This window comes from Pseudomonas sp. FBCC-B1565 (genome assembly GCF_059133265.1).
In genome coordinates this window covers 6,516,240-6,573,910 of record NZ_CP101438.1, presented here as the reverse complement: position 1 = coordinate 6,573,910, position 57,671 = coordinate 6,516,240, and the positions used below count along the sequence as shown (strand labels likewise).

The window sequence follows — 57,671 nt, the reverse complement described above, 5'->3', positions numbered from 1 at the left end:
CCGGCGTGTTCGATCAAGGGCAGCGCAACGTTTTCGGTAACGGTCAGCGAGGAAAACAGCGCGCCCTTCTGGAACAGTACGCCAAAGCGCCGTTCTACCAGGGAGCGCTCATGCTCGGGCAGGCTCGGCAGGTTCTTGCCGAACACGCGCACTTCGCCTGCGCTGGGCCGACGCAGGCCGACAATGCTGCGCAACAGCACCGACTTGCCGCTGCCGGAGCCGCCGACCACGGCAAGGATCTCGCCCTTGTACAAATCCAGGTCGAGGTTTTCATGCACGCTCTGGCTGCCAAAGCGATTGCACAGGCCGCGCACTTCAATCACCGCCTCACTGGGCGCTCGGTGTAGACGACTCACCAGCCCATCTCCATGAAAAATAGCGCGGCGACAGCATCCATCACGATCACCACAAAGATCGATTGCACCACGCTGGAGGTGGTGTGGGCGCCGACTGATTCAGCGCTGCCGCTGACCTTGAAGCCTTCCAGGCAACCAATCGCAGCGATCAGGAACGCAAAGATCGGCGCTTTGACCATGCCCACCAGGAAGTGCTGCACGCCGATGTCCGATTGCAGCAGCGAGAGGAACATCGCCGGCGAAATATCCAGCGCCACCGCGCACACCACACCGCCGCCGATGATGCCCGAGAGCATCGCCAGGAACGTCAGCATCGGCAGCGCCACCAGCAGCGCCAGCACGCGGGGCAGTACCAGCAACTCCATCGGGTCCAGGCCCAGGGTGCGGATCGCGTCGATTTCTTCGTTGGCCTTCATTGAGCCGATCTGTGCGGTAAAGGCACTGGCGGTGCGGCCGGCGATCAGGATCGCGGTGAGCAAGACGCCGAATTCCCGTAGGAAAGAGAACGCCACCAGGTCCACTGTGAAGATCGTCGCACCGAAGCTCTTGAGCACGGTGGCGCCGAGGAAGGCTACTACCGCACCCACCAGGAACGTCAGCAAAGCCACGATGGGCGCGGCATCCAGTCCGACCTGTTCGAGGTGCGCAACCATTGGCGTCACGCGCCAGCGCTTGGGGCGCAAGATGCTACGGGCGAAGGTTTCGAGAATCAGGCCGACGAAACCCAAGAGTTTCTTGGTGTCCTGCCAGACGGTGTCCACCGCACGGCCGATGCGTGCGAGGACCTGGATACCCGCCGCTTCTTCAGGGGCTTTTTCCGGCACGCAAAAATCATTCAGGGAACGGTAGACGGTCTTGAGCAGCGCGCGGTCGGCGGCAGACAAGCTGCAATCGGTTTGTTCGGCGGACTGCTCGATGCGGGTCGGCCCCAGCAACTCCACCAGCAATGAGGCGCCGGCGGTATCCAGGGCGCCGAGGCCGTTGAGGTCGATGCGCGCGCCGGCGTCGTATTGGCCGTCGAGCTTGTCCGACAGCTTTTTCAGGTTGGCATAGTGGGCAAGCGTCCAGTCCCCCGTAATCCGCAGTTGTGGCGGGGTGGTGGACGTATCGAGGTGGGCTGCGCCGGCCGTCGTGCTGGTGGTCATAAGCTCCGAGCTTGTTTGGCTATCCACAATTCCTACGTAATAGCACGATACGGCCTACTTTGGGTTGTCCGTTTGTGCTGAGTCCGTCACGTTGAAACGCAGCACGCCGATCACTTGCCCGTCTTCGGTCAGTACCCGCACCTGCCAGCGGCCCACGGCGTCGGCCGGGAAGTTCTGCTTGTGGGTCCAGGCGCGGTAGCCCTCTTTGCGCCCGCCGTGGATATCCAGGGCGATGCGGTCGACCTCTTGGCCGTTGAATTTCCACACGTGGTAGATGCGCTCATCCAGCCCACGCGGCGCGTTGATCGCGGTATAGGCATACAGCCCGCCGCTGCGCAGTTGGGCTGCAGTGACTTCCTTGAGATCGTCGCCTGGCGTGCGGTCCTGCAGTTGGGTGCTGATGGCCACTTCGGTCATCCACAGCGTGGCTGGTGGCACCCAACTGCGCAGGAACCACCCGGCGCAGCCGATGGCGGCGGTGACCCCGAGCAGCATCGCCCAGCCTTTGACGCTACGCAGCGGCAAGCTTACCGCCAGGCTTGGGATCGACAGTGCCATGGCCACGCCGAGGGCCAGTTTGTAACTCTCGGCGGTGGTCAGGTGCAGGATGATCGGCAATGCCGTGAGCAGCGCGGCGAACAGGGTCAGGGTATGCAGCGCCAGGAACAGTGAGCGCTTGGGCGCCAGCCACTTGTAGTACAGCGGGTCGATGATCGACACCAGCGCCGCCGCGCCGAGCAAGCCGGTGAATACCGATTGGCCGCTGTTCCACGCGGTGGTGACGAAAAAGAACGGCAGCACAAAAAACAGACTTTCCTGGTGGATCATCTGGGTCGCGTAGCGCAGCAGCGGTTCGGGGATTTCGCGCTTGAAGACTTTGGTGAACAGCTGGGTAAAGCTGTTCTCCAGCATCAGCCACAACCAGCTCACCAGCATGATCACCGCAATCCAGCTGGCCATGCCCTGCTGGCGATCCACCAGGATGAAGCTGCACACACCCGAGATAAAACCGCCGAGTGCAATCACCCCTGGGTAGCGCTTCATCAGTTCGAGAACGCGCTGGATTAAGTGGGTCAGGTTTGGCATTCGGCGCTTCGCAGTCTTGTAGGAAAAATCCCAGACAGAATAACGTCTTAGGCCGTTGTACGGTGGGTCATTGCACGATCCGTTTGCGATAAACCCGCACGCCAATCAATACAAAGGCGATCAGCCCCAACACTCCGGCGCTGATCCAGCTCAGCATGTCGTAGCTGAGCAGTGGTTTCTCGATGCGCCAGTAACCGGGCTGCTTGAACACTTCGCGCATGGCCTGGTTGGTCTGGTCCAGGCTCACGGCCTTGATGCGCTTGGCTGGGTCGCTGAAGTGGCCGTTGTTGTATTCGGCGGACGCGCTCCAGTAGTAGTCGGCCAAGGCGCTGTTGCCTTGCACGGCCCACGCCTGGCGCGCAATGGCGGCTTGTTGCAGGCGCGCAAACACTGCTGGGTCGAGGCCGTCCTTGAGCAGTCGGGCCTTGAGGTCCTGGAGGACGTGTTCCGCTTCGGGGAGGTTTTCCCGCTCAAGGTCGGCATTCAGGCTGAGGAAACCGACGCCGCCGAGTACTTCGCGCTCGCTCCAGGGACCGTAGGACAAACCGTGCTTGAGGCGCAGTTGGCGATACAGCGCCCAGTCCAAGTAGTCCTTGAGCAGGTCGTAGGTTTCATCATGTCCTTCATCCAGCACCGGCTCGGGGAACAGCCAGTGCAACTTGGCGCTGTTGCCGACCCAGCCGTGGATCAGCTCGCGATGGCTGGCAGCGGGGTGCTGGATTTCCGGCAGCGCCGGATGCTCGGTAGGGTCGACCGGGTCGAGTTGGCCGTAGGTGCGTTCCAGGTAGGCCGGCAGCAGTTTGTCGAGGTCGCCGACGATGATCAGGGTCATGTTGTTGGGGGCGTACCAGTGTGTGCGCAGGTCGTCCAGCTGGCCGCGGGTCAGGTGGTCGACCTCGGCGCGTTCGGCGCATTTGAGCCCCAGTTCGACGGCCAATTGGTTGCTGGCGGTGTGGCCCAGGTCCTGGCGGTCCAGCAGGCGTTGCAGGTGTGAGTAGTGGCCGCCGTCTTCGCGCTCCACTACCCGCTTGGCCGCGTTGATATTGGCGTCGGTCAGTTCAGTGCGGGTGATGATCGCCAGCAGCAGGTCCAGCACTTTGCGCTGGTTTTGCGCGGGCGCCTCGATCACAAAGGTGGTGTCGGCGTTGCTGGTGTAGGCGTTCCACTCGCCGCCCAGGGCTTGCATGCGGTCTTCCAGCTCGGCTTCGCCGCCGCCGTCGATGCCGCTGAATAGCAAGTGTTCGAGCAGGTGCGGCAGCTCTTTGTCTGCGCAGTTGAAGTCATCCAGGCCTACTCCGACCACCAGACGGATGGCCACATGCCCGCGCTCGGTGCCCGGTTTGAGCAACAATTGCAGGCCGTTGGGCAAGGTGTAGCCCTCGACTTGCAGGCGGTCAAAGGCAAAGGCGTGGGCAGATCCCATGAGCAGGCAAGCGAACAACAGGCGACGCATAACAAGCTTCCTGGCGAGTGAGGTCATTTTTAACTGACTTCACGGGCCACCGTACGTTCAGGGCGAATGTGTGATGTCGGCAATATCTTCGGCGGAGAGCGCGCCGGTGTCAGACGTTTCCAACACTACATAGGCACTGCTGCAAAACAACGAGTTCAGGCGTTTCATGTCGGCAATCAGTTCCAGGTGCAGAGAGCTGGTTTCCAGGCTCTGGACGATCTTGCGCTGAAGGCGGCTGACATGGGCGTGGGCCAGGCGCCGTTCCTGGGCGCGGAAGCGACGCTTCTCGCGCAGCAACTGGCGGGCGCTTTCCGGGTCGGCACTGAGGAACACCGACAACCCCAGGCGCAGGTTGGCGATCAACTGGCTGTGCAGGCCGGTGAGTTCCTCCAGGCCCACTTCGGAGAACTGGCGACGCTGAGAGGTTTTCTGCTGCTGGACTTTGCGCAGCATGCGTTCGATCAGGTCGCCGGCCAGTTTAAGGTTGATTGACAGTTCGATGATCTCGGCCCAGCGCCGATTGTCGTGTTCACTGAGGTCTTCCCGGGGCATTTGTGCCAGGTAGAGTTTGATCGCGCTGTACAGCGCTTCGACATCATCGCTGAGGCTGCGCATTTCCTGGGTGATGGCGGTCTGCTTGCCGCGCAGCACTTCAAGCATGGCCATGAGCATATTGTCGATCAGGTCGCCCAGGCGCAGGGTTTCGCGGGCAGCGTTGGCCAGTGCCAGGCTGGGTGTGGCCAGCGCGGCCAGGTCCAAGTGGCGTGGTTTGGCCTTGCCATTGACCTCTTCGCGCTCAGGCAGCAGCCAGGCACACAAGCGGGCCATCGGGCCAATGGTCGGTAACAGGATCAGGCAACGGCTGACGTTGTAGAGCAGGTGAAAGGTGATGACCATGCCTTGTGCGCTGTAGTCCAGGCCATCCATCCAGCGTACGAGCGGGTCGAGCACCGGGATGATCAGCAACAGGCCGATCAATTTGTACAACAGGCTGCCCAGTGCCACCTGGCGTCCGGCGGCGTTCTGCATGCTGGTGCTGAGGAAGGCCAGCACGCCGCTGCCGATGTTGGCGCCGATCACCAGGCCGATGGCCACGTGCAGGCCGATCACACCGGCGCCGGCCAGTGTTGCCGTCAGCAGGACAGCCGCCAGGCTGGAGTAGGAAATCATCGCGAACAGGGCGCCGACCAGGGCGTCGAGCAGGATGTCGCCGGTCAACGACGCGAAGATCACTTTGACGCCCTGGGCGTGGGTAATCGGCCCGGCCGCTTCAACAATCAATTGCAGTGCGAGGATGATCAGCCCGAGGCCGATCCCCACCCGGCCCAACTGCCCTGCTCGCGTTTGCTTGCGCGACAGGAAGAAAATCACCCCAAGAAAAATCAGCAGCGGCGACAGCCAGGACAAATCAAACGTCAGCACCCGCGCCATCAGCGCGGTACCGACGTCGGCGCCGAGCATGGTCGCCAGGGCGGGCATCAGCCCCATCAGGCCCTGGCCGACAAAGGAGGTGACCAGCATCGCCGTGGCGTTGCTGCTCTGCACCATGGCTGTCACCAGGATACCGGCGATAAACGCCAGCCAGCGCTTGGACATGTTCTGCCCGATGACTTGGCGCAAGTTGGAGCCGTAGACCCGCAGGATGCCGGTACGGACGATGTGCGTGCCCCAGATAAGCAGGGTCACGGCGGAAAGCAGATTGAGCAAGGTCAGCATGCTCGGCCCCCCGTGTGGGTGCGCTCGAAAATGAGCGAAGGAAAGTTGCCGCGTGCCGCTCTACGTCTTGTACTTAAGCTGTAGTTGGCGAATGGGTTCGGCGCCAGCATCGCATAGCTAAAGTGGGGATTGAAATAAAAATGTCATGAAATCAGCTTTGTGCGGATGAAAAAAAGGGGCCTGTGCAGGCCCCTTTTTTGTCTGGCTCGGGATTATTGACCCGGGATGTCTTTGCGCAGTTTCACAGGATCCTGCTGTTTCTTCTTTTTCGCGATGGCGGTGCGCATCTTGATGTTCACTGCTTCCACCGCCAGCGAGAACGCCATGGCGAAGTAGACGTAGCCTTTTGGCACGTGCACATCGAAGGATTCGGCGATCAGCACGGTACCGACTACCAGCAGGAACGACAGCGCGAGCATCTTCAACGACGGGTGCTTGTCGATGAATTCGCTGATGGTGCCGGCTGCCAGCATCATCACCAATACCGCCACGACAATCGCCGCGACCATCACCGGTACATGGGAGACCATGCCGACCGCGGTGATGACCGAGTCCAGGGAGAACACGATGTCGATGATCGCGATCTGGATGATGGTGTAGATGAACTTGCCACCGGCGCCCTTCGGCTCGTCGTGGGTTTCGTCTTCACCTTCCAGCGCGTGGTACATCTCCTGGGAGCTTTTCCACAGCAGGAACAGGCCACCGAAGAACAGGATCAGGTCGCGCCCGGAAATGCCTTGGCCGAAGACCACGAACAGGTCGGCGGTCAGTTGCATCACCCAGGTGATCGACAGCAGCAACAGGATGCGTGTGACCATGGCCAGGGCCAGGCCGAAGATCCGGGTGCGTGCCTGCATGTGCTTGGGCATGCGGCTGACCAGGATCGAAATCATGATGATGTTATCGATGCCCAGGACGATCTCGAGGGCCGTCAGGGTGAAGAAGGCAATCCAGATTTCCGGATTGGTCAGCCATTCCATGTGTATTCCTTTGAGCGAGTGTTAAACCGCGCAAGCTGCAGCGCCGCGCGGTTGGGTGTTCGGGATTATAGAGTGCTGAACAGAGGAATAATCCCCATCAGCAAAGCGGCGACCATTATGCACAGGCATACCAGCACTGCCCACTTGAGGGTGAAGCGCTGGTGATCGCCAAATTCGATACCTGCCAAAGCGACCAGCAGGTAGGTCGAGGGTACCAGTGGGCTCAACAGGTGCACGGGTTGTCCGACAATCGACGCACGTCCCATTTCTGCCGCAGTGATGCCGTAGTGGCTGGCGGCTTCGGCGAGTACTGGCAAAACGCCGTAGTAGAACGCATCGTTGGACATGAAGAACGTAAACGGCATGCTCACCAGCGCGGTGATCACCGCCAGGTAAGGGCCCAGCGCGTCAGGGATAACGGCCAGCAGGCTCTTTGACATGGCATCGACCATGCCGGTGCCCGACAGGATGCCGGTGAAGATACCGGCCGCGAAGATCAGCCCCACCACCGCCAGTACGCTGCCGGAGTGGGCGGCGACGCGGTCTTTCTGCATCTGCAGGCACGGGTAGTTGACGATCATCGCGATACTGAACGCCACCATGAACAGCACCGGCAGTGGCAACAGGCCGGCGATCAGTGTGCACATCAGGGCAAAGGTCAGGGCACCGTTGAACCAGATCAGTTTCGGGCGACGGGCGTCCGGGAATTGCGACACGCTGATTTCGCTGTGGTCGATCTCGTCGCCTTGCAGGTGCAATTCACCCAGGCGTGCACGTTCGCGCAGGCCGTACATGTAGGCAATCACCAGGATTGCGACGACGCCGGCGGCCATGGCCGGGATCATCGGCACGAAAATGTCCGACGGGTCCACGTGCAGCGCGCTGGCGGCACGGGCGGTCGGGCCACCCCAAGGGGTCATGTTCATCACGCCACCGGCAAGAATGATCAGGCCGGCCATGATCCGTGGGCTCATGCCGATGCGCTGGTACAGCGGCAACATGGCGGCCACGCAGATCATGTAGGTGGTGGCGCCGTCACCGTCGAGGGACACCACCAGGGCCAGTACGGCGGTGCCGACCGAGACTTTCAGCGGGTCGCCCTTGACCATCTTGAGAATCTTGCGCACGGCCGGGTCGAACAGGCCGGAGTCGATCATCAGGGCAAAGTACAGAATGGCGAACATCAGCATCACGCCGGTGGGCGCAAGCTTGGTGATACCGGCCAGCATCATTGGGCCGATCTCGGGTGCGAAGCCACCGAACAGCGCGAACAGGATCGGCACGATGATCAGGGCGATCAGCGCGGACAGGCGCTTGGTCATGATCAGGAACATGAACGTGATGACCATGGCAAAGCCAAGGAAAGTCAGCATAGGAATACTCCAGGCGTAGCGCGGCTAGGGAATGGCGAACCGGGTGGCGGTCAGCGCAGAACGAAAGGCACGAGGCGTACGGGTGGAGTTGGGGCGAACAGGCGGGTACGGGCGGACATCGGGAATCACCATTGTTGTTGTTAACAGCCGGTCTGTTGCCGGCAGTGGGGGCGATCCTAGACGGGTAAGCTTTCAGCCAGCTTTCGCTGAGTAAACGGGTGACGAAGGGAATGCACGCAGTCTCTGGACTTACATGGACCAAAATGTGGGAGGGGGCTTGCCCCCGATAGCAGGGTGCAAGTCACTGCATGCGCAGGCTGACACACCGCTATCGGGGGCAAGCCCCCTCCCACATTTGTCTGTATTTGGCTTGAGGTTTTTAGGGCAGTTCGAGGCCGCCGGCGGCTTTGTGCAGCTTGCGCAAGTGTTCGCCCACCAGCTTGAGGTTGGCTTCACAGGCGGCAATCTCGGCTGAACGCGAAGGCTCCAGCAGCGCCCTCACCTCCTTGTCCAATTCGCCGGTCAGCGATTGCAGCTGCTTCTGGCGTTCGGCGCTTTCCGATTCCAGGCGTGTGGCTTCCGAAGGTTGCGGCAGGCCATAACCGCCGCTGCCGAGCAGCTCAGCCGGGCGACTCAGGAAGCCGCTGTTGGCGAGGATCTGTTGCAGCGTGGCATTGGCTTTCTCCATGCCACCGTTCTTCAGCTCGCGAGCACCGAGGTAGCGTTGTTTGACTTCGTCCTGGGCCAGCATCAATTGCTTGCGAAAGCTCGCCTGCTCCAGCAGCAGCAACGCGGCGCTGGTGCGCAGATCGGCCTGATCGAACCACTGGCGACGCTCCTCCGCGCTCAGGGATAGCCAGTCTTCGACCTGGGTCTGTTTGATCGGCAGGTGTTTGCGCAGCACATCGAACATGGCTTGGTAGCGTTCGCGGAAGGAGTCGAAGTGATAACCCAGGCGCAATGCCCTGCGTTTGTCATCCAGCACACTGGTGTCGGCCAGGCCGCGTGCGCTCAGCACCTCGAGCAAGCCATTGGGGGTGATGTTGTCCAGGCCGGTCAATTGCGGGTTGGCGCTGCCGCTGCGTAGCAGTTTCAGGCTTTCCACCGCGCAGTTGTTGGAGATGAAGAAGTAGTTGCCGTCGTAGCTCCAATGCATTTCGGCGGCATGCTCGACGGTATCGTTGATTTCCTGGCGGGTCAGTTTCAACGGCACCGAGGCCAGGCCGCGCAGCTCGGTCTTGGTGTATTCATCGATCACTTGCGCCAGCGGCAGCACGAACAGCCGCGAGGGGTATTTGCCGACCAGGCCATCCCAACTCGACAGCTGTACGTCACCGACGAACGCGCGATAGGAAAGAACCAGATGCTGGTCCAGGTCCAGTCGGCAATCCGGTCCACGCGGGCGGCCCGGTGCGCAGATCACCAGGCGCAGCATGCTGTGGCCCCAGCGGCTGACCAGGTTCTGGTTGGCCTCGGCCAGCAGGTAGTCGATCTCGTAGACGCGCTCCGGGTCCACATGGCCCAGCGGTGTTTTGGCAAAATCGTTACCGGCGTTGAGGAACGCGTAGGTGTTGGCGCAGGTGTCTTGCTGCGGCGGGGCCCAGCCGAAGTGTTCCTTGTAATAGCGGAACAGCGCGGGACGGCGGCAGGCGTAGCTCGGGTCGAGGAGAAAGTACTCCATGTTGACCGCCACAAATTCCAACGGGCTGGTGGTTTCGTAGATGTCCGGGCTGCGGGCGACTTGATGATTATGTTGCTCGCGCTCTCCGCGACGGCCTACGTACTGCGGCCAGCCGGCCAGGTCCAGCAGGCGTGGATCATCGCTCAAGGTAAAGCGGCGGCCATTCTGGCCACGGCATTGATCAGGCAGGCCGATCAGGCCGGTGAGGTTGTTCTGGCGGCTGCAGCGGTTGATCAGCGTGCGGTCTTCCTTGGACCACAGGCGCGCACGGTCATAGATGTGGGTCAGTTCATGCAGCACCGTAGCGAGCATTTCCCGGCGCACAGTGCCGTGAGGTCGATTGGTTTTCTGGGTGGCGGCACTGCCGTCGGTCAGGCTGGCGAGCAGGTTGCTGTTGAGGTCCAGCTCGGACACCAGGGAGGCTTGCCCGTAGGCGTTCTCGGGCATCTTGTCGGTCCAGCCGACATCAATGCGTCGATCCAACTGCTCGACAAAGCGCGGCGGCAAGGAACGCATCGCTTCGTCGAGCAATGCCTGGCTGGCCTGTTGCTCAGCCGGGCTCAGGCCCTCGGTCTTGAGCCGCAGTTGCAGGCTGGCCTGGGCTGCGCCGGCACACAGCAGCACAGTCCCGGCCAGGAGCCAGGCGACGATTCGCCTCACAGTGCGAGGATGGCTTCGGCGAGGGTCTGGTCGCTGGCGTCGCGGGCTTCCGGCAGGCGTGTGCGCAGAGTGTCGAAGGCGGCTTCAAGGTGGGCGCCACGGATCTCGCCGTTGCTGGCGACGAAACTGGCGGCGTCATCGTGGGCTTCGCGTACGACTTTGGAGTCACGGATGGAGGTGGTGGTGTCCGAGGTGAAATCAATGGTGCGGCCGGAGGCGCGGACAATGATGTTACTGGTGGCCACCAGGGTGTGTGCCTGGGCGATGTCGGCCAACAACAGCAGGCCGAGGGTGGCGGCGATCAGCGGGCTACGCATGGAATAACTCCAGAGACAAAGATGGAATACAGAGATGATTATTGGACGAGAATTGCTTGCGCCAGTTCAAGGTCGCTGGCGTTAAGTTTTGGTTGGCTGCGGCGCAGATAATCCAGCGCAGATTCCAGCCTTGCGCCCCGCCATTGGCCGTCAGTGGCGATAAACGCGGCAGCGTCATCCTGGGCGGCCATTATCACTTTTCTGTCGAAGGGCGCAGACGTCACCTTGCTGGTGGCGTAGGCGCTTGCGACGGTGCTCTGGGTGGTCAGGTCAAAGGCCGAAGCCAACGGTGACCAACCGAACGAAAACAACACAGGGACGATTAAAAGGCGGTATGAAAAAGCCATGGGACTCGACAACTGAAAGCGAGCGCCAAGGCTAGCGCAATGCCCGGGCGAGAGCCAGCGCCCAGGCGTTCGCCTTGGCGTCAGATAGCCAGGATGGCCTGGGCCAGTTGTGCGTCAGTTGCCGTGTTCAATTGCGGCGCGTGCTGGCGGATCTGGGCCAGGGCGCTTTCCAGTTTCACGCCACGGATGGCGCCTTCGCTGGCGACAAAGCTGGCGGCGTCGTCACGGGCAGCACGTACGACCTTGTTGTCGCGCAGGGACGAAGTTGCATCGGAGCTGGCGTCGGAAGTGGCCTTCAGCGCGCCGACGATGGAGTCGGTGGTCACGATGAAGCTGGTCGCGTTGGCGTTGGCAGCCAGGGCCAACAGGGTGGCAGCACTCAGCAGGCGAAGACGGGACATGGGATGACTCCTATAGATGAACGGATAAGGTGGCGCAGGCCAGCCATTGGGGATCAGACGCCTGTACTGCACGGTTTGCCACAGGGTGGCTGGATATTAAGCCGCCGCTTATCCGTTCGGGAAGCGCCTTGACTGCCTAGTCACGCCAGAACGGCTTGGACAGCTCGGCCATTCGATCGCCCTGGCTGATGCCGACATCGGACAATTCCCGGGTATCAAGCTGCGACAGTTGGCGTCGTTCATAAGCGTGGCGTACCCATTTGGCGAGGGTTGAGGCCGTTTGGCGTAGCAGTCTCTTATAAAGAGGGGATGGCGTATCCATGGCGAGTACCTTTCCTGAGGTCTTGGAACACCATGTTGGGTGAGTTGGTGAGACCGATACAGATACACCAAGATAAAATTGTACTGTTTAACTGTTACATTTTTTTAAACTGTACCTGTCGCTGCGCAGAGCTTCTGTTTTCTGTTGGAAATGCGAATGCCGCAAACAACAAAGCCCGCCTCCGGTTTCCCGGGGCGGGCTTTGTTTTGACAAATCAGGTTGCTGGCAGTGGACCCGTCAGGTCAGGGCCAGCGAGCGCTAAATCAGCGCCAGAACGGCTTGCTCAGCTCTTCGTAGCGTTGAGCTTCGCTGATACCTGCGTCAGCCAGCAGACGCGAATCCAGGCGAGCCAGTTGGTGGCGGCTAGAGATGCGGCGCTGCCACAACATCAGGTTGGCGATAACGCGCAGAGGCAGGGAGGCCTGGGTGTTTACAGCTTTTTCTTCGAAGAACAGTTCGGAACTGAGTGTACGTTCCATGATGACATCCTTCCGCTTGTGGCGGGATTAGGTAGTGGTTTAACTGATGCCAATGATCCTCTTCCGGCGCAAGACTCTCTAGATACAGTTCACCTGTATTGTGAGGGGCCAGTTAACTGTTTATAGCTGCTGTACTGTACGGAAATGGGGCAACTGTACCTGTCTGCACTGAAATAGTGCGAAATAGGCCTTTTCGGTGAGATGTGTAGGATATTTCGGTAAGAAATGACCGGTACAGCAGTACAGTTTTTTCAATAAGTGGCGATGAATCCACCGAGCTGATGAAACTGTATTTGCATCAGCTCGGATCTGTATCAATCACGCCTTGAGCATGTGCCCGGTTTCTTCCAGGTTGATGTGCCAACTCAGTGCTTCGCGCAGGATGTGCGGGGTATGCCCGCCGATGGCGCAGGCGGCATCGAAGTAACTGTTCAGCGCATCGCGGTAGGCGGGGTGCACACAGTTGTCGATGATCACCCGAGCCCGTTCCCGTGGCGCCAGGCCACGCAGGTCGGCCAGGCCAATCTCGGTCACCAGGATGTCGACGTCATGCTCGGTGTGGTCGACGTGGCTGACCATTGGCACCACACTGGAAATTGCGCCGCCCTTGGCAATCGACTTGGTAACGAAGATCGCCAGGTGCGCGTTGCGTGCGAAATCCCCGGAGCCGCCAATGCCGTTCATCATCCGCGTGCCGCAGACATGGGTGGAGTTGACGTTGCCGTAGATGTCGAACTCCAGCGCGGTGTTGATGCCAATGATGCCCAAGCGCCGCACCACCTCAGGGTGGTTGGAGATCTCCTGCGGGCGTAGTACCAGCTTGTCCTTATAGTGTTCCAGGTTGCCGAACACATCGGCATTGCGGCGCTCCGACAAGGTGATCGAACTGCCCGATGCGAAACTGAGCTTGCCGGCATCGATCAGGTCGAAGGTCGAATCCTGCAACACTTCCGAATACATGGTCAGGTCTTCGAATGGCGACTCGATCAACCCGCACATCACCGCGTTGGCTATGTTGCCGATACCGGCCTGCAGCGGACCGAGCTTGTTGGTCATGCGCCCGGCGTCGACTTCCTGCTTGAGAAAGTTGATCAGGTGGTTGGCGATACCTTGGGTGTCGCTGTCGGGCGGCGTCACCGTAGAGGCGGAGTCGGCCTGGTTGGTGATCACGATGGCCACGATCTTTTCCGGTGGGATCGGGATCGCGGTGCTGCCGATACGGTCATCAACTTTGACCAGCGGGATCGGCGTGCGCGTCGGACGATAGGTCGGGATATAGATGTCGTGCAACCCTTCCAGGTTCGGGTTGTGCGCCAAGTTGATCTCGACGATCACCTGTTTGGCAAAAATCGCGAAACTGGCCGAGTTGCCCACAGACGTGGTGGGCACGATATGCCCTTGTTCAGTGATCGCCACTGCTTCAATCACCGCGATGTCCGGCAACTTGAGTTGGTTGTTGCGCAGTTGCTCGACGGTTTCCGACAAGTGCTGGTCGATGAACATCACTTCGCCGGCGTTGATTGCCCTACGCAGGGTGCTGTCGACCTGGAACGGCATGCGTCGTGACAGTACGCCCGCTTCGGTCAGTTGCTTGTCCAGGTCATTGCCCAGGCTGGCGCCGGTCATCAGGGTGATTTTCAGCGGCGACGTCTTGGCGCGTTCGGCCAGGGCGTGGGGGACGGCCTTGGCTTCACCGGCACGGGTGAAGCCACTCATGCCGACGGTCATGCCGTCCTCGATCAGTGCGGCGGCGTCTGCCGCGCTCATGACCTTGTTCAACAACGAAGGCAAGCGGATGCGATCACGGTACATGGATTCTTATCTCAGGCTACGGAAGCAAGGTGCGCAGTTTAGTGATTTCAAATAATTTCGGCCCGCTACCATGGTCGAATGCCAGGTAGCGATTTAGAGCCTTTGGTCGGGTTTCATGCAGCAATAAAAAACCCCAGCCTATCGCAGGCCGGGGTTTCGAGTATTGCGCTGAGGCAGTGTTACTCGACGGCTTTGACCATGTCTTCGATAACCTTCTTGGCATCACCGAAGACCATCATGGTCTTGTCCAGGTAGAACAGTTCGTTATCCAGCCCGGCATAACCACTGGCCATCGAGCGCTTGTTGACGATGATGGTCTTGGCTTTGAACGCTTCGAGGATCGGCATGCCGGCAATCGGCGAGTTCGGGTCGTTCTTGGCGGCTGGGTTGACCACGTCGTTCGCGCCCAGCACCAGCACCACGTCGGCCTGGCCGAACTCGGAGTTGATGTCTTCCATCTCGAACACCTGGTCGTAGGGCACTTCTGCCTCGGCCAGTAGGACGTTCATATGGCCGGGCATACGGCCGGCCACCGGGTGGATCGCGTACTTCACGGTCACGCCACGATGGGTCAGCTTTTCTGTCAGCTCTTTCAGCGCATGCTGTGCGCGTGCCACTGCCAAGCCGTAGCCTGGCACGATGATCACCGTGTCGGCGTTGGTCAGCAGGAAGGTCGCGTCATCAGCCGAGCCGGATTTCACCGGGCGTGCTTCTTTAGAGCCCGCCGCAGCACCCGCATCCGGCGCATTGCCGAAACCGCCGAGCAGCACATTAAAGAAGGAGCGGTTCATCGCCTTGCACATGATGTACGACAGGATTGCGCCGCTGGAGCCCACCAGCGAGCCGGCGATGATCAGCATCGAGTTGTTCAACGAGAAACCGATCCCCGCTGCAGCCCAGCCTGAGTAGCTGTTAAGCATCGACACCACCACCGGCATGTCGGCGCCGCCGATCGGGATGATGATCAGCACACCCAGCACGAAGGCTAGGGCCAGCATCAGGGCGAAGGCGGTGAGGTTGCCGGTGAGCATAAAGGCCAGGCCGAGACCGAGGGTCAGCAGGCCGAGTACCAGGTTCAGCTTGTGCTGCCCGCCGAACTGTACCGGTGCGCCCTGGAACAGGCGGAACTTGTACTTGCCCGACAGCTTGCCGAACGCAATCACCGAACCGGAGAAGGTGATGGCACCGATGGCTGCGCCAAGGAACAGTTCCAGGCGGTTACCGGCAGGGATCGAATCGCCCAGGTGTTTGACGATGCCCAGGGATTGCGGCTCGACTACGGCGGCAATGGCGATGAACACGGCAGCCAGGCCGATCATGCTGTGCATGAAGGCGACCAGCTCCGGCATCTTGGTCATTTCTACGCGCTTGGCCATGACCGAACCGGCAGTGCCGCCGATCAGCAGGCCGACGATCACGTAGCCAATGCCTGCGGTAGCCAGCTCAGCACCGAGCTTATAGATGAGGCCCACGGTCGTGAGCACTGCCAGCGCCATGCCGAGCATGCCGAACAGGTTGCCGCGTCGCGAGGTGGTCGGGTGTGACAGGCCTTTAAGGGCCTGGATAAAGCAGATCGACGCGATCAAGTAGAGCGTCGTAACCAGATTCATGCTCATTACTTCGGCGCCTCTTCTTTTGCTTTCGGGGCTTTCTTCTTGAACATCTCAAGCATGCGGCGCGTCACCAGGAAGCCACCGAACACGTTGACCGCTGCGAGCGCCACCGCCAGGGTACCCATGGTCTTGCCCAGTGGGGTCACGGTGAGCGCAGCGGCGAGCATGGCGCCGACGATCACGATCGCCGAAATCGCGTTGGTCACCGCCATCAATGGTGTGTGCAGCGCGGGCGTTACGTTCCAGACCACGTGGTAACCGACATAAATCGCCAGCACAAAGATGATCAGGTTGTAGATACCGGGGGAGATAAGCTCTTCCATCGTCTGAATCCCTGCTTAGGCGTTTTTGCGGATGACTTGGCCGTCGCGGCACATCAGGCACGCGGCGACGATGTCGTCTTCGAGGTTGATTTCAAACTGCCCTTCTTTAGTGAAGACCAGCTTCAGGAAGTCCAGCAGGTTGCGCGCATACAAGGCTGACGCATCGGCGGCGACAGCACCGGCGAGGTTGGTCGGGCCGCAGATGATCACGCCATTTTCCACCACCACCTGATCGGCGACGGTCAGCGGGCAGTTGCCGCCTTGTGCCGCAGCGAGGTCGATCACCACGGAACCCGGCTTCATCTGCGCGACGGTTTCAGCGCTGAGCAATGTCGGCGCTTTACGGCCAGGAATCAGCGCGGTGGTGATGACGATGTCGGCCTGCTTGGCGCGTTCATGCACGGCCAGGGCCTGGCGTTGCATCCAGCTGGAGGGCATCGGGCGAGCGTACCCGCCGACGCCGACGGCGCATTCGCGCTCTTCGTCGGTTTCGTAAGGCACGTCGACGAACTTGGCGCCGAGGGATTCGATCTGCTCTTTAACGGCCGGGCGTACGTCGGACGCTTCGATAACGGCACCCAGGCGTTTCGCTGTGGCAATCGCCTGCAAGCCAGCAACACCTGCGCCGAGGATCAATACGCGGGCAGCCTTAACGGTACCGGCGGCAGTCATCAGCATCGGCATGAAGCGCGGATAGTGGTGAGCGGCGAGCAGTACCGCCTTATAGCCGGCGATGTTGGCCTGGGACGACAGCACGTCGAGGCTCTGGGCCCGCGAGGTACGTGGCGCAGCTTCCAGCGCAAAGGCAGTGATGCCCTGCTCGGCCAGCTTGCCGATGGTTTCGTTGCTGAACGGATTGAGCATGCCCACCAACACGGTGCCGCTTTTGATCAGCGTCAGTTCGCTGTCGCTGGGGGCGACCACCTTGAGAATCAGCTCGGCGCCAAACGCATCGTTGGCACTGCCAATGGTCGCGCCCGCCGTTTCATAGGCACTGTCGACGATGCTGGCTTTGATGCCTGCTCCGCTTTGTACAGTGACCTTATGGCCCTGGCCGATCAGCTTCTTGATGGTTTCCGGGGTGGCAGCCACCCGCGTTTCACCGGTCTGGGTTTCGAGAGGAACACCAATGTGCACGTCAAATCTCCTGCATGATCTTTTTGCTTTTGATCTTTTTGTAAAAAGGCCAGTGCACCGCGAGTGGCACAACTGGGGCGGCCGATCAGCACGATCCCGCTGAAATGACAGCGGGGCGCGGCATTTTGCAGGCGAACTTTACGGCCTTCAAGGGATTATGACGGGTGACGAAAAATTAACTACAAGTCACCCTGTGACTGATTGTCGCAACATGCCGAAATAACCTGTTCAAATACATGGGCTTAAAGGGCCGCAGGCGTTTTTGCAATCTTTTGTCATGGTTGGTGTGAATAGTCGGCTATTGGCTCGTAATAGTCGTTCAAAGCCATGTGAATCATGGCTTTGAGCCGAATTTTTCCTGAAAAATATAGTCTGCTTAAATGCGACATATATATACATCTGTAGGACTGTATTATTACTGACTACAAAGTCAATAATACGGCTTTGGCCTTTAAACATTGATGCTGTAGCGATGTGACTGGTCAATGAGCCAGTCCCTGAAAGCGTGAAGTGAGGCAGATTCGACTTTTCTGTCAGGAATCATCAGGTAATAAGCCTTCGTACTGCTCAGCGCTTCGGGGTTTGCAATCACCAATTGGCCCTCGTCCAGTTCGCGCTGGATAAGGAACGGGGGGATCAGTGCGATCCCCATGTCATGCATGGCTGCTTGGGACAACATCGAGAATAGCTCGTAACGGGGGCCTGTCATGTCGCGTGGGATGTTCAGGTGTTGGGCGTTGAACCATTGGCGCCACGCGTAGGGTCGTGTGGTTTGCTGCAGGAGCGGCAGTTCTGCAATCTCTTGGGCGCTGAACTGCGCACGGTCACCCAACAGCCGAGGGCTGCATACAGGTACAGGATTTTCGCCCATCAGCCGGTGGGACTCGGTACCGGACCAGTCGGCATCGCCGAAGTAGATGGCGGCGTCGAATTCGGTGTCGGCAAAGAGGAAAGGGCGTGTTCGATTCGTGAGGTTGACCGTGACCTCAGGGTGTTGGCGTTGGAAGTCCTTGAGGCGAGGTATCAACCATTGAGTGCCAAAGGTCGGGACTACGGCCAGTTCGATGGTGTTGGCGCCCTGCTGCCCCATGACGGAAAGCGTATCGCGCTCCACCGCATCCAGTTGCGTCGCCACGCGACGGCTATAGGACAGCCCTGCTTCTGTCAGTTTTACCCCGCGCCGTGAACGGCGAAACAGCTCGACACTTAAAAACTCCTCGAGACTAGCGATCTGTCGACAGATGGCGCCTTGAGTGATCGAAAGCTCCTGCGCAGCCTTGGTGAAGCTCTCGTGGCGGGCTGCCGCTTCAAAGCTCACCAACGCGGTGGTACTGGGAATTTTCCTGCGCATATACCGTGTCCTCACTTGCCAAGGCGCATATACGCCATTTTTGGCTTTTTCGAAGTGAGAAATTAGCACAACCCTATGCGGAAACCTCGTTTGCCCTACGCGATTGCCGGGCCTAGGCTGCTTCCACGACTTCCGATTTCTTCCGCGAGGACTTATTCATGGCTGGCAAGGCAAGCTTCAACTGGATCGATCCACTGCTGCTGGATCAACAGCTCACCGAAGAAGAGCGCATGGTGCGCGACAGTGCTGAGCAATTTGCCCAGGACAAGTTGGCGCCACGCGTGCTCGAAGCTTTCCGCCATGAAAAGACTGACCCTGCGATTTTCCGCGAGATGGGCGAGACCGGCCTGCTCGGCGCGATGATTCCCGAGCAGTACGGTGGCAGTGGCTTGAATTACGTCAGTTATGGGTTGATTGCGCGTGAGGTGGAGCGTGTCGACTCGGGCTATCGTTCGATGATGAGTGTGCAGTCGTCACTGGTCATGGTGCCGATCAATGAATTCGGCACCGAGGCGCAGAAGCAGAAGTACCTGCCGAAGTTGGCCTCTGGTGAATGGATCGGTTGTTTTGGTCTGACAGAGCCTAACCACGGTTCCGACCCTGGCGCGATGATCACTCGTGCCCGCAAGGTAGAGGGTGGGTACAGCCTGACGGGCGCAAAGATGTGGATCACCAATAGCCCGATCGCGGATGTGTTTGTGGTGTGGGGCAAGGACGATGCTGGCGACATCCGTGGTTTTGTCCTGGAGAAAGGCTGGAAGGGTCTGAGCGCTCCGGCGATTCACGGTAAGGTCGGGCTGCGCGCCTCCATTACTGGTGAAATCGTCATGGACAACGTGTTCGTGCCGGAAGAGAACATCTTCCCGGACGTGCGCGGCTTGAAGGGGCCTTTCACTTGCCTTAACTCTGCACGCTATGGCATCTCCTGGGGCGCGTTGGGGGCCGCCGAGTTCTGCTGGCACACCGCTCGCCAGTACACGCTTGATCGCCAACAGTTCGGCCGTCCATTGGCGGCGACTCAGTTGATCCAGAAGAAGCTGGCAGACATGCAGACCGAGATCACCCTGGCTCTGCAGGGCTGTCTGCGCCTGGGGCGCATGAAGGACGAAGGTACGGCGGCGGTTGAGATCACTTCCATCATGAAGCGTAACTCGTGCGGCAAATCCCTGGATATCGCACGCATGGCCAGGGACATGTTGGGCGGCAATGGTATTTCCGACGAGTTCGGGGTGGCGCGTCATCTGGTCAACCTCGAGGTGGTCAACACCTATGAGGGTACTCATGACGTGCACGCCTTGATTCTGGGGCGCGCGCAGACCGGTCTTCAGGCGTTCTATTAATAGGAGCACGGCATGGGCGCGCTTTCGCATCTGCGGGTGCTGGATTTATCGCGAGTACTGGCGGGCCCTTGGTCCGGGCAGATCCTTGCGGACCTTGGGGCTGAGGTGATCAAGGTCGAACGGCCGGGCAGCGGCGATGATACGCGCGCCTGGGGGCCGCCCTTCCTTAAGGATGCCTATGGTGAGAACACCAGTGAGGCGGCGTATTACCTGTCGGCCAATCGCAATAAGGAGTCGGTGACAATCGACTTCACGCGGCCTGAGGGACAGGCGCTGGTGCGTGAGCTGGCGGCCAAGTCGGACATCCTGATAGAGAACTTCAAGGTGGGTGGTCTCGCGGCTTACGGGCTGGACTATGAATCGCTCAAGGAGATCAACCCGGAGCTGATCTACTGCTCGATTACAGGGTTTGGACAGACGGGTCCCTATGCGGCGCGTGCTGGTTATGACTTCATGATTCAGGGCCTGGGCGGGCTTATGAGTCTGACTGGCCGTCCGGAGGGAGAAGACGGTGCAGGGCCGGTGAAGGTGGGGGTGGCACTGACTGACATCCTCACGGGGCTTTACTCGACCGTGGCGATATTGGCGGCACTGGCTCATCGGGATCATGATGGAGGCGGGCAACATATCGATATGGCATTGCTGGATGTACAGGTGGCATGCCTGGCCAACCAGGCGATGAATTACCTGACGACGGGTGTGCCACCAAAGCGTCTGGGTAACGCCCATCCGAATATCGTGCCTTACCAGGACTTTCCCACGGCCGATGGCGACTTCATCCTGACGGTGGGTAATGACGGGCAGTTCCGCAAGTTTGCTGAAGTGGCTGGGCAGCCACAGTGGGCAGTTGATCCGCGCTTCTCTACTAATAAGGTGCGGGTGGCCAATCGGGCGGAGCTGATTCCTCTGATACGTCAGGCTACGGTGTTCAAGACGACGGCGGAGTGGGTGTCGCAGTTGGAGCGGGTGGGTGTGCCTTGTGGGCCGATCAATGATCTGGCGCAGGTGTTTGCCGATCCTCAGGTGAAGGCGCGTGGGCTGGCGATGGCGCTGCCTCATTCGTTGGCAGGGATGGTGCCTCAGGTTGCCAGCCCGATAAGGTTGTCCAAGACGCCGGTGGAGTACCGTAGTGCGCCTCCTCTGCTGGGAGAGCATACGGCCAAGGTGCTTCAGGAAGTATTGGGGTTGGGGGTGGCGAATGTGGTCGCATTGAAGGCTGCGGGCGTCATCTGAATCCTGTCTTCTATATAGAGGGCGTTAACGGCACTTTATTGGTGGTTTTTTAATCAACGCTAACTAATTGATAGAAAAGCAAAATTAAGGGTTGACGGCAGATTCTGGAAGTCTATAATTCGCCCCACTTCCGGCGCAGTCGAAACGGAAAACTCCTTGGTAAACAAAGAGTTACGCAGAATTCGACAGCGACTTGCTTCAGTTCATCGAAGCCCAGAAGGAGTTGGTAGAGCAGTGTTGTCTGGCTCTATTAACGTTTCGATCCTCTCGGTCGAAAGCGGAGAAAAAGAGGTGTTGACAGCAGCGTGTAACGTTGTAGAATTCGCCTCCCGCTAACGAGAGATCGGAAGCGCAAGTGGTTGAAGTTGTTGAAGAAATCTTCGAAAACTTCTGAAAATAATCACTTGACAGCAAATGAGGCTGCTGTAGAATGCGCGCCTCGGTTGAGACGAAAGATCTTAACCAACCGCTCTTTAACAACTGAATCAAGCAATTCGTGTGGGTGCTTGTGGAGTCAGACTGATAGTCAACAAGATTATCAGCATCACAAGTTACTCCGCGAGAAATCAAAGATGTAACCAACGATTGCTGAGCCAAGTTTAGGGTTTCTTAAAAACCCAAAGATGTTTGAACTGAAGAGTTTGATCATGGCTCAGATTGAACGCTGGCGGCAGGCCTAACACATGCAAGTCGAGCGGTAGAGAGAAGCTTGCTTCTCTTGAGAGCGGCGGACGGGTGAGTAATGCCTAGGAATCTGCCTGGTAGTGGGGGATAACGTTCGGAAACGAACGCTAATACCGCATACGTCCTACGGGAGAAAGCAGGGGACCTTCGGGCCTTGCGCTATCAGATGAGCCTAGGTCGGATTAGCTAGTTGGTGAGGTAATGGCTCACCAAGGCGACGATCCGTAACTGGTCTGAGAGGATGATCAGTCACACTGGAACTGAGACACGGTCCAGACTCCTACGGGAGGCAGCAGTGGGGAATATTGGACAATGGGCGAAAGCCTGATCCAGCCATGCCGCGTGTGTGAAGAAGGTCTTCGGATTGTAAAGCACTTTAAGTTGGGAGGAAGGGCAGTTACCTAATACGTGATTGTTTTGACGTTACCGACAGAATAAGCACCGGCTAACTCTGTGCCAGCAGCCGCGGTAATACAGAGGGTGCAAGCGTTAATCGGAATTACTGGGCGTAAAGCGCGCGTAGGTGGTTTGTTAAGTTGGATGTGAAATCCCCGGGCTCAACCTGGGAACTGCATTCAAAACTGACTGACTAGAGTATGGTAGAGGGTGGTGGAATTTCCTGTGTAGCGGTGAAATGCGTAGATATAGGAAGGAACACCAGTGGCGAAGGCGACCACCTGGACTAATACTGACACTGAGGTGCGAAAGCGTGGGGAGCAAACAGGATTAGATACCCTGGTAGTCCACGCCGTAAACGATGTCAACTAGCCGTTGGAAGCCTTGAGCTTTTAGTGGCGCAGCTAACGCATTAAGTTGACCGCCTGGGGAGTACGGCCGCAAGGTTAAAACTCAAATGAATTGACGGGGGCCCGCACAAGCGGTGGAGCATGTGGTTTAATTCGAAGCAACGCGAAGAACCTTACCAGGCCTTGACATCCAATGAACTTTCTAGAGATAGATTGGTGCCTTCGGGAACATTGAGACAGGTGCTGCATGGCTGTCGTCAGCTCGTGTCGTGAGATGTTGGGTTAAGTCCCGTAACGAGCGCAACCCTTGTCCTTAGTTACCAGCACGTAATGGTGGGCACTCTAAGGAGACTGCCGGTGACAAACCGGAGGAAGGTGGGGATGACGTCAAGTCATCATGGCCCTTACGGCCTGGGCTACACACGTGCTACAATGGTCGGTACAGAGGGTTGCCAAGCCGCGAGGTGGAGCTAATCCCATAAAACCGATCGTAGTCCGGATCGCAGTCTGCAACTCGACTGCGTGAAGTCGGAATCGCTAGTAATCGCGAATCAGAATGTCGCGGTGAATACGTTCCCGGGCCTTGTACACACCGCCCGTCACACCATGGGAGTGGGTTGCACCAGAAGTAGCTAGTCTAACCTTCGGGAGGACGGTTACCACGGTGTGATTCATGACTGGGGTGAAGTCGTAACAAGGTAGCCGTAGGGGAACCTGCGGCTGGATCACCTCCTTAATCGACGACATCAGCTGCTCCATAAGTTCCCACACGAATTGCTTGATTCATTGAAGAAGACGATAAGAAGCAGCCCGAAATTGGGTCTGTAGCTCAGTTGGTTAGAGCGCACCCCTGATAAGGGTGAGGTCGGCAGTTCGAATCTGCCCAGACCCACCAATTTTGTGTGGGAAACGCCTGTAGAAATACGGGGCCATAGCTCAGCTGGGAGAGCGCCTGCCTTGCACGCAGGAGGTCAACGGTTCGATCCCGTTTGGCTCCACCACTACTGCTTCTGAAAGTTTTGAAAGCTTAGAAATGAGCATTCCATCAAGGTGATGGTGAATGTTGATTTCTAGTCTTTGATTAGATCGTTCTTTAAAAATTTGGGTATGTGATAGAAAGATAGACTGAACGTTACTTTCACTGGTAACGGATCAGGCTAAGGTAAAATTTGTGAGTTCTCTTAGTTGAGAAATTCGAATTTTCGGCGAATGTCGTCTTCACAGTATAACCAGATTGCTTGGGGTTATATGGTCAAGTGAAGAAGCGCATACGGTGGATGCCTTGGCAGTCAGAGGCGATGAAAGACGTGGTAGCCTGCGAAAAGCTTCGGGGAGTCGGCAAACAGACTTTGATCCGGAGATGTCTGAATGGGGGAACCCAGCCATCATAAGATGGTTATCTTGTACTGAATACATAGGTGCAAGAGGCGAACCAGGGGAACTGAAACATCTAAGTACCCTGAGGAAAAGAAATCAACCGAGATTCCCTTAGTAGTGGCGAGCGAACGGGGACTAGCCCTTAAGTGGCTTTGAGATTAGCGGAACGCTCTGGAAAGTGCGGCCATAGTGGGTGATAGCCCTGTACGCGAAAATCTCTTAGTCATGAAATCGAGTAGGACGGAGCACGAGAAACTTTGTCTGAATATGGGGGGACCATCCTCCAAGGCTAAATACTACTGACTGACCGATAGTGAACTAGTACCGTGAGGGAAAGGCGAAAAGAACCCCGGAGAGGGGAGTGAAATAGATCCTGAAACCGTATGCGTACAAGCAGTGGGAGCAGACTTTGTTCTGTGACTGCGTACCTTTTGTATAATGGGTCAGCGACTTATTTTCAGTGGCGAGCTTAACCGAATAGGGGAGGCGTAGCGAAAGCGAGTCTTAATAGGGCGTCTAGTCGCTGGGAATAGACCCGAAACCGGGCGATCTATCCATGGGCAGGTTGAAGGTTGGGTAACACTAACTGGAGGACCGAACCGACTACCGTTGAAAAGTTAGCGGATGACCTGTGGATCGGAGTGAAAGGCTAATCAAGCTCGGAGATAGCTGGTTCTCCTCGAAAGCTATTTAGGTAGCGCCTCATGTATCACTGTAGGGGGTAGAGCACTGTTTCGGCTAGGGGGTCATCCCGACTTACCAAACCGATGCAAACTCCGAATACCTACAAGTGCCGAGCATGGGAGACACACGGCGGGTGCTAACGTCCGTCGTGAAAAGGGAAACAACCCAGACCGTCAGCTAAGGTCCCAAAGTTATGGTTAAGTGGGAAACGATGTGGGAAGGCTTAGACAGCTAGGAGGTTGGCTTAGAAGCAGCCACCCTTTAAAGAAAGCGTAATAGCTCACTAGTCGAGTCGGCCTGCGCGGAAGATGTAACGGGGCTCAAACCATACACCGAAGCTACGGGTATCACGTAAGTGATGCGGTAGAGGAGCGTTCTGTAAGCCTGTGAAGGTGAGTTGAGAAGCTTGCTGGAGGTATCAGAAGTGCGAATGCTGACATGAGTAACGACAATGGGTGTGAAAAACACCCACGCCGAAAGACCAAGGTTTCCTGCGCAACGTTAATCGACGCAGGGTTAGTCGGTCCCTAAGGCGAGGCTGAAAAGCGTAGTCGATGGAAAACAGGTTAATATTCCTGTACTTCTGGTTATTGCGATGGAGGGACGGAGAAGGCTAGGCCAGCTTGGCGTTGGTTGTCCAAGTTTAAGGTGGTAGGCTGAGATCTTAGGTAAATCCGGGATCTTAAGGCCGAGAGCTGATGACGAGTTACCTTTTAGGTAACGAAGTGGTTGATGCCATGCTTCCAAGAAAAGCTTCTAAGCTTCAGGTAACCAGGAACCGTACCCCAAACCGACACAGGTGGTTGGGTAGAGAATACCAAGGCGCTTGAGAGAACTCGGGTGAAGGAACTAGGCAAAATGGCACCGTAACTTCGGGAGAAGGTGCGCCGGTGAGGGTGAAGGACTTGCTCCGTAAGCTCATGCCGGTCGAAGATACCAGGCCGCTGCGACTGTTTATTAAAAACACAGCACTCTGCAAACACGAAAGTGGACGTATAGGGTGTGACGCCTGCCCGGTGCCGGAAGGTTAATTGATGGGGTTAGCTAACGCGAAGCTCTTGATCGAAGCCCCGGTAAACGGCGGCCGTAACTATAACGGTCCTAAGGTAGCGAAATTCCTTGTCGGGTAAGTTCCGACCTGCACGAATGGCGTAACGATGGCGGCGCTGTCTCCACCCGAGACTCAGTGAAATTGAAATCGCTGTGAAGATGCAGTGTATCCGCGGCTAGACGGAAAGACCCCGTGAACCTTTACTATAGCTTTGCACTGGACTTTGAATTTGCTTGTGTAGGATAGGTGGGAGGCTTTGAAGCGTGGACGCCAGTTCGCGTGGAGCCATCCTTGAAATACCACCCTGGCAACTTTGAGGTTCTAACTCAGGTCCGTTATCCGGATCGAGGACAGTGTATGGTGGGTAGTTTGACTGGGGCGGTCTCCTCCTAAAGAGTAACGGAGGAGTACGAAGGTGCGCTCAGACCGGTCGGAAATCGGTCGTAGAGTATAAAGGCAAAAGCGCGCTTGACTGCGAGACAGACACGTCGAGCAGGTACGAAAGTAGGTCTTAGTGATCCGGTGGTTCTGTATGGAAGGGCCATCGCTCAACGGATAAAAGGTACTCCGGGGATAACAGGCTGATACCGCCCAAGAGTTCATATCGACGGCGGTGTTTGGCACCTCGATGTCGGCTCATCACATCCTGGGGCTGAAGCCGGTCCCAAGGGTATGGCTGTTCGCCATTTAAAGTGGTACGCGAGCTGGGTTTAGAACGTCGTGAGACAGTTCGGTCCCTATCTGCCGTGGACGTTTGAGATTTGAGAGGGGCTGCTCCTAGTACGAGAGGACCGGAGTGGACGAACCTCTGGTGTTCCGGTTGTCACGCCAGTGGCATTGCCGGGTAGCTATGTTCGGAATAGATAACCGCTGAAAGCATCTAAGCGGGAAACTAGCCTCAAGATGAGATCTCACTGGAACCTTGAGTTCCCTGAAGGGCCGTCGAAGACTACGACGTTGATAGGTTGGGTGTGTAAGCGCTGTGAGGCGTTGAGCTAACCAATACTAATTGCCCGTGAGGCTTGACCATATAACACCCAAGCAATTTGACTACTCTAACGAGCATCAGATTGCGGTGTGTGAAGACGAAATGAACCGAAAGTTCGATGTTCACAAAACACCGAAAGCTGTCACATACCCAATTTGCTGAAGCGAGGCCAAGGCCACGACTCAGTACCCGAATTTCTTGACGACCATAGAGCATTGGAACCACCTGATCCCATCCCGAACTCAGTAGTGAAACGATGCATCGCCGATGGTAGTGTGGGGTTTCCCCATGTGAGAGTAGGTCATCGTCAAGATTAAATTCCAGAACCCCTGATTGCTTATGCAGTCAGGGGTTTTGTTTATGTAGAAGTCCATGAATTTCATCGGCACGTTGCTAACCCAACGGTCCGGTACACAGAATTTCTTGACGACCATAGAGCATTGGAACCACCTGATCCCATCCCGAACTCAGCAGTGAAACGATGCATCGCCGATGGTAGTGTGGGGTTTCCCCATGTGAGAGTAGGTCATCGTCAAGATTTAATTCCGAAACCCCTGTCTGCTAACGCAGACAGGGGTTTTGTCGTTTGGGGCCATAAGTCACCACAATTTGTCGTTTCCTCACACATGCCTACCGCTGGTCAGTTTCCTGCTTAAAAATCAGAAACATCCCACAATTTTCTAAGCTTTGCCGCGGCTTGGCCGAAAGCCTGACGAGCCATGCGTGCACCGAAATAGAGCGGCCCCAGAAGCTGCCTATACCGTTACATGGAATTTTTCACCCGGCACGCTCACCCCCCTTTGGCAAAAGAAGTCGATGAAATGAATCTCAAGTTCAGTCATAAAATTCTGTTGGCCGCGTCAGGCGTCGTGGTTCTGGCCTTCGCGTTATTCACCCTCTACAACGACTACCTGCAGCGCAGCACGATCAAGCAGAACCTGGAGTCGTCCATCCAGCAATCCGGTGAACTCACTGCCAGCAGTGTGCAGAACTGGCTTAGTGGCCGAATATTGGTACTCGAGAGCCTTACGCAAAACGTTGCTCACCAAGGCAGTGGTGCCGACCTTCCTGGCCTGGTCGATCAGCCAGCGTTCACTGATAACTTCCAGTTCACCTATGTTGGCCAAACCAATGGTGTGTTTACCCAACGTCCTGACGCAAAAATGCCCGATGGCTACGACCCCCGTCAGCGTCCCTGGTACAAACAGGCAGTAGCAGCAGATAAACCCATGCTTACCCCACCCTATATGGCAGCGGTGGGTGGGCAGATCGTGACCATCGCCATGCCGGTGAAAAAGAACGGCGAGTTGCTCGGTGTGGTCGGCGGTGACCTGAGCCTGCAGACCTTGGTGAAGATCATTAACTCGGTGGATTTTGGCGGCATTGGCCATGCGTTCCTGGTCAGTGGCGACGGGCAAGTCATCGTCAGTCCCGATCAGGACCAGGTGATGAAAAACCTCAAGGACATCTACCCCGGCACTCAAGTGCGCATTGAGAAGGTCAGTCAGGACGTCGTTCTCAATGGCCAGGACCGAATCTTGTCATTCACCCCTATCAGCGGCTTGCCAGGCGCGGATTGGTATATCGGCCTGTCGATTGATAAAGACAAAGCCTACGCACCGCTGGGCAAATTCCGGACATCTGCGTTGATTGCCATGTTGATCGCCGTGGTTGCGATTGCCGTGCTCCTGAGCTTGCTGATTCAAGTCTTGCTGCGACCCCTGACCACTATGGGCGTGGCGATGCAGGATATCGCCCAGGGCGAGGGTGACCTGACCCGTCGTCTGGCGGTCACCAGCAAGGACGAATTTGGCGAAGTCGGCAGTGCGTTCAATCAGTTCGTAGAGCGCATCCATGCGTCGATTTCGGAAGTGTCCTCGGCTACGCGCCAGGTGCATGACTTGTCCCAGCGTGTGATGGCTTCGTCCAATGCGTCTATCGTCGGTTCCGACGAGCAAAGCGCGCGCACTAACAGCGTCGCCGCAGCGATCAATGAACTGGGTGCCGCCACCCAGGAAATCGCGCGCAACGCCGCCGATGCGTCACAACACGCCAGTGGTGCCAGCGAGCAGGCCGACGATGGCCGCAAAGTGGTCGAGCAGACCATCCTTGCCATGTCGGAGTTGTCGCAGAAGATCAGCTTGTCCTGCACCCAGATTGAAACCCTGAACGCCAGCACCGACAACATCGGTCACATCCTTGATGTGATCAAAGGCATCTCCCAGCAAACCAACTTGCTGGCGCTTAACGCTGCCATCGAGGCGGCCCGAGCCGGTGAGGCCGGGCGAGGCTTTGCGGTGGTCGCCGACGAGGTACGTAACCTCGCTCACCGCACCCAGGAGTCAGCCGAGGAGATCCACAAAATGATCACTTCGCTGCAAGTGGGCTCGCGTGAAGCGGTGACTACCATGAATGCCAGCCAGGCCTCCAGCGAGGAAAGCGTAGAGGTCGCGAACCAGGCCGGTGAGCGCCTGGTCAGCGTGACCCAGCGAATCGTTGAGATCGACGGCATGAACCAGTCCGTCGCCGCAGCCACTGAAGAGCAGACGGCCGTGGTGGAAACCCTCAATGTGGACATCAACCAGATCAACTTGCTGAACCAGCAGGGCGTGGCCAATCTCAATGAAACCCTGAAGGATTGCGATGCCCTGTCGCAGCAGGCCAATCGTTTGAAGCAGTTGGTCGATAGCTTCAAGATCTGACCCGCTGATTCATTGGCAGGGGCGCATCGCGTCGCTCCTGCCGCTTAGCTGAGTATTCGGCGGACATTGTCCAGGGCGCTGTTGGCGAAGTCTTGCACAAACTGTTCGAACCCTGTGTTCGCCGTCTCTGTGGGCTCTGCAATAATTGTCCACATCACCTTGGAGCGCTCCGCTTCAAGTGCTTCCACTTGGATCGCCGCCCATAGTCTGGCCACACCCAGGGTGTTGTAGATCGTGGTCCAGGTCATGTGCATAGCCTGTTCATTCCGGCTATTGAGTTGCTCCACTACACAATTGCCATCGCGGAAGAATTTTGTCCGCAAGGCGCCCACGCCTGAGCCCATCATTTCGATATGGCTCAAGTCCGGAATGAACATATCGAAGCCGGCAAATCGCCCCACCATGTCCCACAGGCGAGAGGCGGAACAGTTGACCACAACAGAAGCCACTATCGGTAGACCACTCGGGTTGCGGATTAACGTATCGGGTTGCAGCAGTTTCATGAGGTTGTCCTGGGGTGTTCAAAGAAAGCCGATGGCCTTGAGGTAATTGCAGCCTTTGCTCAACAGTGCCGTGTCCTTTGCGGGGTAGTGTTCACCCATCTGCTGGACACCTAGTCGCGCGTTGTCGTAACGAATCATTGAAGTGTCCCCGATGTCTTCGTCGAGGCGGTCGAGGTAAAAACCGAGCACGCCAAACAGTGCGTTGTCCTGGCTTACCGTTCGCAGCGCCTGCTGCCATTGCGCGATGCCCACTCGCTTGAAGCGATGGCCCGCCCGACTGAACGCATCCAGGTAGTGCGCCCAGCTCAACGGTTGTGGGTTATGCAGGTTGAACACACTTCGGCTGGCGTGAAAGCGGGTGCTGTGGAATGCAACGAAGCGCGCCAGAAAGTCCACCGGCATCAGGTCGAAGTTCAGCGCCAAACGGGGCAGCAGGCCCAGTTGCAGTGACCCCTTGAGCATCAGCATCAGGCGATTTTTTTGCGGCTGGCACGCACCGTTCTGGCTGTTGAAGCTGATATTGCCGGGACGATGGATATTCACCCAGGCACCACGCGCCACCGCATGCCCCAATTGCCGCTCCGCAACCCATTTGGATAGGTTGTAGCCATTCTTGATGTACAGCGGCAGCGTGGTAGAGGCGGGTGATTCGAGGACATAGCCCTGCGAGTCGACACTGCTCGAGGCTGACAGTGTCGAGATAAAGTTGAAGACTTTCTTGCGGTGGGTTTCACACAAGCGCAGGCATTCGCGTATGGGGTCAACGTTGTCCCGCGTCAGTGATGCATAGTCCATCACGTGATTGACCCGCGCCGCGTTGTGGACCAGCACGCCGAAGTCTCTGGCGAGAGACTCATACACAACGTCAGCCAGGCCCAATCGAGGTTGGCTGATATCGGCCGTATATACCTTCACTCGGCTCAGGTCCACATGCTCCAGGCGGTATTCATGTAGCGCCTGGATGAGTCGTGACATTGGCGACCGCCCCGGCTCCTCCCGTACCAGGCACGCCACCTCGGTTGCACCAGCGGCCAGTAACGCTTCGACGATATGGACACCCACAAAGCTGTTGGCTCCGGTCACGATCACTTTGTGCGGATCACCTGCACGGTCCTCAGGCAACGTGTCGAGCACCCACTCCGATTGAGCATCACGGGCCGCGCGGCCAGATCCTGCATCGGGTCGTTCACCGTTCTCCACCAGCGTTGCGAGCGTACGAATCGTCGGCACTTCAATAAAGTGACTCAACACAAAGCTACGGCCGAACTGCTCGCGTACGCGCAGCAGCAAGGTCGATAGCAAAATCGAATGCCCGCCGAGATCAAAGAAGCTCTGGTCAATAGATAGATTACCTGCGGGCACCGCCAGCAACTCGCTCCACAAGCGGGACAACCGAAGGTGAAGCGGAGTTTTTGCGGTACTGCCGACAGCTTGCAACGCAGACCGGACCGGTAGTGCCAGCAATGCCTGCCGGTCGACTTTTCCATTGACGGAGCACGGCAGGTAGGGCAAGACCTCCCAGAAGCCCGGCTGCATGTAGTCTGGCAGCCATTGCCGTGCATGGTGCTTCAGGGCGGCCACGCTCGCGTGTGGTTCAGGCTGGGCGACGTAGCCGCGGATCCTGCTGTCCCGGTCGATTACTACCGCCACCTGGCGATACAGCCGACTATCGCGCAGACACTGCTCAATCTCCTGCGGCTCGACCCGAAAACCGCGAATTTTCACTTGGTCATCGCGCCGCCCACCCAGCACGATCCCGTCGGCGGTCCACCGTGCCAGGTCGCCACTGCGGTAGGCCCGCAGTGGCGGAGCTCCTGGTATTGCCAGTTCCACGAAAGGACTGGCACGCGGCTGCGACGTGCCCACATACCCCAGGCTGACTCCGGGGCCGACAATGTACACCTCGCCCATTACCTCTTCATCCACCGGTTGCAGAGCGTCATCGAGGATCAGCACCTGGCTGTTGGCGATGGGGTAGCCGAGGTTGCGGTTGCAGTCACCGGGGTGCAGTGTCCGCTGGGTGATCAGCACCGTGGTCTCCGTAGGGCCGTAGAGGTTGTGAAACCGGCACTGCCCGGCCAGGCGTTCGATGACATGGGGTTCGCACACATCGCCGCCGGTCAGCAGGTGCGTCAGGCCCAATGGTTGATCAAGCGGCAGAATGCTCAGCAGCGCAGGCGGCAAAAAGGCATGGGTGACGTGCTGCTGGTGGAGCAAACCCAGCAGTTGTTCAGGGGCTCGCCGTTGCTCGGCACTGGGGACGATCAATTCGGCACCCGCTATCAGGGCAGGGAAAATATCGATCAGCGATGAATCGAAGCTCAACGACGAAAACTGCAGGACTCGGCTCTGGTCATCCAGGTTCATAAAGGAGCTGAACCAGGCCGTGAAATGCGCCAGGTTTGCCTGGCTGAGCAGCACGCCCCTGGGTTGGCCTGTGGAGCCCGACGTAAAGAGCGTCATGCAGGGCGCATCAGGGTGGGGGCGAGCTGGCATCAACGCAAGCGTGAGGTCGACATGCCGAAGGTCAGGACGGGTGACATCCAGCGCAGTGAAGTGCGCTCGCAAAGGATGTTGGCCGGCGTCCAGCAACACACGCGCCCCGGCGGTCTCGAGCATGACTTGATGGCGTTGTGGCGGGTGGTCCGGGCCCAGCGGCAGATACACCGCCCCACAGCCCAGCACCGCAAGGATACTGGCGTACAACTCGATGGATTTTTCCAGGCACACGCCAACCACGGGCGGGGGCTGCGTATTGCCCAGCAAGGGGGGTAACTGTTGCTGGATCGTGAGGGCCTGGACGTGCAGCTCGCGGTAAGTCACTACGCTACCGGCGATCCTCAGCGCCGGTCGATCCGCAAACCTATGGAGGCTCGCCTGCACCCTTTCGATCACGGGCACTTGGGCTTCGCGCATTACCGCGGGATCTTCGGTACGGTTGAATCGATGGACAAATGCCAGCGCATCAAGCGCGTCCAACCCGTGCTCTGGCCAGTCATTGGCAACGGCACTCTCGGAGAAATACCCAGGGTCCCGCGAGAAACGACTGACGTGCAGCGCGACCCATTCCACCAATGCGTGGCTCACTTGCTGGCGTAACCGTTGCCCGTTGCCCGTGGGCTCTTCGGCGATGTCCAGGGCTCCCGACAAGCGCCGGTTGGCCCCATAGGCGCGCAGCTGCAGCGGGGGTAGTCCGCAGTCGGATACCGGGCCAACGCCCAGGCGCAGGCTCAACGCAGAGATTGGGTCTGCCGGGTCCCGCAGCGGCTGACATCCGTCATCTATCCACAGGTCGACGCCTTCATCGCTCGAGACATGCCCATGCTGTTCCAGCTCCCGTCTGATGGCGTCCAAGGCGCTGCTGGCACCGGAAAATCCGATTGTCAGGCGCTTCATGTCGCTTCCCCGGGCATCGGCAAATAGTCTTTCAACGCGTGCACCACACTCGGCGTCTGCAGCAAACCGCTGTGTTGCAGGAAGCCAAGGATATTGCTCAACAGCGGGTGCCGGCGAGTGATCGGGAAGGTGAGCGCGGCGATTTCATTGCGCAACGCGTTGCGCAGGCTGGCGTCGATATCGAGGTGTTCGATCAAGTGAAGGTCAAAGTCTTTTTGCAGATCGTTCGTCAGATACTGAGCCAGGAACGCCGGCAGTACCTTGGCAATACTGTCGCGATCGTCCGCGTTCGCGGCTTGCCAATACAGGTGTACAAGTCGCGTCCAGAATTGCGCGTGGCGGCCTTCATCAAACAGGTGGTCGGCCATCAAGCCACGGATGGAGGCTTTGACACTGCTGTCCTTGGAGAATGCCGCTACATCATGGGTCACCGTGTTTTCGGCGATGGCCACCGCAATCAGTTCTACTGCATCGTGCAGATGGGCTGGCGCCTGGGCTTGTGCTGTCGGCAGTGCGCGGCTCAATTCGATTTGCCTGGGCAGCTCCAACGGCTGTATGCCGGTCATGGCCACGGTTTGCTGCAGGAAATCCAGTGCGACCAGCGCGTGGTAGTCCTCGTCCACGACGACGGTCATCGCATCAACGCGGCAGGCCAGCGGGAAGGGGATCGAGAAGCGGTTCTTGGCAATGCTGCGCGCAGTCTTGTCGACGATCTCGGTCTCGAATATCACCACGTCGTTGATGAACTTGTAGAAGCTCTGCACCAGCACGAAATCGCGCCACTGCGGGCAGTGTTCGAGAAAGGTCGCGCTGAGTACCAAGGGCTGGCGGCACAGTGGGTAAATCAGCTTGTCATCGTTTTCCAGTAAGCGGCGAGGACGTGTACGGATGGTTGCACGGCGCTCCCAGTCGTCGGCAATGGATGCGTAGTCGCCGGTGTTCATGGACGCACCTCTTGCAACGAGGCCTGAACCTCATCCCAGAGCGCGATACGGCCTTCCATGGCGGCAAGGGCTGCGTCGTGGGCCTGTTGCGCGTGCGCCGGGTCAGCGCTGACGAGGCGTTCGAGCAGCTGCTCGGCGGCCGGCCCATGGTCCTGGGTGTCCATCTCGATGTGACGCTTGAGGTAAGCGCGCAAGGTAGGCGCCTGGCGATGGATGAGTTCATTGGATTGCAGGATGCGCTGGAACATTGCCGGGATGACGTGCTCGCGTCCGTGCAGGAAGGTTGCAGCCACACAGTGGGTCGGTGCATTCAGCGCGAGGTTCAAGGTGTCGCTGACGAAGCGAACCACGCCAGGAAGAACCTCGACTTCCTGTAAGGCAGCGTGTGCTTCCAGGCCTTGGCGTTGCAGTGTAATAAAGTGGTTAATAGACGCGGTGTTGGCACCCACTTCTGCCATCGCCTCCAAGTACAGTTCGAAGTGGCTGCAATAACCTTTCGCGGGATGTTCGTCTGACTCCTCGCCTAATACGATCTCGTTGATCAGACGTGCGGCCTGCGGGTCTGGCGGTGGCAGCCAAGGCAGGCGCGTACAGGTCAAATCCTGTTGCAGGCGTTTGGCGAGGGTCATGAAGTCCCAGACTGCAAATACATGGCTTTCCATGAAAAGTTGTAACTTTCGTACGGAAGTTGTTTCTGAAAATAACGAATGACTGCATAACTGCAGTTTTGCTGTTTCAAGTAACGGTTGATGCATGGTTGATGCCTATGAGTTGTTGCGTCTGCTGTGTAAGCAGCGATGAATTTTTTGTGGTTGGCAAGGGCTCAGCTGTTGTTAAAAGGCTGCTGGCGTGCGGGATCGCTGAATGTGAAGGATGTCGGGGCTGTTAATAAAATATAATAAGCGGGTTAAACAAGTTGGCGAACATACAAATATGTTAGAAGTTTATTCTAAATAATATTGATGTAAGTTGGATTCTTTGTTGTAAGTGGGAAGTTTCCTTGGGGCGACGCGCTAACCGTGAGTCAGGACGCCCCGCCACCGGAAAGGTCGGGGCAGGAGAGCCGTGTGCCTTATTGCGTATCTTTGTTGCCTTGGGCGTCCAGGCCACTGAGGTACGCCGTGATCACTTCCATGCCCCGCATCAAGTGATTGCGCAGTGTCAGGATGCTTTCCTGGGTTTTCTTCTTGGCCACCAGGTTCAGCAGTTCGCGGTGGTCTTCCTGGGACGTCTCGCCCAGCCCCATGGCCTCAAGGTTGTAACGCAGGAAACGCTCCTCTTCGTTCAACCCGTGCTCCACCAATTTGAGTAGCCGCTGGTTCGGGGCCCTGCCATATAAGGCCATGTGAAACAGTCGATTGAGGCGGCCCATTTCGGCGTAGTCTTTTTCCTGCTCAAGAGCACAGATGATTGCGTCCGCCTCGGCAATATCGGCCTCGGTGAGTAAAGGAATCGACAAGCGCAGCGCTTCAGACTCCAGCAGCATTCGCAGTTCATAGGTTTCGGCCGAGTTATCCTCGATCAAGGGTGCAACCACGGCGCCTTTGTGCGTTACCACATGCAGCAGTGATTGGGCTTCCAACTGGCGCAAGGCTTCCCGCACCGGCATGCGGCTGACTCCGAACAGGCTGGCCAGTTCCTGTTGGCGCATAGCGGTACCGCAGGGCAATCGACCATCCAGGATGGCGTTGCGCAAGGTTTCTTCAATCACGGAACGAGCAAGATGCGCGGGAATAGGACCGCTTATCTTGATGCTGTTCAAAGGGTTCGGCTTCTGCGTCACGGTTACGCTATCCTCCTTTTTCTAATTGGGTGGCTAATTGGATCCAATGCACACTAGAGACTGCCCATAAGCTTGTCAAACGAGCACGGTTTCGGCTTGTAAGCGGCTCAACATCATGCTCCCAGCGCCCACAGCCGGTATTTATGGCGTCTTACGCAACCAGGTTCATTGAGCCTGCTTCAGCAGTTACCAATGGCAACAGCAGCAGCTATGGACTCAACACTTTACCGTTGCAGTTTATTCCCCAAGTGCCAGGAGGTATGAGTTCTCATGGCACTTTCCCGTATATAGATATTCATTATCAGTATTTAAACTGAGGTTCTTATATCTATAAAGTCGCTCTCCTGACTGACCGGGAGTGACCTCATGTCCGCCACCTCTACTGTTCCAACAGCGACCGCCACCGCCCAAACCTTCGAGATTCTGCCTTTTTCCGGCAGCGTCGGTGCCCAGATCATTGGCCTGGACTTGTCGCGCCCGGTCAGCGAGCAGGATTTTGCGCGCATTCACCGTGCGCACCTGGACCATCACGTTGTGGTGTTCCGTGACCAGCGGATCACCCCCGAACAGCAGATCGCCTTCAGTCGCCGTTTTGGTGTGCTGCAGATCCACGTGCTCAAACAGTTCCTGCTGGCCAACCACCCGGAAATCCTGATCGTCTCCAACATCATTGAAAACGGCCAATCCATCGGCCTGGGAGACGCAGGCAAATTCTGGCATTCGGATCTGTCTTACAAAGAGCTGCCCAGCCTGGGCTCAATGTTGCACGCCCAAGAACTGCCGTCTGAAGGCGGCGATACCCTGTTCGCCGACATGCACAAAGCCTGGGACCAGTTGCCCGAGCACCTGCGTAAAGCTGTCGAGGGCCGCAGTGCCGCGCATTCCTACACCGCGCGTTACAGCGAAACCAAATTCGAAGGCAACTGGCGCCCCACGCTGACCCCTGAGCAGCTTGCCCAAGTCGCGGAAGTCGTGCACCCCATTGTGCGCACCCACCCGGAAAACGGCCGCAAGGCACTCTTCGTCAGTGAAGGGTTCACCACCCGCATCGTCGGCCTGCCGGAAGACGAGAGCCGCGACCTGCTGGCCCAGCTCTACGCCCACAGCGTGTTGCCACACAACATCTACCGTCACCAATGGCAGCCCCACGACCTGGTGTTCTGGGACAACCGCTCGCTGATCCACCTGGCTGCCGGCTGCCCGAGCCACCTGCGCCGTAAGCTGTTTCGCACCACCATCCAGGGCGATGCGCCTTTCTGATCCCCATTTGCGCCAAGTGAGATGAAATGAACATGCCCCTGCAAGGCCACGCGGCCAGCACTCTGAACACGGCGCAGCCGCTGCTGGCGGTGGATAACGTCAGCCTGGAATACCGCACGCCCGAGCGGGTGGTGCGGGCCACCCACCAAGTGAGTTTCGAGATCGACCCGGCTGACCGCTACGTGCTGCTCGGCCCTTCGGGCTGTGGCAAATCCACCTTGCTCAAGTCTATCGCCGGGTTTATCAAACCCTGCGAAGGCGAGATCCGCCTGTTGGGGCAAAAGGTCGAGCAACCCGGCCCGGATCGCATCGTGGTGTTCCAGGAATTCGACCAGTTGCCGCCGTGGAAAACCGTCAAGCAGAACGTGATGTTCCCGCTGCTGGCCTCGAAAACCTTGAAGCGCGGCGAAGCCGAAGAACGCGCGCTGCACTACCTCGACAAAGTCGGCCTCAGCGCCTTTGCCGATGCCTATCCACACACCCTTTCCGGCGGCATGAAAGCCCGCGTCGCCATCGCCCGTGCCCTGGCCATGCAGCCGAAAATCCTGTTGATGGACGAGCCCTTCGCCGCCCTCGACGCCCTGACTCGACGCAAGATGCAGGAAGAGTTGCTGCTGCTCTGGGAAGAGGTGCGCTTCACCCTGTTGTTCGTCACGCACTCCATTGAAGAAGCGCTGGTAGTGGGCAATCGCATCCTGTTGCTGTCGCCTCATCCCGGGCGTGTACGTGCGGAGGTCCACAGCCATCAATACGACCTGCACAGCCTCGGGGGCGTGGCGTTCCAGGCATCGGCGCGGCGCATTCATCGTTTGCTGTTCGATGAAGCGCCCCAGGTTGGACGTGAGTTGGGTTTCGCCGATATCCGCATCGCTTACTGAAGGGTCAACCCAATGCGCCAGGAATTTGAAATCTCCCTAGAACCGCTGCTCAGTGTCCCCGTGGAACGCGAGTTGCCCTTGCGTCAACGCCTCTGGCAACAAGGCTGGCTGCGCAAAGGCCTGATCCTGATTGTGCTCGCGGTCCTCTGGGAAGCCGTTGCGCGCTACCAGGACAACGACCTGCTGTTGCCGAGTTTCTTGCAGACCTTTCACGCGCTGTACGACGGCCTGCTCAGTGGTGAATTGCTCAGCAAAGTCAGCATCTCGCTGGCCGTGCTGATCAAAGGCTACTTGATCGGTATCGTGCTGGCGTTCGCCCTGACCACCCTGGCGGTGTCGACCCAACTGGGCCGCGATTTGCTCAGTACGCTGACTTCAATGTTCAACCCGCTGCCTGCCATCGCGTTGTTACCGCTGGCGCTACTGTGGTTTGGCCTGGGGCAGAACAGCCTGATCTTCGTGCTGGTGCATTCGGTGCTGTGGGCGCTGGCGCTCAATACCTATTCGGGGTTCCTCGGCGTGTCCGAAACCCTGCGCATGGCCGGTCGCAACTATGGCCTCAAGGGCATGCGTTTTGTGCTGTTCATCCTGATCCCGGCGGCGCTGCCGTCGATCCTCGCGGGCCTCAAGATCGGCTGGGCGTTCGCCTGGCGCACCTTGATCGCCGCCGAGTTGGTATTTGGTGCCACCAGCGGCAAGGGCGGCTTGGGTTGGTACATCTTCCAGAACCGCAACGAGCTGTACACCGACAAGGTATTCGCCGGGCTGGCGGTGGTAATCCTGATCGGGCTGCTGGTTGAAAACCTGGTGTTTGATACGTTCGAGCGTCTGACGGTCAAGCGCTGGGGTATGCAGCGTTGATCCCACGAGGCCATAAGAATCGTCGCTTTTAAATAGGAATGGTTGCTCTTTGCCCTGTCTGGCTTCGATAATCCCGTCCGAATTCGGCGCCGCGATGGCGTCGAACCGTTCTGGTAAAGGGATTTACGACGATGCGTTTTCTTGTCTTGGCAGCGGCTGTGTTGTTATCGACCTCGGTGTTGGCGGAGTTCGTACCCGAAGCAGTGTCCATGCCCAAGCCGCAATACCCGGCGTTCCTGACGTCCCTTCCGGGACATGCGCGCATCAGCTTGAACATCCACAGTGATGGTTCGGTCAGCGATGTAAAAGCGCTCAGCGCCACCAAGCCTGAGTTCGGCGCAGCCGCCGTGGCGGCGGCCCAACAATGGCGTTTCAAACCCTGGGCGGTGAATGCAGACCAGCCAGCGGTGATCGACGCGCAGAACGAAATGATCTTCACGCCTGAAGAGGTCAGGGCAACGAGTACTCAGCTGTCCTTTATGGAAACGACCTATCAGTCCTGCAGCGCGTTGAACGAAGAAGTCAGTCAGTTCCGCCGTAATCATCCTTCCCGTCCGCTCATCCAGATGAAGAGTTTTGCCATCACCCGTGTCGCTGTGATGTTCCCGGCTTTGAGCGGTAAAAGCGCCTACGACGAAGGCCTGACCCGGGCCGACGAACTGGAAAGCGCGCTGCCGGACATCGTGCGCAAGTGCCAGGCGCACCCTAAATCCACCTTCGCAAAATACCTGCCCGTCAAACTGAGGCGCTATCTGTAAAGCCTGCTACGATTGCGCTCACTTCACGCCCCGCTGTTCACGAGTTCCTGGCATGCAACTACCGGACATGAACCTGCTGGTCGCTCTCGACGCCCTGCTCGATGAGGGCAGCGTAGTGGGCGCCGCGCGCCGCATGAACCTCAGCCCGGCGGCCATGAGCCGCACGCTCACGCGTATCCGCGAAGCGGTGGGCGACCCGATCCTGGTGCGCGCCGGCCGGGGTCTGGTGCCCACACCCAAGGCCCTGGAGTTGCAAGGCCAGGTGCGCAACGTGGTGGAGCAGGCGGCGCTGCTGTTCCGCTCGGCGGACCAGGTGGACCTGAGCACCCTGCGTCGCCGCTTCAGCGTGCGCGCCAATGACTTTTTCATCGGTGTGTATGGCGGGCGCCTGTTCGACACCATGGAGCGCATGGCCCCCTTTTGCGAGCTGTGCTTCGTGCCCGAAGGCAATACCGACGACGAGGCCCTGCGCGAAGGGCGCCTGGACCTGCGGGTGAGCAACACCATGCCCGCCAGCCCCGAAGTGAAAGTGCAGAACCTGTTTTCCACTACCTTCGTCGGCCTGGCGCGGGAAGATCACCCGCTGTTCGACGAAGAAATCACCGCTGCACGTTTCGCCAGCTATTCCCATATCAGCATCTCGCGGCGCGGCATTGCGCGGGGGCCGATCGACACCGCGCTGAATGCCCAGGGCCTGGAACGCCGTGTGGCGATGATCGCCCCCGGCTTTCACGGTGCGATGTTCATGCTGCCCGATTCCGACTTGCTGTTGCCGGTGCCGAAGGAAGCGCTGTTGAGCGCCACCCGCCTGAAACTGCCACTGCGTGCCTTCGCCTTGCCGATCTCGTTGCCGACGCTGGTATTGGCCCAGTCCTGGCACCCGCGCTTCGACAAGGACCCTGCCCACAAATGGCTGCGCGAAACCATGCGCGAAAGTTGTCACGCCACGTGGCTCGAAGCGCAGCCCGTCTGATAGTTGCGTTTGGCGCACTTATACCCTTCCAACAAGTAACTTTTTGTCATGTGTGTGCCTGATTAAACTGCTCGGGTATTGATCATTCCGAGTTGCCTGTCCATGACGTCCCTCGCTGCCCCCACCCTTGCGGCCGCAGCCAAACCCACTGCCATGACCCCGCCCGTATTCGGCCCGCGCATCATCATTGGCCTGGTCGGCGTGTTGCTGGCGGTGTTGGTCTCCGGCCTCAACGAGATGGTCACCAAAGTGGCCCTCGCGGATATCCGTGGCGCGCTGTACATCGGGTTTGACGAAGGCACCTGGCTGGTCGCGGCCTACACCGCCACTTCCGTGGCGGCCATGGCCTTTGCGCCCTGGTGTTCGGTAACGTTTTCCCTGCGCCGCTTCACCCTTTGTGCCATCGGGTTGTTCACGGTGCTCGGCATCCTGTGCCCGTTCGCGCCGAACTACGAAAGCCTGCTGGTGCTGCGCACCGTGCAAGGCCTGGCCGGCGGCGCGTTGCCGCCGATGCTGATGACTGTGGCCCTGCGTTTCCTGCCGGCCAACGTCAAGCTGTACGGCCTGGCCGGCTACGCCCTCACCGCCACCTTCGGCCCGAGCCTCGGCACACCGCTGGCGGCGCTGTGGACCGAATACGTTGGTTGGCAGTGGGCGTTCTGGCAGATCGTTGCGCCGTGCCTGCTGGCCATGGCCGCCGTGGCCTACGGCCTGCCGCAAGACCCGTTGCGCCTGGAGCGCTTCAAACAGTTCAACTGGCGCGGTCTGCTGCTGGGCTTCCCGGCGATCTGCATGCTGGTGATCGGCATTCTGCAAGGTAACCGCCTGGACTGGTTCGAGTCGGGCCTGATCACCTTCCTGCTGTGTGGCGGCGGCGTGTTGCTGGTGCTGTTCGTGCTCAACGAATGGTCGCAGCCCATACCCTTCTTCAAGCTGCAGATGCTCGGCCTGCGCAACCTTGCGTTCGCCCTGATTGTGCTGGCGGGCGTGCTGATGGTGCTGACCTCGGTGATCATCATCCCGTCGAGTTTTCTCGCCCAGGTGCAGGGTTACCGCCCACTGCAAACCGCGCCGGTGATGTTGCTGATGGCGATCCCGCAGTTGATCGCGCTGCCGTTGGTGGCGGCGTTGTGCAACCTGCGCTGGGTCGATTGCCGCTGGGTGCTGGGGATCGGCCTGGGCATGCTGGTGCTGTGCTGCGTGGGCAGTGCGCACCTGACGTCGGAATGGATTCGCGACGATTTCTACGGCCTGTACCTGCTGCAAATTTTCGGACAACCGATGGCCGTGCTGCCGCTGCTGATGCTTTCCACCGGCAGCATCCAGCCCATGGACGGGCCGTTCGCTTCGGCCTGGTTCAACACCATCAAGGGCCTGGCCGCCGTGATCGCCACGGGCGTGCTCGACACGCTGACCACCCAGCGCCTGCACTTCCACTCGACCATGCTGGTCGATCGTCTGGGCAATTCGCCCCTGGTCGACGGCGACGCGCCGGGCCTGGCGCACCGCCTGCACGAGCAGGCCGTGGTGCTGACCTCTTCGGATTTGTACTACGTCATGGCCGCGGTCGCGGTGGCGTTGATCCTGCTGATTTTCTGGATGCCCACGCGGATCTTTCCGCCACGCGCACCGACTTGATTGAAAGGACTGTTCATGAAACGCAAAGATAAAATCGCCGTCGCCGTCATCGCTGTATTTGCTGTCGGCGTGCTGGTTTACCTGGTCGCGCCGGGCGTGCTGGGCAGCAAGCGCCAGACCACCAACGACGCTTTCGTCGCCGCTGACTTCACCCTGGTAGCACCACGTGTGGCCGGCTTCATCAAGGAGGTGCTGGTGGAAGACAACCAGCGCGTCAAGGCCGGGCAATTGCTGGCGCTGATCGACGACCGCGATTTCCGCGCCGCCGCCCAGGCCGCCGATGCCGACGCTTTGGTCGCCCAGGCCCAACTGAAAAACGCCACCGCGACCCTGGAGCGCCAAAGCTCGGTGATCGCCCAGGCCCAGGCCACCGTCGCGGCGGACCGTGCCGAAATGGCTTTCGCCGAACACGAACTGAACCGCTACAACCACCTCGCCGGTGTGGGCGCCGGCACGGTGCAGAACGCCCAGCAAGCCAAGACCCGCATCGACCAGGCCACTGCGCGTCTGGCCAACGCCACGGCGGTGCTGGCGGCCGAACGCAAGCAAGTGGAAATTCTCACCGCCCAGCGCGATGCCGCCGAAGGCGGACTCAAGCGTGCCCAGGCCGCGTTGGAACTGGCCAGTTATCAGCTGTCGTACACGCGCATCGTCGCGCCGGTGGATGGCATGGTCGGCGAGCGTGCGGTACGGGTAGGCGCCTATGTGACACCGGGCAGCAAGATCCTTGCGGTCGTGCCGCTGGAGGAGGCTTATGTGGTGGCCAACTTCCAGGAAACCCAGCTCTCCCATATGCACGCCGGCCAAGCGGTGCAGGTGCGCGTCGACAGCCTCGATGGTGAGTTGCTCAACGGTCATCTTGAAAGCCTCGCGCCTGCAACCGGGGTGACCTTCGCCTCGGTCAAGCCCGATAACGCCACCGGCAACTTCACCAAAGTGGTACAGCGCATCCCGGTGAAGATCGTCCTCGAACCCAATCAGGCCCACACCGAACGCCTGCGGGTCGGTATGTCAGTGGAAGCCAGCGTCGACACCCGCCCGGTCGCGCAGCAGCGTGAGGTCGCCCAGCAATGAAGCGAGTTGCCTGGCTCACCTTGAGCCTCATCAGCCTGAGTGCCTGCACGGTCGGTCCGGATTTCCACAAGCCCCAGGGCCCGCCAGTGACGCAATGGAGCGAGCTCCAGGGGCGCCAGGGGCGCCAGGCGGCCAGCCGCGCCGTCAGTGATCCCTTGCAGGAACGCTGGTGGGATGTGTTCCACGACGAGCAGCTTTCGGCCCTCACACGCCGTGCGCTCACCGATAACCTCGACCTGAAACTGGCCAGCAGTCGCCTGCAACAAAGCCGCGCTGTACGCCAGGTGACGACCGCCGAGCGTTATCCTGAGGTCGATGCGACGGCGGCTTACCAGCGCAAACGCAACAGCGGCAAAGGCCTGAGCGACCCGTCCGGCGAGAACGGCCGTGCGGCGTTCAACCAGTGGGACGCGGGTTTTTCCGCCTCCTGGGAGCTGGACTTCTGGGGCCGGGTAAAACGCGAAACCGAAGCCGCCGACGCCACCCTGCAAGTCGCCGAAGACGACCGCCGTGCCGTGCTGCTATCGGTACTTGCCGAGACCGCCCAGGACTACATTCAACTGCGCGGCGTGCAGAATACCCGCGCTGTCACCGAGCAGAACCTTGATGTCGCGCGCCACAGCCTCAAGCTGTCGCAATTGCGCTTGGCCGACGGCGTGGCGACCGACCTGGATGTCGCCGAAGCCGCCGCCCAGGTCGCCGCCATCGAGGCGCGCTTGCCAGACCTGCAACAGCGCCAGGACCAGCTGATCAACGCCCTCAGCCTGTTGATGGGCGCGCCGCCGCAAGCGCTGCACACGCAACTGTCCAAGGACGCTGCCGTGCCGCAAACCCAGCGCCAGGTCGCGATCGGCCTGCCTTCGGAACTGGCCGAACGCCGCCCGGACATCCGCCAGGCCGAGGCCCGCCTGCACGCCGCCACCGCCAGCATCGGCGTGGCCAAGGGCGACTTCTACCCGCGCATTACCTTGTCCGGCAGCCTCGGCTCCCAGGCCATGCAACTCTCGGACTTCGGTTCCTGGAGCTCCCGCGCCTTTGCCTTCGGCCCGCAGTTCAGCCTGCCGCTGTTCAACGGCGGGCGCCTGCAAGGCATGTTGAACCTGCGCGAAGCCCAGCAACAGGAAGCGGCGCTTGCCTACCAGCAAACCGTGCTGCGCGCCTGGCATGAGATCGACGACCAGTTGACCCGCTACAACGCCAGCCAACTGCGCCGCGACAGCCTGGCCGAAGCCGTGCGCCAGAACCAGATTGCCCTGCGCACCGCGCAACAGCAGTACGTGGAAGGTGTAGTGGATTTCGTCAACGTGCTCACCGTGCAAAGCGCGCTGCTGGCGACGCAGGAGCAGTGGGTGGAAAGCTCGACCGGCGTGTCCCTGGCGATGGTTGGCTTGTATAAAGCGTTGGGTGGCGGCTGGGAATCGGTGTATCCATTGCGCACGGTGGGTGCGGGTCAGGTTACCGATTCTGCAAAAACACCACGTACCCCCGAAACCACTCGCTCCCCTGCAAATACCCCGGCGCTTCCCACTCTCCACCCTGAATCAAGCCGATCTTGAACGGCAGCCCCATCCGATTCATGCGTGGCAAGTACGCCGCGTAATCCGGGATGCTATGGCGCCCCTGGTACGTCTGCACCACCACCTCATCCACCACGCCCTTGAGTTGGGCGATGGCAGCCGGGTCGGCGTTGCTGCTCCAGTCCATCAGGCCGGTGATGCTCAGGCGCAGGTCGGCCGGCAAACGCCGGCGCAGGTCGCGCAAGAACCCGGCGTATTCGTGCAGGTATTGGGTGCGCGCATCGAAGTCGATCTGGATACCGACTACCGGGTTGCCCGCGTCGCGCCAGCGTTGCACCTGGCCGAGCAGTTGGCTGTAGACCGGCTCGGGCCAGCGCAGCGTGTGGGCGCGGTAGACGATCCAGATGTCGCCCTGGGTCAGGCGCGGCACGCTGATGCCTTGGGCTATAATCCGCACGCCGCGCTGGGGCGCGCGGCGAGTCGAGTTGATCTGGCCCTGGAGGATGTACAGGGTCTTGGCCTGCTTGAGTACCGGCTGTGGGGTGACGCCACTCCACAGCCAGAAGGCGTCATAGTCGCGGGCGTCGACGGCGCCGAAGGCCGGGCTTGCCAGTAGCAGCAAGCCGAGCCACAGGTGTCTCACCAGTAGTACTGCAGGGACTTGCCCCACTGGGTGTCGGCGAAGCCGGTTTTCAACTGACGGAACCACGCCTTGCGCACGGCCGGCTCCACATCGACGCCGCCGCAACTGTTGTAGCCCGATGGCCCATAGCAGTTGATCGCACGGAACAGCGCGTAGGCCTTGTCGTTCTTCGGCGCCTTGGCGTTGCCGATCACCTGTTTGTAGCCGTCCAGGCGCGAGAAGGTTTCACCCTTGAAGTCCGATGCGCTGCTGCCCAGGCTGCCGGCGGCGCGTGCCTGTTCCAGCGGCATGCCGTCCAGGCCGTTGCGCAGGATGAATTCGCCCAGGCAGTTGAGGCCCTGTGGGTTTTTGGCATCGGCCTGCAAGGTTGCGGCGATCTGCGCGATGCTCGGGCAGGCGTAGCCGGACTCGGCTTTGTCGCCATTCCACTGGAACAGCTTCAAGGTCTGGCTGACGCTGTAGACGTAGCCCAGGCTGGTGCCCAGTTTGTCTTCCGGGGCGCTGGCCGGCAGTTGCTTGAGGTCGTCGGCGAAGGTGGCGAACTGGCCGCGCAGCAGGTCTTTGTAGAGCAGCACGAATTGTGCGGTCTGGCGTTCCAGCGGGTCGCTGGCCTGGGCGATCTGCTGGCGCAGCAGCTCAGGGCCGGCGACGTTGCGCAGCAGGATATAACGCACCTGCTTGGCGCTGATCGGCGAGTCGGCGGCGAACACCTTGTCCAACTGGCCGCTGCGCTCGTAGTTCATCGCCAGGGCCAGCTCCAGCTGGTCGCGTTGCAACGGCAATTTCGCCAGCGGCAGCAGTTGCAGCCAGAGGGCTTCGGCGCCTTTCCAGTCCTTTTTTTCTTCCAGGGCGAGGGCGCGTAGGGTCTGTTGGCTGAAGGCGAAATAAGTCAGGTTCGACGGTACGCTTTGCGGCAACAGCTTCAAGGCGGCGTCGGGCTGATGCTCGCTGTACAGCGCATTGACCGCCAGCAGGTAGTCATACAGCTCTGGCGCATTGGCGAATGCGGCTTTTTGCTTTTCCAGGTCGGCGCGGGAGAGGGCGGGCTGGTCGCCACCGCGTATCACCATCAAGTCACTGACAAACTGGATCATCGGTGTACTGACGGTTTCGCTGTTGACCATCAGCAGCTTGAGGTCGGCTTCCTGCACCAGCTCATCCACCGACACATTGCGTTGTGTGTCAGTGGCCTGGGTCATGGCCCAGGCGTAGGCTTCGGCGAGTTTGCTGTTGTCATCCCCCAGCCAATAAACCCGCCGCAGCAGGCCACGGGCGGAGGCCACGTATTCGCCCTTTGGATAAGCCTCCAGGTAGCCGAGAAAACCTTGCTCGGCATCGTTCAAGGCCGACTTATCCACACGCGCGAGTTGCGGCATGCCGTATTCGTCGAAGGCTTCAGCCTGGGCCTGGTTCAAGGACGTGCGTGCGGTCATGTACGACGCAGCTTCCTTCAGCCAAGGCAGATTGCTGGCGCCGGCAGCGATAAAACCCCGTTCGGCGTCGCCGAAGCGGCCGCTGTAGAAATCGGCGGCGGCTTGCAGGTAGGTACGCATCAGTTGGCCATCGGCGGACTGAATCTGCTGCGCGTCCACCACCTGGCCTTCCCAGGAGCAGGCGGTCAGCAGCTGCAAACGCGCCTTCACCAGCAACTCGCGCTCGGCTGCCGGCATGTCGGCCTTGATCGCCTGGCTGATGAACGCTGTGGCGCTGTCATCGTCGTTGCTGCGGCAGCGGCTGCCTTCGCCACTCAGAAACGCTTCCCCCGCAGTTTTGTAGTCGTCGCGCTTGATACCCAGGGGCTGGAGCAGCGTGTCCAGTTCGGCAGTGCGCGAGTCGTCGGGCTTGTTGTCCGGTTCCTCGTTAGTGCTCGGAATCGGCGCCAGGCGATAGACCGCAAAGGGCACAGGACCAAAACCTTGGGACAGATCGTCTTCGCTCAACGCGTTGGGTGCCAGGGGCGCGGCGTTTTTGTCAGCCAGCAACAGGCGCAGGTTGACGCGACTGTCGTTGCCGGGGCTGAGGAAGGGCAGGTTGCTGCACGAATCGAGGCTGTCACGCGAAACCCGCCAGTCGGGGTAGCACGAGTCGTCGGAGCTGGCCTGGGCCTGTTGGGAAATACCGGCGAGCAATGCCAGTGCCAGGGGTGACAGAAAACCGATGCGCATGACGTGTCCTTGATCCTGAGTCCTTGGAGGGGCGCAATAATAGCCTGTTCCTACGGTTGCTTCGGAGAAGCCCTGCACAAATTGCTGATTTGTCCGATTCCAGCGGCGGATCTTGGGCTTTTGTCCTAGAGTGGCGGTGTTTGCGCTTGGGCAATCAGGGGAATTGAGGTGCGTCGGTCTGTGGTAGAGCAAAACGAAAAGGTCGGGACGTTACCGGCACTCAATCGCCTCACGTGGGAAGGCGCCGGCTGGATCAGCCGTCTCTGGTGGGTGCCGATCCTGGCGCTGGCCATGGCCCTGCGCTTTTACCAACTGACGGCGGCGGCGATCTGGGGCGACGAAGGCTCGAGCCTGCTGCTCAGTGAATACGCCGTGGGCGACCTGTGGTTTCACGCGGCGCACGACGTGCACCCACCGCTGTATTTTTTCCTGCTGCGCGGCTGGATCGAGCTGTTCGGCGACAGCATCTGGTCGATTCGCGGCATGAGCGCCATTCCTGGTGTGGTCGCCGTGGGCCTGGGCACCTGGCTCACCCGGCAACTCTCCACCCGGCGCGCGGCGGTGCTGGCGGGGATTCTGCTGGCGCTGTTGCCGACCGCGGTGCGTTACAGCCAGGAAGTGCGCATGTATTCGCTGCTCGGCGTGTGGCTGCTGGGCGCCACGCTGGCGCTGGTGTACTGGGTGCGCCAACCCGAGCGCACGCGCTATCTGGCGGCGTATGTCGTGTTGATGACGGCCGGTTTCTACACCCATTACTTCACCGCGCTGTGCGTGCTGGTGCACTGGGCTTACCTGGGTGTGTTGTGTGGTACGGCGCCGCAAGGCCAGCGCCTGATCACACGCCCGGCCTGGTGGGTGGCCAACGCTGCGATTGTGCTGCTGTACTTGCCGTGGCTGCCGAACCTGCTGGACCTGGTACAGCATGTCGAACAGCTCAAGGTGGGGGGCGACATCGGTTGGGAAGATCCCGTCAGCCTGTTCTCCCTGCCGTCGATGATCTGGCAGTTCGTGCTGCAGGATGAAGGCGTCGGCTTCTGGGCGCCGTTGTTCTGGCTGTTCCCGCTGCTGCTGGTGGCGGTTGTCGTCATCACGGCCTGGCGTGATCGCGAGCGCCACCGACCGGCCAGCCTGATGGTGCTGTTCTTTCTGTTGCCGCTGCTGCTGGTCTACGGCGTGTCGTTTGTTTCCCCGGTATTTATCGAGCGTTACCTGACGGTATACGCCCTGGGTTTGCCGATTCTGCTGGCGATGGCCATCGACCGTCTGCCGTCGCGGTTTGCACTGCTGGGAGCGGCGTTGTTTGCGCTGTTCGTCGGCGTCGAGCTGGTGGGATTGAAGAACAATTTCACCGTGGATGAGCACGACCAGCTCAACGTGCCGGTGGAGTTCGTCAACCGCAATTACCAGGAAGACGACCGCATCGTCCTCAGCGACATGTTGTGGTACCTGAGCTACGTGTATTACGACCAGACCGACGCCCAATTGCAGCTCTACACCCCACCCAAGCCGGATGGCACCTCAACCCGGCCGAATGCCTACGGCTTCGGCACCCTGGTGGACCAGGACGGCGGGCGCATCTACCTCGACCGCCTGTCGGCACTGCCCGCCGAAACCCGCCGCGTGTGGCTGATCAGCAGCAACGAAGCACCGGACGAATTCGCCCCGCTGCCCGAAGGCTGGCGCGAACTCAGCCGCCAGGATGGCGGAGGCGCCAGGGCGCGGTTGTTCGTGTTGTGCAACGTCCCGTCGGCGCAACCCGAGGGCTGCCGCTAGACTGGGTGAATGCTTTTCTATCAGGAGCCCGTCATGCAATCGCCCGTACATAGCTTGCCGTCACTGTTCAAACAGCTCGGGTTGCCGGATGACCCGGTGAGTATCGAGAAATTCGTGGCGGTGCATTCACCGCTCAAGCCGGATTTGAACCTGGCGGATGCGTTTTTCTGGACGGACAGCCAGAAGGCGTTTTTGCGCGAGGAAATTCTGGAGGATGCGGATTGGGCTGAGGTGGTGGATGAGTTGAATCTGATGTTGCGGGGTGGGCGAGGGGTGCAAAAAACTTAGCAGAAAGGGCAAAAGTTAAAAAAATCTGGTGAAGGTTAAAAAAATCTGAGGTTTTACCGCGTTAGTGAACTTTTTCTGACGCAAGGGCCTGGGTTTGATGGCCGGAATTCAGTACTGGCCCCCAGACCCGCTTTACTTACCCCTACCACCCACCACCCATCCGCAAAATTGTTTCAAAACTTGACGCGATAGGATCCATCCACCATATTGATAGTTAGCAAACTAACTGTATGCGAACTATCCAGTGCCTCAATCCCTCGAACAACTCCAGATGAACCTCAGCAGCAGCATGGTGGTGGGCGCCCGTAACTGGCGCAAAATCTGCCAGACCACGCTGGTGAGCTATGGCATCTCCGAAGCCTGCGCCGTGCCGTTGTTGATGATCGGCCGTCTGGGCGACGGTGTGCATCAGGTCAAAGTGGCCCAGGCCTCGGGGATGGAAAGCCCGTCGCTGGTGCGCCTGCTCGACCGGCTGTGCAGCGACGGCTATGTGTGCCGCACCGAAGACGTACACGACCGTCGCGCCAAGTCCCTCAGTCTTACCGAGCGTGGCCGCGAGTTGGTGCAAGCGGTGGAAGAGCAACTGGTGCGCCTGCGCAAGGACGTGCTGGCAGACATCGCCCACAGCGATATGGAAGCCGCGCTGCGCGTGCTGCGTGCTTTCGAGGCGGCGTCGCTTTGAACGGATTTTTTACCGGCTTCCCACCCGCCCGCGATTGGTTTTACGGGGTGCGCACCTTCGCGGCTTCGATGATTGCCTTGTACATCGCCATGCTCATGCAAATGCCGCGTCCGTACTGGGCGATGGCGACGGTGTATATCGTTTCCAGCCCGTTTGTCGGCCCGACCAGTTCCAAAGCGCTGTACCGCGCCATCGGCACCTTCATGGGCGCGGCGGCGGCGGTGCTGTTCGTACCGATGTTCGTGCAGTCGCCCTACATGCTGGTGGTGGTGATCGCCTTGTGGACGGGCACGTTGCTGTTTCTGTCGATGCACTTGCGCACGGCGAACAACTACGCGCTGATGCTTGCCGGCTACACCTTGCCGCTGATCGCCCTGCCGGTGGTGGATAACCCGCTGGCGGTTTGGGATGTCGCCGAAGCGCGCACCGAAGAAATCTTCCTCGGTATCGTGGTAGCAGCGGTGGTGGGCGCAATGTTCTGGCCGCGCCGGCTCATGCCGGTGTTCGATGGTTCGGTGGCCAAGTGGTTTGCCGATGCCCAGGTCTACAGCCAACGCTTTATCACGCGAAATGTGCAGCCTGAAGAAATCAGCACCTTGCGCGGCGGCATGGTCGCCACCTTCAACACCCTCGAATTGATGATCGGCCAGCTGCCTCACGAAGGCGCACGGCCGCAGACGGTGCGCAATACCAAGGAGCTGCGCGGGCGCATGATCCACCTGCTGCCGGTGGTGGACGCCCTCGACGACGCGCTCTATGCCATCGAACATCGCGCGCCGGAGTTCCTCGATAAAATCACGCCGCTGCTGGAAGCGACCAGCCAGTGGCTGGAGGACACCCAAGAAGCGGCGCCGATGGAACGCTGGCGCGTCCTGCGTGACCAGGTCGACGCCCTGCAACCGAGCGGCGAAGCACTCGATGATCGTCATACGCTGCTGTTCTCCAATGCGCTGTATCGTCTGGCCGAGTGGATCGACCTGTGGCAAGACTGCCGCAGCCTGCAAGCCGCCATCCAGTGCGAAAGCCAGGACACCTGGCGCGCCGTGTACCGTCACTGGCGCCTGGGCCGGCTCACGCCGTTCCTCGACCGAGGGCTGATGCTTTACTCGGCGTTTTCCACCGTCACCGCGATCATTGTCGCGTCGGTACTGTGGATCCTGCTCGGCTGGACCGACGGCGGCAGCGCGGTGATCCTGGCCGCCGTCGCCTGCAGCTTCTTTGCCTCGATGGACGACCCGGCGCCGCAGATCTACCGGTTCTTTTTCTGGACCGCCATGTCGGTGCTGTTCGCCAGCCTCTATCTGTTCCTGGTGCTGCCCAACCTGCATGATTTCCCGATGCTGGTGCTGGCCTTTGCGGTGCCGTTCATCTGCATCGGCACGCTCACCGTGCAGCCGCGCTTTTACCTGGGGATGTTGCTGACGCTGGTGAATACCTCATCGTTCATCAGTATCCAGGGCGCCTATGACGCGGACTTCCTCAACTTCGCCAACGTCAACCTGGCCGGGCCGGTGGGCCTGCTGTTCGCCTTTGTGTGGACGCTGATCGCGCGGCCTTTCGGCGCTGAGCTGGCGGCCAAGCGCCTGACCCGGTTCAGCTGGCGCGACATCGTCGGCCTCACCGAACCTGCGACCCTGGCCGAACACCGGCACATGGCCGTGCAGATGCTCGACCGTCTGATGCAACACCTGCCACGCCTGGCGCTGATCAACCAGGACACCGGCACCGCCCTGCGCGATTTGCGCGTGGCGTTGAACCTGCTCGACCTGCTGGCCTACTCGCCGCGCATCCTCGGCGTGCCACGGGTGTTGCTCAACCAAGTCGTCGAAGGCGTTGGCGGTTACTTCAAGGCGTGCCTGAAGGCCGGTGAACGCCTGCCCGCGCCCAGCGGTCTGCTGATGACCCTCGACCGCACGCGCCGCGCGCTCAACGGCCAGGGCCTGCAAGACGAAGACGACACCCGGCTGCACTTGTTGCACGCGTTGGCCGGTTTGCGCCTGGCGTTGCTGCCGGGTGTGGAGTTCATTGGCGGTACTGAGATGGAAGCGCCGCTGCCTGATGGAGCGCCTTTATGATCGGAGATCTGGATATCAGCGGGGTGTTCCTGCCCACGCTGCTGGTGCTGATGGGCATTACGTATGTGTTGTTCCTGGTGGTGCACGGGTTGTTGACCCGCCTCCACTTCTATCGCCTGGTCTGGCACCGGGCATTGTTCAATGTGGGGCTCTACGCGCTGTTGCTGGGCGCGGTGGACTCACTCAGTCGATACCTGATGACATGAAAAAACCTTTTTTGACCATCGGCCGTGTAGTCCTCACGTTGTTGATCGTAACGTTTGCGGTCGTCGTGGTGTGGCGCATGGTCATGTACTACATGTTTGCCCCCTGGACCCGTGACGGCCACATCCGTGCCGACATCGTGCAGATCGCGCCGGACGTGTCCGGGTTGATCCAGCGCGTGGACGTGCGCGACAACCAGCTGGTGACCAAGGGCCAAGTGCTGTTTGCCGTGGACCAGGACCGCTTCAAGCTGGCGCTGCGCCAAGCCCAGGCCGCCGTGGCCGACCGCCAGGAAACCCTGGCCCAGGCCCAGCGCGAGTACAAGCGTAACCGTGGCCTGGGCAACCTGGTGCCCAGCGAGCAACTGGAAGAAAGCCAGTCCCGCGTGGCCCGTGCCCAGTCGGCCCTGGCCGAAGCCCAGGTGACGGTGGATTCCGCGCAACTGAACCTCGACCGCTCGGTGATCCGCAGCCCTGTGGATGGCTACGTCAACGACCGTGCGCCGCGTACCCAGGAGTTCGTCACCGCCGGGCGCCCGGTGCTGTCGGTGGTCGACAGCAACTCGTTCCACATCGACGGCTATTTCGAAGAGACCAAGCTCGACGGTATCCACGTCGGCATGGGTGTGGACATCCGTGTGATCGGCGACAATGCCCGCCTGCATGGCCACGTGCAAAGCATCGTCGCCGGTATCGAGGACCGCGACCGCAGCAGCGGCTCCAACCTGTTGCCCAACGTCAACCCGGCGTTCAGCTGGGTGCGCCTGGCCCAGCGGATTCCGGTGCGTATCGCGTTTGACGATGTGCCGGCGGACTTCCGCATGATCGCCGGGCGTACCGCCACCGTCTCGATCATCGGCGACAAGGTCAAAGACGGAGACAAACCATGAAGCAACTGCTGGCCACCGCCGCGCTGGGGTTGCTGCTGTCGGCCTGCCAAGTGGTGGGGCCGGATTACACGCTGCCGGAAAAGTCCGCCATCAACCGGGGCGACCTGCAAGGGCAGATCGCCGGCGAGGGCAGCAATGTCGTCTCGGCCCCGGTGCCGGCCGACTGGTGGAAGCTGTACAAGGACCCGCGCCTGGATGAACTGGTGCGCCAGGCCATGGCCTCCAACACCGACTTGCGGGTGGCCGCCGCCAACCTGCAACGCGCGCGTTTCCAGACCCAGGAAGCTGAATCCGCGGGCGGCTGGAGTGCGGGCGCCAAGGCCGAGGCCCAGCGTTTGCAAGAGTCCGGTGAAGCGTTTTTGCTGACGGAAAAAGTCCCGGTGGCCAACATCGGCAGCGTGGGCATCACCACCTCGTACCAGTTCGATTTGTTCGGCGCCTTGCAGCGCGGTATCGAAAGCGCCCAGGCCAACGCGGATGCAGCTCAGGCTGCCGCCGACATCGCCCGCATCACCCTGGTGGCGGATGTGGTGCGCTCCTACACCCAGGTGTGCGCGGCCAACGAAGAGTTGGCCATCGCCAACGAGTCCCTCGACCTGCAAGCCCAGAGTACTAAGCTGACGCAGCGCCTGCGTGATGCCGGACGCGGCGATGAAACCCAGGTCACCCGCTCGCAGACCCAATACAAATCCCTGCGCGCCGACATGCCGCGCTACGAAGCGGCGCGCCAGGCCGGCTTGTTCCGCCTGTCGATGCTGCTGGCCAAGCCGGTGGACCAATTGCCGGCCGGCACCGGCACCTGCGCCGAGCTGCCGCATATCGCGCAATTGCTGCCGGTGGGCGATGGCGCAGCATTGCTCAAACGCCGCCCCGATGTGCGCCAGGCCGAACGCCAACTGGCCGCCGCCACCGCGCGTATCGGTGTGGCCACCGCTGCGCTGTACCCGGACATCAGCATCGGCGCCACCGTTGGCACCGTCGGCATACTGGATGACTTGGGCACGGCGCCCACCAACCGCTGGGGCTTCGGCCCGATGATCAGTTGGACAGTGCCGACCAACGGCGCCCGTGCGCGTATCCACGAAGCCGAAGCCGCGACCCAGGGCGCCCTGGCGCACTTCGACGGCGTAGTGCTCAATGCCATCCGCGAAACCCAGACCGGCCTTGCGCAATACACCGCGCAACTGCAACGCCGTGATGCCCTGAATGAGGCCGGCGAGTCGGCGAAGGAAGCGGCGGGGCAGACCCATCGCTTCTTCCAGGCCGGTCGCGCATCGTTCCTGGCGGATCTGCAAGCCACCCGCACCTATACCGATGTGCGCGCACAGCTGGCAGCGGCCAACACCCAGGTTGCCATGAGCCAGATCGATCTGTTCCTGGCCCTGGGCGGCGGGTGGGAAAGCGGACGAACGCAAGCGTCACAGCCCGGCAAACCCTGAGCTAAAAGCTATGCTTGGTCAGGTGGGGCGCCGTGACGCTCCACCTGACACTGCTCGCGTTTGCTCATGGGGATTCCAATAATGAAAAACCCTTATGCTCCCGCTTTCTGGTGCGTGCTCTTCGCACTGGTGCTGTTATCGGCTGCTTATTTCTACGGCGTCATGCTGGCTCACCAACTCGACAAGGCCATGGTGTTTCTCGACAGCGCCTGCCTGGTGATCGGCACCCTGTCCATCGGTGTGGTGGCCTGGGCCTCCTACCAAAATCAACGGGTGAAGCGAAAGCTCCTCGAACAGGGCAAGACCCGTGTCGCGATCTGGGACACCAAGGTCGCGCTGCGCCGGGTCGAGACCGTGTTCGACCGCTATTTCTGGGGTAGCTATTGGCAGCCGGGGCGTACCTTCCAGGAAGTCATGGGCGACCTCACCGGCACCCCCCTGGAAAAAAGCCTCGAAGTCCTGAAAAAACAGTGCGTGGCGCTCGACCGGCAAGTGGCCGACGGTCGGCATTGGCTGAATAACGCGCGGGAGCTGTCCGACGTGGCCACGCAAATGGCCCGCGAGCGCTACCAGCTGGACTTCTGCGACCCCAAGGCCGATACCCCCGGCAACGCCGTGATACACCGCGAGTTTGAGGTACTGGTGTACACCTGGACGGCGCGGTTGAAGAGTTTCGACCACCAGTTGGATGAAATTGAGTTGGAGTACTCCTGAACTACTGCTGAACTGATCCCTCTGAAAAGCTGGGCCGTTCGCGGCCCCCAGTGCTAATCTTCCCCCGTTTTCGGCGGGCTTGAGCCAACCCCCTCGGGGTTCAAGGAAGACAGCCCACTTCTCACAGGATTTGATCAGGTCACTTCATGAATAAGCCAGCAGTCGTTCTTTTGGGTTTTGTTGTCGCCGTGGGCGTCGTCAGTGCAGGCGGTGCCTGGTACACCGGCAAGCAGTTGGAGCCGGTGCTGCAAACGGCCGTGCAGGACGCCAACAAGGAACTGCAACGCTCCATGGCGGGCGTCGACGGCAGCGCCACCCTTGAGCTGGTGTCCCTGGACCGTGGCCTGTTCAGCAGCACCGCGCACTATCGCCTCAAGGGCCAGGGCTCGGTCTTCGGCGAACAGAACCCGAACCCTGAGCTGCTGATTGTCGACCATATCGAACACGGCCCGCTGCCGTTCTCGCGCCTGGTGTCGCTGAAATGGCTGCCGGTCATGGCCACCAGTCACTATGCACTGGAAAAGAACGCCACCACCGAGAAGTGGTTTGCCGCCGCCAAAGATGTGTCGCCGCTCAAAGGCGTGGCCAATATCGGCTACAGCCGTTCGGTGAACGGTAATCTCGAACTGCTGCCCCTGGAGTTCAAGGATCCGACCGGCTCGTTGAACTTCTCTGGCCTCAATCTGGATTTCGACAGCACTGCCGAAGGCAAGAAGGTCAAGGTTGATGGCTACATGAACAGCCTCAAGCTGGCCGTTGTCGACGCCAACGGCGCGCCATTCGACGCTGAACTGGCCGGCCTGACCGTGGCCAGCAACCTGGAGAAATCCACCTTCGGCTTCTACACCGGGCAGAACACCATCGAGCTGAGCGACGCCAAAGTCACGTTCGGCCCGCAGAAAGCCGTGCTGACCCTCAAGGGCTTCGAGCAGAAAGACTCCAGCGAAGTCAAAGACAACAACATGGCCGGCCGCGTCGATTACAAGATCGACGAGATCGGCTATCAGGGCAAACCGGTCGGCTCTGCCGCCATGGCCCTGAGCCTGAAGAACATCGATGTGCCATCGGGCCTGGTGTTGACCAAGTTGTACCAGGACAAGATGCAGCCGGTGCAAGCCGCCGCCGCTGCCGGTCAACCAGTGCCGGAGCTGCAATTGACCGAAGCCGAGCAGGCCCTGGCCGAAGCCAACGTCAACCAGTTGCTGGCTGCCAAGCCCCACCTGGCGCTGGAAAACCTGTCGCTGAAAACCACCCACGGTGAGAGCAAATTCAACCTGGTGCTGGACCTGGCCAAGCCGACTTCCATGGAACTGCCGCCGGTTGAGCTGGGCAAGCAAATGGTTTCGCTGCTGGATGCCAACCTGACCTTGTCCAAGCCGATGATCGCCGACGTTGCCGCCCTGCAAGCGCAGGTTGGCGGTGTGACCGACCCTAAAGCCATCGAGCAGCAATCCCAGATGGCCAGCGAGATGGTCAGCGGCATGGCCGTGGGTACGCAGCTGGCAACCCTGGTGGGCAGCGACGTAGTGTCCAAGCTGCACTACGCCAACAATGAAGTGACCTTCAACGGCCAGAAGATGACCGTCGAGCAGTTCATCAGCTTCGTCATGTCCAAAGTCGGTGCGGTTGGCGGCGCACAGTAAAGATTTCGCCATCGCCCTGAAATAAAAAATGGGGGAGCGGGGTTACCCGCGATAAGGGTCAAACCGTCGACACTCATGTCGGCTGGTAACTCTCTATCGCAGGTAACTCCGCTCCCCCATTCGTATTTAAGGCTTGTAGAGCAATTCTGAACAATTGTTCTGAATTGCCCTTTTTCGTATAGGCGTCGGGGATAGTTCCTACAGGAAAGCTAGG

General features: G+C 59.6%; 45 protein-coding genes, 2 tRNA genes and 4 rRNA genes (1 of these 51 only partly in view). 26 read left to right on the top strand and 25 right to left on the bottom strand.

Annotated elements, in window-relative coordinates:
• The 18 genes from NL123_RS30230 to NL123_RS30145 form a co-directional block, all read right to left on the bottom strand.
• Window positions 1-356, bottom strand: the beginning of a protein-coding gene (locus NL123_RS30230; RefSeq protein WP_071494793.1) for an ABC transporter ATP-binding protein. It extends 448 nt beyond the left edge of the window; only the first 356 of its 804 coding nucleotides appear in the window; it begins with the start codon at window positions 354-356; the stop codon falls past the left edge of the window.
• The gene (locus NL123_RS30225) at window positions 353-1,501 is read right to left on the bottom strand and encodes an ABC transporter permease (RefSeq protein ID WP_248485580.1); all 1,149 of its coding nucleotides are present in this window, start codon (window positions 1,499-1,501) and stop codon (window positions 353-355) included. Before NL123_RS30225 ends, NL123_RS30230 begins: the two co-directional genes overlap by 4 nt.
• A 54-nt stretch (window positions 1,502-1,555) precedes the next feature.
• The gene (locus NL123_RS30220) at window positions 1,556-2,587 is read right to left on the bottom strand and encodes a DUF5924 family protein (RefSeq protein WP_494356946.1); all 1,032 of its coding nucleotides are present in this window, start codon (window positions 2,585-2,587) and stop codon (window positions 1,556-1,558) included.
• A 67-nt stretch (window positions 2,588-2,654) separates the two neighbouring features.
• A complete protein-coding gene (locus tag NL123_RS30215; RefSeq protein WP_494356945.1) occupies window positions 2,655-4,040 on the bottom strand; it encodes a M16 family metallopeptidase in 1,386 nt (461 codons plus the stop codon).
• A gap of 57 nt (window positions 4,041-4,097) precedes the next feature.
• Complete coding sequence (locus NL123_RS30210) at window positions 4,098-5,756, bottom strand: Na/Pi cotransporter family protein (RefSeq protein WP_248485583.1); 1,659 nt, start codon at window positions 5,754-5,756, stop codon at window positions 4,098-4,100.
• Between the two features lie 212 nt (window positions 5,757-5,968).
• Window positions 5,969-6,736 carry a TerC family protein gene (locus NL123_RS30205; RefSeq protein WP_014716354.1) on the bottom strand — a complete coding sequence of 256 codons (768 nt, stop codon included), beginning with the start codon at window positions 6,734-6,736 and terminating at the stop codon, window positions 5,969-5,971.
• Window positions 6,737-6,801: 65 nt separating this feature from the next.
• A complete protein-coding gene (locus NL123_RS30200; RefSeq protein WP_028618667.1) occupies window positions 6,802-8,109 on the bottom strand; it encodes a CitMHS family transporter in 1,308 nt (435 codons plus the stop codon).
• Between the two features lie 379 nt (window positions 8,110-8,488).
• Window positions 8,489-10,450, bottom strand: coding sequence for a DUF7844 domain-containing protein (locus NL123_RS30195; RefSeq protein WP_494356944.1), 1,962 nt, complete (start codon window positions 10,448-10,450; stop codon window positions 8,489-8,491).
• A complete protein-coding gene (locus tag NL123_RS30190; protein ID WP_058424449.1) occupies window positions 10,447-10,767 on the bottom strand; it encodes a DUF2388 domain-containing protein in 321 nt (106 codons plus the stop codon). Before NL123_RS30190 ends, NL123_RS30195 begins: the two co-directional genes overlap by 4 nt.
• 38 nt (window positions 10,768-10,805) lie before the next feature.
• On the bottom strand, window positions 10,806-11,114 hold the full coding sequence (locus NL123_RS30185) for a DUF2388 domain-containing protein (RefSeq protein ID WP_058424450.1): 309 nt from the start codon (window positions 11,112-11,114) through the stop codon (window positions 10,806-10,808).
• 80 nt (window positions 11,115-11,194) lie between these two features.
• Entirely contained in the window at window positions 11,195-11,515 is a 321-nt protein-coding gene (locus NL123_RS30180; RefSeq protein WP_248485585.1) for a DUF2388 domain-containing protein, read from the bottom strand.
• A gap of 136 nt (window positions 11,516-11,651) precedes the next feature.
• The gene (locus NL123_RS30175) at window positions 11,652-11,837 is read right to left on the bottom strand and encodes a DUF1127 domain-containing protein (RefSeq protein ID WP_248485586.1); all 186 of its coding nucleotides are present in this window, start codon (window positions 11,835-11,837) and stop codon (window positions 11,652-11,654) included.
• A 263-nt stretch (window positions 11,838-12,100) separates the two neighbouring features.
• Window positions 12,101-12,316: a DUF1127 domain-containing protein gene (locus NL123_RS30170; protein ID WP_012721550.1), complete on the bottom strand. Its 216-nt coding sequence runs from the start codon at window positions 12,314-12,316 to the stop codon at window positions 12,101-12,103.
• A gap of 318 nt (window positions 12,317-12,634) precedes the next feature.
• The gene (gene scpC, locus NL123_RS30165; protein WP_248485587.1) at window positions 12,635-14,128 is read right to left on the bottom strand and encodes a succinyl-CoA:acetate CoA-transferase ScpC; all 1,494 of its coding nucleotides are present in this window, start codon (window positions 14,126-14,128) and stop codon (window positions 12,635-12,637) included.
• 179 nt (window positions 14,129-14,307) lie between these two features.
• Window positions 14,308-15,744 (bottom strand): NAD(P)(+) transhydrogenase (Re/Si-specific) subunit beta, encoded by a 1,437-nt coding sequence (locus NL123_RS30160; RefSeq protein ID WP_248485588.1) that lies wholly within the window; start codon window positions 15,742-15,744, stop codon window positions 14,308-14,310.
• Window positions 15,744-16,064, bottom strand: coding sequence for an NAD(P) transhydrogenase subunit alpha part 2 (locus NL123_RS30155; RefSeq protein ID WP_003220416.1), 321 nt, complete (start codon window positions 16,062-16,064; stop codon window positions 15,744-15,746). Before NL123_RS30155 ends, NL123_RS30160 begins: the two co-directional genes overlap by 1 nt.
• Before the next feature lie 15 nt (window positions 16,065-16,079).
• Entirely contained in the window at window positions 16,080-17,201 is a 1,122-nt protein-coding gene (locus tag NL123_RS30150; RefSeq protein ID WP_248485589.1) for a Re/Si-specific NAD(P)(+) transhydrogenase subunit alpha, read from the bottom strand.
• A gap of 451 nt (window positions 17,202-17,652) precedes the next feature.
• Complete coding sequence (locus tag NL123_RS30145) at window positions 17,653-18,552, bottom strand: LysR family transcriptional regulator (protein ID WP_248485590.1); 900 nt, start codon at window positions 18,550-18,552, stop codon at window positions 17,653-17,655.
• A 158-nt stretch (window positions 18,553-18,710) separates the two neighbouring features.
• Between NL123_RS30145 and NL123_RS30140 the strand changes: the two genes are divergently transcribed.
• The 9 genes from NL123_RS30140 (at window position 18,711) to NL123_RS30100 (ending at window position 29,357) form a co-directional block, all read left to right on the top strand.
• A complete protein-coding gene (locus NL123_RS30140; protein ID WP_010207882.1) occupies window positions 18,711-19,892 on the top strand; it encodes an acyl-CoA dehydrogenase in 1,182 nt (393 codons plus the stop codon).
• Between the two features lie 12 nt (window positions 19,893-19,904).
• Complete coding sequence (locus NL123_RS30135) at window positions 19,905-21,125, top strand: CaiB/BaiF CoA transferase family protein (protein WP_248485591.1); 1,221 nt, start codon at window positions 19,905-19,907, stop codon at window positions 21,123-21,125.
• Window positions 21,126-21,754: 629 nt separating this feature from the next.
• Window positions 21,755-23,291: ribosomal RNA gene (locus tag NL123_RS30130) — 16S ribosomal RNA — on the top strand.
• Between the two features lie 82 nt (window positions 23,292-23,373).
• Window positions 23,374-23,450: transfer RNA gene (locus tag NL123_RS30125), tRNA-Ile, on the top strand.
• A gap of 30 nt (window positions 23,451-23,480) precedes the next feature.
• Window positions 23,481-23,556: transfer RNA gene (locus tag NL123_RS30120), tRNA-Ala, on the top strand.
• A gap of 249 nt (window positions 23,557-23,805) precedes the next feature.
• Window positions 23,806-26,697: ribosomal RNA gene (locus NL123_RS30115) — 23S ribosomal RNA — on the top strand.
• Window positions 26,698-26,852: 155 nt separating this feature from the next.
• Window positions 26,853-26,968: ribosomal RNA gene (rrf, locus tag NL123_RS30110) — 5S ribosomal RNA — on the top strand.
• A gap of 109 nt (window positions 26,969-27,077) precedes the next feature.
• Window positions 27,078-27,193 (top strand): 5S ribosomal RNA (gene rrf, locus NL123_RS30105).
• Together the 16S, 23S and 5S rRNA genes with 2 tRNA genes alongside form the textbook arrangement of a ribosomal RNA operon.
• 283 nt (window positions 27,194-27,476) lie before the next feature.
• Window positions 27,477-29,357, top strand: coding sequence for a methyl-accepting chemotaxis protein (locus NL123_RS30100; protein WP_071489588.1), 1,881 nt, complete (start codon window positions 27,477-27,479; stop codon window positions 29,355-29,357).
• Window positions 29,358-29,401: 44 nt separating this feature from the next.
• On the opposite strand, the gene NL123_RS30095 is transcribed toward NL123_RS30100, so the two are convergent.
• The 5 genes from NL123_RS30095 to NL123_RS30075 all read right to left on the bottom strand — a co-directional run bounded on the left by NL123_RS30095 (window position 29,402) and on the right by NL123_RS30075 (window position 35,983).
• Window positions 29,402-29,860 (bottom strand): SRPBCC family protein, encoded by a 459-nt coding sequence (locus tag NL123_RS30095; protein WP_494356943.1) that lies wholly within the window; start codon window positions 29,858-29,860, stop codon window positions 29,402-29,404.
• A gap of 18 nt (window positions 29,861-29,878) precedes the next feature.
• Window positions 29,879-33,256: an amino acid adenylation domain-containing protein gene (locus NL123_RS30090; RefSeq protein ID WP_248485593.1), complete on the bottom strand. Its 3,378-nt coding sequence runs from the start codon at window positions 33,254-33,256 to the stop codon at window positions 29,879-29,881.
• The gene (locus NL123_RS30085; protein ID WP_494356942.1) at window positions 33,253-34,200 is read right to left on the bottom strand and encodes a diiron oxygenase; all 948 of its coding nucleotides are present in this window, start codon (window positions 34,198-34,200) and stop codon (window positions 33,253-33,255) included. The genes NL123_RS30090 and NL123_RS30085 overlap by 4 nt, the downstream gene beginning before the upstream one ends.
• On the bottom strand, window positions 34,197-34,955 hold the full coding sequence (locus NL123_RS30080; RefSeq protein ID WP_248485595.1) for a DUF3050 domain-containing protein: 759 nt from the start codon (window positions 34,953-34,955) through the stop codon (window positions 34,197-34,199). The genes NL123_RS30085 and NL123_RS30080 overlap by 4 nt, the downstream gene beginning before the upstream one ends.
• Before the next feature lie 317 nt (window positions 34,956-35,272).
• Window positions 35,273-35,983, bottom strand: coding sequence for a GntR family transcriptional regulator (locus NL123_RS30075; RefSeq protein ID WP_494356941.1), 711 nt, complete (start codon window positions 35,981-35,983; stop codon window positions 35,273-35,275).
• A 366-nt stretch (window positions 35,984-36,349) separates the two neighbouring features.
• Here NL123_RS30075 and NL123_RS30070 point away from each other — a divergent pair, with 366 nt between their 5' ends.
• From NL123_RS30070 to NL123_RS30035, 8 genes are all read left to right on the top strand, one after another.
• The gene (locus tag NL123_RS30070; RefSeq protein ID WP_494356940.1) at window positions 36,350-37,243 is read left to right on the top strand and encodes a TauD/TfdA dioxygenase family protein; all 894 of its coding nucleotides are present in this window, start codon (window positions 36,350-36,352) and stop codon (window positions 37,241-37,243) included.
• 26 nt (window positions 37,244-37,269) lie between these two features.
• Window positions 37,270-38,121 carry an ABC transporter ATP-binding protein gene (locus tag NL123_RS30065; RefSeq protein ID WP_248485598.1) on the top strand — a complete coding sequence of 284 codons (852 nt, stop codon included), beginning with the start codon at window positions 37,270-37,272 and terminating at the stop codon, window positions 38,119-38,121.
• 12 nt (window positions 38,122-38,133) lie between these two features.
• The gene (locus tag NL123_RS30060; protein ID WP_248485599.1) at window positions 38,134-38,982 is read left to right on the top strand and encodes an ABC transporter permease; all 849 of its coding nucleotides are present in this window, start codon (window positions 38,134-38,136) and stop codon (window positions 38,980-38,982) included.
• 131 nt (window positions 38,983-39,113) lie between these two features.
• The gene (locus tag NL123_RS30055) at window positions 39,114-39,740 is read left to right on the top strand and encodes a TonB family protein (RefSeq protein WP_494356939.1); all 627 of its coding nucleotides are present in this window, start codon (window positions 39,114-39,116) and stop codon (window positions 39,738-39,740) included.
• A gap of 52 nt (window positions 39,741-39,792) precedes the next feature.
• Complete coding sequence (locus NL123_RS30050) at window positions 39,793-40,713, top strand: LysR family transcriptional regulator (RefSeq protein ID WP_248485601.1); 921 nt, start codon at window positions 39,793-39,795, stop codon at window positions 40,711-40,713.
• Window positions 40,714-40,815: 102 nt separating this feature from the next.
• Complete coding sequence (locus NL123_RS30045) at window positions 40,816-42,351, top strand: MFS transporter (protein WP_494356938.1); 1,536 nt, start codon at window positions 40,816-40,818, stop codon at window positions 42,349-42,351.
• 15 nt (window positions 42,352-42,366) lie between these two features.
• Window positions 42,367-43,425 carry an HlyD family secretion protein gene (locus tag NL123_RS30040; RefSeq protein WP_494356937.1) on the top strand — a complete coding sequence of 353 codons (1,059 nt, stop codon included), beginning with the start codon at window positions 42,367-42,369 and terminating at the stop codon, window positions 43,423-43,425.
• Entirely contained in the window at window positions 43,422-44,981 is a 1,560-nt protein-coding gene (locus NL123_RS30035) for an efflux transporter outer membrane subunit (protein ID WP_494356936.1), read from the top strand. Before NL123_RS30040 ends, NL123_RS30035 begins: the two co-directional genes overlap by 4 nt.
• Here NL123_RS30035 and NL123_RS30030 read toward each other — a convergent pair.
• Together NL123_RS30030 and NL123_RS30025 are read right to left on the bottom strand one after the other, a co-directional pair.
• The gene (locus tag NL123_RS30030) at window positions 44,881-45,585 is read right to left on the bottom strand and encodes a DUF3142 domain-containing protein (protein ID WP_248485605.1); all 705 of its coding nucleotides are present in this window, start codon (window positions 45,583-45,585) and stop codon (window positions 44,881-44,883) included. The genes NL123_RS30035 and NL123_RS30030 overlap by 101 nt on opposite strands.
• A complete protein-coding gene (locus NL123_RS30025) occupies window positions 45,582-47,750 on the bottom strand; it encodes a PA5441 family protein (protein WP_494356935.1) in 2,169 nt (722 codons plus the stop codon). The genes NL123_RS30030 and NL123_RS30025 overlap by 4 nt, the downstream gene beginning before the upstream one ends.
• Window positions 47,751-47,918: 168 nt before the next feature.
• Between NL123_RS30025 and NL123_RS30020 the strand changes: the two genes are divergently transcribed.
• The 9 genes from NL123_RS30020 (at window position 47,919) to NL123_RS29980 (ending at window position 57,457) form a co-directional block, all read left to right on the top strand.
• Complete coding sequence (locus NL123_RS30020; protein ID WP_494356934.1) at window positions 47,919-49,523, top strand: glycosyltransferase family 39 protein; 1,605 nt, start codon at window positions 47,919-47,921, stop codon at window positions 49,521-49,523.
• A 33-nt stretch (window positions 49,524-49,556) separates the two neighbouring features.
• A complete protein-coding gene (locus tag NL123_RS30015; RefSeq protein WP_494356933.1) occupies window positions 49,557-49,811 on the top strand; it encodes a DUF2789 domain-containing protein in 255 nt (84 codons plus the stop codon).
• Window positions 49,812-50,082: 271 nt separating this feature from the next.
• Window positions 50,083-50,493, top strand: a complete 411-nt coding sequence (locus NL123_RS30010) for a MarR family winged helix-turn-helix transcriptional regulator (protein ID WP_248485609.1) — start codon at window positions 50,083-50,085, stop codon at window positions 50,491-50,493.
• A complete protein-coding gene (locus NL123_RS30005; protein WP_248485610.1) occupies window positions 50,490-52,568 on the top strand; it encodes an FUSC family protein in 2,079 nt (692 codons plus the stop codon). The genes NL123_RS30010 and NL123_RS30005 overlap by 4 nt, the downstream gene beginning before the upstream one ends.
• A complete protein-coding gene (locus NL123_RS30000; protein ID WP_010214247.1) occupies window positions 52,565-52,774 on the top strand; it encodes a DUF1656 domain-containing protein in 210 nt (69 codons plus the stop codon). The genes NL123_RS30005 and NL123_RS30000 overlap by 4 nt, the downstream gene beginning before the upstream one ends.
• Entirely contained in the window at window positions 52,771-53,661 is an 891-nt protein-coding gene (locus tag NL123_RS29995) for an efflux RND transporter periplasmic adaptor subunit (protein WP_010214245.1), read from the top strand. Before NL123_RS30000 ends, NL123_RS29995 begins: the two co-directional genes overlap by 4 nt.
• On the top strand, window positions 53,658-55,100 hold the full coding sequence (locus tag NL123_RS29990) for an efflux transporter outer membrane subunit (RefSeq protein ID WP_494356932.1): 1,443 nt from the start codon (window positions 53,658-53,660) through the stop codon (window positions 55,098-55,100). Before NL123_RS29995 ends, NL123_RS29990 begins: the two co-directional genes overlap by 4 nt.
• Window positions 55,101-55,181: 81 nt before the next feature.
• Window positions 55,182-55,814, top strand: coding sequence for a hypothetical protein (locus tag NL123_RS29985; protein WP_058425806.1), 633 nt, complete (start codon window positions 55,182-55,184; stop codon window positions 55,812-55,814).
• Window positions 55,815-55,960: 146 nt separating this feature from the next.
• On the top strand, window positions 55,961-57,457 hold the full coding sequence (locus tag NL123_RS29980) for a YdgA family protein (protein ID WP_494356931.1): 1,497 nt from the start codon (window positions 55,961-55,963) through the stop codon (window positions 57,455-57,457).
• The last annotated feature ends 214 nt before the right edge of the window (window positions 57,458-57,671 follow it).

Excerpts from the sequence above, each read along its gene's own strand:
- NL123_RS30065 (WP_248485598.1), top strand. The coding sequence starts at position 37,270 with ATGAACATGCCCCTGCAAGGCCACGCGGCCAGCACTCTGAACACGGCG.
- NL123_RS30100 (WP_071489588.1), top strand. The coding sequence starts at position 27,477 with ATGAATCTCAAGTTCAGTCATAAAATTCTGTTGGCCGCGTCAGGCGTC.
- NL123_RS29985 (WP_058425806.1), top strand. The coding sequence starts at position 55,182 with ATGAAAAACCCTTATGCTCCCGCTTTCTGGTGCGTGCTCTTCGCACTG.
- NL123_RS30025 (WP_494356935.1), bottom strand. The coding sequence starts at position 47,750 with ATGCGCATCGGTTTTCTGTCACCCCTGGCACTGGCATTGCTCGCCGGT.
- NL123_RS30060 (WP_248485599.1), top strand. The coding sequence starts at position 38,134 with ATGCGCCAGGAATTTGAAATCTCCCTAGAACCGCTGCTCAGTGTCCCC.
- NL123_RS30145 (WP_248485590.1), bottom strand. The coding sequence starts at position 18,552 with ATGCGCAGGAAAATTCCCAGTACCACCGCGTTGGTGAGCTTTGAAGCG.
- NL123_RS30015 (WP_494356933.1), top strand. The coding sequence starts at position 49,557 with ATGCAATCGCCCGTACATAGCTTGCCGTCACTGTTCAAACAGCTCGGG.
- NL123_RS30225 (WP_248485580.1), bottom strand. The coding sequence starts at position 1,501 with ATGACCACCAGCACGACGGCCGGCGCAGCCCACCTCGATACGTCCACC.
- NL123_RS30000 (WP_010214247.1), top strand. The coding sequence starts at position 52,565 with ATGATCGGAGATCTGGATATCAGCGGGGTGTTCCTGCCCACGCTGCTG.
- NL123_RS29990 (WP_494356932.1), top strand. The coding sequence starts at position 53,658 with ATGAAGCAACTGCTGGCCACCGCCGCGCTGGGGTTGCTGCTGTCGGCC.
- NL123_RS30055 (WP_494356939.1), top strand. The coding sequence starts at position 39,114 with ATGCGTTTTCTTGTCTTGGCAGCGGCTGTGTTGTTATCGACCTCGGTG.
- NL123_RS30160 (WP_248485588.1), bottom strand. The coding sequence starts at position 15,744 with ATGAGCATGAATCTGGTTACGACGCTCTACTTGATCGCGTCGATCTGC.
- scpC (WP_248485587.1), bottom strand. The coding sequence starts at position 14,128 with ATGTACCGTGATCGCATCCGCTTGCCTTCGTTGTTGAACAAGGTCATG.
- NL123_RS30205 (WP_014716354.1), bottom strand. The coding sequence starts at position 6,736 with ATGGAATGGCTGACCAATCCGGAAATCTGGATTGCCTTCTTCACCCTG.
- NL123_RS30220 (WP_494356946.1), bottom strand. The coding sequence starts at position 2,587 with ATGCCAAACCTGACCCACTTAATCCAGCGCGTTCTCGAACTGATGAAG.
- NL123_RS30185 (WP_058424450.1), bottom strand. The coding sequence starts at position 11,114 with ATGGCTTTTTCATACCGCCTTTTAATCGTCCCTGTGTTGTTTTCGTTC.
- NL123_RS30095 (WP_494356943.1), bottom strand. The coding sequence starts at position 29,860 with ATGAAACTGCTGCAACCCGATACGTTAATCCGCAACCCGAGTGGTCTA.
- NL123_RS30085 (WP_494356942.1), bottom strand. The coding sequence starts at position 34,200 with ATGAACACCGGCGACTACGCATCCATTGCCGACGACTGGGAGCGCCGT.
- NL123_RS30080 (WP_248485595.1), bottom strand. The coding sequence starts at position 34,955 with ATGCATCAACCGTTACTTGAAACAGCAAAACTGCAGTTATGCAGTCAT.
- NL123_RS30090 (WP_248485593.1), bottom strand. The coding sequence starts at position 33,256 with ATGAAGCGCCTGACAATCGGATTTTCCGGTGCCAGCAGCGCCTTGGAC.
- NL123_RS30070 (WP_494356940.1), top strand. The coding sequence starts at position 36,350 with ATGTCCGCCACCTCTACTGTTCCAACAGCGACCGCCACCGCCCAAACC.
- NL123_RS29980 (WP_494356931.1), top strand. The coding sequence starts at position 55,961 with ATGAATAAGCCAGCAGTCGTTCTTTTGGGTTTTGTTGTCGCCGTGGGC.
- NL123_RS30040 (WP_494356937.1), top strand. The coding sequence starts at position 42,367 with ATGAAACGCAAAGATAAAATCGCCGTCGCCGTCATCGCTGTATTTGCT.
- NL123_RS30155 (WP_003220416.1), bottom strand. The coding sequence starts at position 16,064 with ATGGAAGAGCTTATCTCCCCCGGTATCTACAACCTGATCATCTTTGTG.
- NL123_RS30210 (WP_248485583.1), bottom strand. The coding sequence starts at position 5,756 with ATGCTGACCTTGCTCAATCTGCTTTCCGCCGTGACCCTGCTTATCTGG.
- NL123_RS30175 (WP_248485586.1), bottom strand. The coding sequence starts at position 11,837 with ATGGATACGCCATCCCCTCTTTATAAGAGACTGCTACGCCAAACGGCC.
- NL123_RS30140 (WP_010207882.1), top strand. The coding sequence starts at position 18,711 with ATGGCTGGCAAGGCAAGCTTCAACTGGATCGATCCACTGCTGCTGGAT.
- NL123_RS30135 (WP_248485591.1), top strand. The coding sequence starts at position 19,905 with ATGGGCGCGCTTTCGCATCTGCGGGTGCTGGATTTATCGCGAGTACTG.
- NL123_RS30200 (WP_028618667.1), bottom strand. The coding sequence starts at position 8,109 with ATGCTGACTTTCCTTGGCTTTGCCATGGTCATCACGTTCATGTTCCTG.
- NL123_RS30215 (WP_494356945.1), bottom strand. The coding sequence starts at position 4,040 with ATGCGTCGCCTGTTGTTCGCTTGCCTGCTCATGGGATCTGCCCACGCC.
- NL123_RS30050 (WP_248485601.1), top strand. The coding sequence starts at position 39,793 with ATGCAACTACCGGACATGAACCTGCTGGTCGCTCTCGACGCCCTGCTC.
- NL123_RS30190 (WP_058424449.1), bottom strand. The coding sequence starts at position 10,767 with ATGCGTAGCCCGCTGATCGCCGCCACCCTCGGCCTGCTGTTGTTGGCC.
- NL123_RS30045 (WP_494356938.1), top strand. The coding sequence starts at position 40,816 with ATGACGTCCCTCGCTGCCCCCACCCTTGCGGCCGCAGCCAAACCCACT.
- NL123_RS30180 (WP_248485585.1), bottom strand. The coding sequence starts at position 11,515 with ATGTCCCGTCTTCGCCTGCTGAGTGCTGCCACCCTGTTGGCCCTGGCT.
- NL123_RS29995 (WP_010214245.1), top strand. The coding sequence starts at position 52,771 with ATGAAAAAACCTTTTTTGACCATCGGCCGTGTAGTCCTCACGTTGTTG.
- NL123_RS30035 (WP_494356936.1), top strand. The coding sequence starts at position 43,422 with ATGAAGCGAGTTGCCTGGCTCACCTTGAGCCTCATCAGCCTGAGTGCC.
- NL123_RS30170 (WP_012721550.1), bottom strand. The coding sequence starts at position 12,316 with ATGGAACGTACACTCAGTTCCGAACTGTTCTTCGAAGAAAAAGCTGTA.
- NL123_RS30010 (WP_248485609.1), top strand. The coding sequence starts at position 50,083 with ATGAACCTCAGCAGCAGCATGGTGGTGGGCGCCCGTAACTGGCGCAAA.